A 57,671-nucleotide genomic window follows, 5' to 3' on the forward strand; every position below is an offset into this window, starting at 1 on the left:
AGCTTCAGCCTGGTGGAACTGCCGGAAGATGGTCTGGAGAAATTGCTGACCAAACTGAAGGACACCCGTGTGGCCGGCAAGCAGCTCAAACTGCGTCGCTATCGCGAAGATTGATCGGCTTGCGGGCTGATTGATCGAACATAAAAAATCCCCGACTGGTTCGGGGATTTTTTTGCCTGTCGTTTGGGGTTTCTTCAGGTTGACTGGCGTTGCCTCATTCGCGAGCGAGCCCGCTCCCACACCGGACTACGGTGCGCACAGAGGCAGTGTTCACCGCAATCACCTGTGGGAGCGGGCTTGCTCACGAATGCAGCGACTCGGTCTATCTGTCAGTCAAACCGATAGATATCCATCCCCAACGTCCCCATCGTGAACCCCGTATGGGCAACACTGAATTTCCCTCCCGCACCCCGGGCGAAATACAGCGGCAACAGATGCTCGTCACTGGGGTGGCTGCGCACGGCGTTCGGCGCCTGGTGCCGGTAATCATGCAGCGTGGCCTCATCGTTGGCCGCCAGTTGCTCCACCATCCAGTCACGAAAGGCTTTCGCCCAGGGCTCGATGCTTTCAGGGCCGGCGTTCCAGTCCAGGTCGCGCAAGTTGTGGGTGATGCTGCCAGAGCCGATCAGCAGGACGCCCTGCTGGCGCAGGCTCGCCAGGGCATGGCCGACTTGCGTCTGCAATGCCGGTCCCTGGCGGCTGGGCAGGGAGATCTGCACCACCGGGATGTCGGCCTCCGGATACATCAAGGACAGTGGCACCCAGACGCCGTGATCGGACGGCCGTTGAGGGTCGAGGCGTGTCGGCAGGTGCGCGGCGTTGAGCAGGTCTGCTACTTGCGCCGCCAGCTGCGGGTCGCCCGGCGCGGGGTACTGCACCTCGTACAACGCCGCTGGGAAGCCGCCGAAGTCGTGCCAGGTGGGTGGTTGCGGGTTCGCGCTGACCAACAGTTCACTGCTTTCCCAGTGGGCGGACACGATGACGATGGCGCTGGGGCGGGGCAGTTGAGCGGCCAGGCGAGCCAGCGCCGGGCCACTGTCGCCGGGTTCCAGGGCCAACATCGGTGAACCATGGGAGATAAACAGGCTGGGCAGCATGAACAGGCTCCTGAGCGTTAAGATGTTGTCATCTTCCGCCAGGTCAATGATCTAAATCTAATATAAGTTTTAGCCCGTTTTGATCGAATTTTTGGAGCGAATCATGGAGCCTGAGTTTTGGCACAAGCGCTGGTCATCGAACCAGATTGGCTTTCATTTGCCGGAGGTGAACCCCTATCTGCAACGTTTCTGGTCGCAACTGGGGGTAGAGCAGGGCAGTCGGGTGCTGGTGCCCCTGTGCGGGAAAACGCTCGACCTTTTGTGGCTCGCCCAGCAGGGGTATTCGGTACTGGGGGTGGAGCTGTCGGAAAAAGCCGCCGCGGATTTCTTCCTTGAGCATCAGCTTGAGCCGAGCGTGAGTGAAGAGGGCGCGTTCAAGGTGTTTCGTGCCGGGGATATCGAAATCCGTTGCGGTGATTTTTTTGCCTTGGATGCTGCGGATGTGGCCGATTGCGCGGCGTTGTATGACCGTGCTGCGTTGATCGCCTTGCCTGGGGCGATGCGGGAGCGGTATGCGGCCCATTTGCAGAAGATCTTGCCGGAGTGCGTTGGGTTGTTGATTACCCTGGATTACAACCAGGATGAAATGCCCGGCCCGCCTTTCTCCGTAGGGGATGATGAAGTGCAACGGTTGCTGGGTGGCGGCTGGCGGCTGGAGGTCTTGCAGGAGCAGGATGTGCTGGGGGAAAGCTGGAAGTTCTTGCAGGCTGGGGTGAAGAGGCTGGAGGAGCGGGTGTATCGGGTTTCCAGGCGCACCTAAACCAGCAGACAAAAAAAGCCCGCATCTCTGCGGGCTTCCTATGATGCTCGAACCTGTCAGCCGCGACGACGCAGTGCGTCGATACGCTCTTCCAGGGGCGGGTGGCTCATGAACATGCGTGCCAGGCCCTGCTTGATGCCACCGTTGATGCCAAAGGCATTCAAGGTATCGGGCATGTGAACAGGCAAACCCTGCTCGGCACGCAGGCGTTGCAGTGCGCCGATCATGGCGCTGGTGCCAGCCAGGCGTGCGCCGGCTTCGTCGGCGCGGAACTCGCGTTTGCGCGAGAACCACATGACGATGGCGCTGGCGAGGATGCCCAGTACCAGTTCGGCAAAAATGGTTGCCACGTAGTAGGCGATACCCTGGCCTTCTTCATTCTTGAAGATCACCTTGTCGACGAAATTGCCGATGATGCGGGCAAAGAACATCACGAAGGTGTTCACCACGCCCTGGATCAACGCCAAGGTCACCATGTCGCCGTTGGCAACGTGGCCGATCTCGTGGGCCAGCACGGCCTTGACTTCATCGCGTGAAAACCGCTCGAGCAAACCCTGGCTGACCGCGACCAATGCGTCATTCTTGTTCCAGCCGGTGGCAAAGGCGTTAGCCTCGTAGGCCGGGAAAATCCCGACTTCCGGCATCTTGATACCGGCTTCGCGAGACAACTGCTCGACGGTTTGCAGCAGCCATTGTTCGTGGTGAGTGCGCGGCTGGCTGATGATCTGGGTGCTGGTGCTCATCTTCGCCATCCACTTGGAGATGAACAGCGAGAACAGGGAACCGGCGAAACCGAACACCGCACAGAAGATCAGCAGCTGATTGAGGTTGAGGTCAACCCCGTTGGCCGCCATGAACCCGTTGAAGCCAAAAAGGCTCAAGGTGATGCTGGCAATCAGCACGACCGCCAGGTTAGTGGCCAAAAACAGCAGGATGCGCATCATGGTGGTGGAAATCTCCTCATGCTAAAGATGTAGCGTTATGCGGGGTATATAAGGTGCTGCCGCAGGCTATTCAACTCGCCGACTATTTCAAACTGTGTCCTACAGACGTCCCAAATGATTGAAAGACTTTTCTGAAAGTGTCCGGGGAAAAGAAATATGGCGCCGATCTCCCGTGAACGTTGGGCCGGGAGGCCCGCTAGCTGCTCAGCCCCTAGTGTAGAAGGCTTGCCGGAACCGGCGCAGCGGATATGTTGCTGAATCAAACAGCGTGCGAGGCGAGGGCTCCTCGCACGCGGTCCGGCTTATTGGCGGTAGGACTTGAGGAAGTTGCCGATCCGGCCGATGGCCTGGTCGAGGTCATCGACCCGCGGCAGGGTCACGACGCGGAAGTGATCCGGCCACGGCCAGTTGAACGCGGTGCCCTGGACCACCAGCAGCTTCTCGGACAGCAGCAGGTCGAGGACGAATTTTTCATCGTTGTGGATCGGGCAGACCTTCGGGTCGATCCGTGGGAAGGCATACAGCGCCCCCATCGGCTTGACGCAGCTGACGCCGGGAATGTCGTTGAGCAGTTCCCAGGTACGATTGCGTTGTTCCAACAGACGGCCCTGGGGCAGGACCAGGTCGTTGATGCTCTGGTAGCCGCCTAGCGCTGTCTGGATCGCGTGCTGGCTCGGCACGTTGGCACACAGGCGCATGTTGGCCAGCATGTCGATGCCTTCGATATAGCTCTGGGCGTGATGCTTGGGGCCGGTAATGACGATCCAGCCGGAGCGGAAGCCCGCGACCCGATAGGATTTGGACAGGCCGTTGAAGGTCAGGCACAGCAGGTCCGGCGCCAGGGAGGCGGTGCAGATGTGCACGGCATCGTCGTAGAGGATCTTGTCGTAGATCTCGTCGGAAAACACCACCAGGTTGTGCTGGCGGGCCAATTCCAGCATGCCCAGCAGCACTTCCCTGGAATACACCGCGCCGGTCGGGTTGTTCGGGTTGATGATCACCAGCGCCTTGGTATTGGGCGTGATCTTGGCCTTGATGTCCGCCAGGTCAGGGAACCAGTTGGCCTGCTCGTCGCACAGGTAATGCACCGGGTTGCCGCCGGACAGGCTCACGGCGGCGGTCCACAATGGATAATCCGGCGCCGGCACCAGCACTTCATCGCCGTTGTTGAGCAGGGCCTGCATCGACATCACGATCAGCTCGGATACGCCGTTGCCCAGGTAGATGTCTTCGATGCCGACACCTTCGACCTGCTTCTGCTGGTAGTACTGCATCACGGCCTTGCGGGCGCTGAACAGGCCCTTGGAGTCGCTGTAGCCCTGGGCGGTCGGCAGGTTGCGGATGACGTCCTGGAGAATTTCATCGGGCGCTTCGAAACCAAAGGGTGCCGGGTTGCCGATGTTCAGCTTGAGGATGCGATGGCCTTCCTCTTCCAGGCGTTTGGCGTGCTTGAGCACCGGGCCGCGAATGTCGTAGCAGACGTTGGCGAGCTTGTTCGATTTGCTGACCTGCATGGCGATGTGTTCCCGAAAATGAACGATCCAGGCGGCGTATGAACTACCGTACTGGGGATCCTGCGTCTGTGCCCAGGCCTGACGCGGTACATGCGTCACAATCCGTTTGAATGCGCATGACGTGACTGCCAGACTGGCGCCTGACGAGGCGCAATCATACGTGCCGCCCGATCTGCGGAAAAGCGTCGGATCGGGCTTTTTCAATTGCCGAGGTAGGACGATGGAAAAGTTGCAGAAAACCCTTGAAGAATGGCGCGCCATGCTCGACCCGGAGCAGTACAACGTCTGTCGGCTGAAGGGCACCGAACGGCCATTCTCCGGTAAATACAACGACACCAAGACCGACGGCGTGTACCACTGCATCTGCTGCAACGAGCCGCTGTTCGATTCGCGGACCAAATTCGATTCCGGCTGTGGCTGGCCGAGTTTCTACGCGCCGATCGAAGGCAGTGCGGTGGTGGAAGTGCGCGATGTCAGCCACGGCATGATCCGCACCGAAGTGGTCTGCGCCCAATGCGACGCCCACTTGGGCCATGTTTTCCCCGATGGACCGCCGCCTACCGGCCTGCGCTACTGCATCAACTCGGTGTGCCTGGATCTCGTGCCCCGCGATTGAGTCCTGTGGCGAGGGGATAAATCCCCTCGCCACAGGTTGTGTTCGTCTAAGGATCATCGGTGCAATTGCTGCGGCTTCGAGCAATTAAATTGCACACAATTGAATCGTTCGCTATCTTCAGCGTCCTCTTCTTTCCATCTGGAGCCTTGCCATGAGCGACAACCTGCTGAGCATCCCCTGCACCACCATCAAAGGTGAGCAAAAGACCCTCGCCGATTTCGCCGGCAAGGCTGTGCTGGTCGTCAACACCGCCAGCCAGTGCGGCTTTACTCCGCAATACAAGGGGCTTGAGGCGCTGTGGCAGACCTACAAGGACCAGGGCCTGGTGGTGCTGGGCTTTCCCTGCAACCAGTTCGGCAAGCAGGAGCCGGGCAACGAAGGGGCGATTTCCGAGTTCTGCGAATTGAACTTCGGCGTGAGTTTCCCGCTGTTCAAGAAAATCGAGGTCAACGGGGCCAACGCCCATCCCCTGTTTGTCCAGCTCAAGCAGCGTGCGCCCGGCGTACTGGGGTCCAAGGGGATCAAGTGGAATTTCACCAAGTTCCTGATCGGCAAGGACGGTCAGGTGGTCAAGCGTTTTGCCCCGACCACCAAACCCCAGGAGCTGACCGGTGAGATCGAAGCGCTGCTCAAATGAATGATATGTCAGTCGATTCGCTGAAGCTCGACAACCAGTTGTGCTTCAAGCTGTACGCTGCATCCCGGGCGGTGATCCGTGGCTACAAGCCGATGTTGGATCAGCTTGGCCTGACCTATCCGCAATACCTGGCAATGCTGGTGCTGTGGGAGTGGCAGGAAAGCGCCCCGCAGCAACCTACGGTCAAGGCCCTGGGTGAGCGGTTGTCGCTGGATTCCGGCACGTTGACGCCGCTGCTCAAGCGCCTGGAACAACTGGACCTCGTCCAGCGTCAGCGTTCGGCCCACGACGAGCGGGAGGTACATTTGAGTCTGTCCCAGGCAGGTCGGGCCTTGCGCGAGCAGGTTGGCCCGCTCAAGGCGCGCCTGTTGTGCGACAGCGGGATTGATCTGGACCGTCTGGGGAGTTTGCGAGACGGTCTCGATCATCTGCTGGGACAGATCAAAGCGCTGACGTAGTGGGTATCCACTGGTCCAGCAGCGCCGCCAGTTCTTCTCGGCGGAATGGCTTGGACAAGTAATCACTCATGCCGGCAACCCGGCAGCGCTCGCGTTCCTCGGGCATGGCGTTGGCCGTCAGCGCGACAATCGGCAGATCCGACCAACGCCCGCTGCGACGAATCTGCCGGCTGGCTTCGTAGCCGTCCATCACTGGCATGTTGCAGTCCATCAACACCAAGTCGAAAACCCGCTGTTCGAGCTGATCCAGGGCCTCGACGCCGTGGGCCGCGACCGTGACTTCGCAGCCCAGTTTTAACAGCATGCCCTTGGCCACCAGTTGGTTGACTGGATTGTCCTCCACCAGCAACACCCGACCGCGCTTGGACGGTGCCAGGGCTTCGATCTGTGCGTCATTGATGGTGGTCGCCTCGCTTTGCAGGGCGCGCCGCAAAATCTGATACAGCGCATGGCGCGCCAGCGGCCGAGCCTGTTGTATCAGGGGGACGAGGGCGGCGGCTTCTTCGCCGGGCATGAAACTGCCGTAAGCGGTTACCAGCAGGATCGGGGCGTCGAAGGTTGGCCGCAGTTGGAACAGGCATTCCGGGCAATCAGTGATCAGGACATCAGGCTTGAGCCCCAGCAGGCTGTCATCCACGGAGCGTCGTGAGTAATCCAGCCCCCAGCCTGGCAGCAACATGCCCAGTAACTCGGCCAGGCCGCTGCTACCGGCGGTAATGGCGACGACGTTGCCGTGCAGGGATTCAATGGGGGGCGCAGGGGTATGGCAGGGCAGGGGCAGGTCTGCGCAGAATTGACTGCCAAAACCGGCTTCGGAACTGATCGTCAATCGACCCTGCATGGCTTCGCAGAGGTTGTAGGTCAGTGCCAGACCCAGCCCGGTGCCACCAAACTGGCGGGTAATACCGGCGCCGGCCTGGGTGAACGGCTGCAAGATTTTCGCTTGATCCTCCTGGGGAATACCAATGCCCGTATCACAGACCTCAATGCGCACGCCGCCTTCGTAGTGGCTCAATTTCACATCGACCCGGCCGAAGCGCGTGAACTTCAGGGCGTTGGACAACAGGTTGCTGACGATCTGGCGCACCCGGGTCGGATCGCCCAGTACCTGCGCCGGGAACCGCGGGTCGATCAGGCAGGCCAGCTCGACACTGGGCGCGGCGTTCTGGGAAAGCAGGTTGGCGGTGTCCTCCACCAGCGAGCCGAGGTCGAACGGGATGCGTTCGAGTTCCAGTTGACCGGCGTCGAATTTCGACAGGTCGAGAATGTCGTTGAGCAGTTCGACCAAGACCTTGCCCGAGTCATGGGCAATCGATAGCTGCTGCTGTTGTTCAGCGGTCAGGGGGCCATCCAGGGACAGTGCGATCATCCCCAGCAAACCGTTGAGTGGCGTGCGGATCTCATGGCTCATGTTGGCCAGGAACGCAGAGCGGGCTTCGGCCATGTCCAGGGCCGTGCGTCGGGCCACCTCCAGTTCTTCGTTGGATTGGCTGAGGCGGGCGTTGATTGCCTTGAGTTCGGCGGTGCGTGCCGAGACGATGTTTTCCAGTTGCGCCAGGTATTCAGTGAGACGATTTTCGGCCGTGCGCCGCTGCTGGATTTCGGTGGTGATATTTTCGAACTGCTGGTTGGCGACCGACACCAGTACACCGATTTCATCGGACTGATGGCCGGAAGGGCATTCCAGGCGGTTCTGTTCACTGCTGCTCGGGTCGCGACTGCTCAACTCGCGGATGACCCGTACCAGCGGCTTGGTCAGCATCACGTAGAACAGCGCCAGCAGAATACCGGTCAGGATCAGGCTGCGGGCAAAGCCGTTGAGCAACGTGACCTCGGCGCGCCGCAGGAAGCGGCTGCCGAACGCGTAGGTGTCGACCTCCAGTCGCAGCACACCGAGGGATTCGGCGGGCAGGTGGTCCAGGTAGAGGCGGTCCTCGAACTGACGCTGGGCGCCGAACAACGAATCGCTGATGAACCGGTAACTGCTTTGCAGTTCGGGCCGTTTGACGCTGGCCAGTACGGTATTGTTGTTGTCGATCAGCTCTGCACCGATGATCGCCGGTGAACGCAGCAGGCCCATGGACAGCTCCTGGGCGAGTTCGGCGTCAATGTTGTAGGCGATGCGCGAGGCCGGGTTGTGGCTGATTTCCAGCAACGAGAGGATTTCACGGTTGATCGAAGCGTCTTCGCTGGCATAATCGATGCCGATCTGCATCAGGCTGAGCAACGTGCCCAGCACGAAACCCACCAGGACGGTCAGTCTGGCCTGTTTATAGGACAGCCGTTGGGTGAATCTGATGTCCATTGAGTGATGAACCACTTACGTTTCCCTTCGCCGGTCAAGCATAGCTGATCATCTCTGAATACCGGAGTAACCGGTTTGTGTCGTGTGGGGTAGACCCGCCATTGAATACGGCGTTTCGTTGCCGTTGCGCCATCATTACTGTGAACCTGCACGAGGAGAAGACGTGGACTCGCGATTGAATGCTTTTCTTGAGCGTGCCGATGCGGTGCTGGCCAGGATCGAGCCGCTGTTGCCTGCTCCCCGGCCCAACATTGATTGGACCCAGACCCTGGCCGCCCGCTGGCAACGTGACGGGCGCAGCGGCTACCTGCTGCCGCTTCAGGTCAGCCTCGACATGCGCCTGTCGGACCTGATCGGCGTCGACCGCCAAGTTGAACAGTTGGGTCGCAATACCCGGCAGTTCATCGATGGCATGCCCGCCAACCATGCCTTGCTTTGGGGCTCGCGTGGCACTGGCAAGTCGTCCCTGGTGCGCGCCTTGCTGGCCGAGCATGCCCAGGATGGCCTGCGGTTGATCGAGATCGAGCGCGATCACCTGGCCGATCTGCCCCGGGTGGTCGAGCAGGTGGCAAAACTGCCGCAGCGCTTCGTGTTGTTCTGCGACGACTTGTCGTTCGAGTCTGGCGAAGGCGATTACCGCGTGCTTAAAAGCGTGTTGGACGGTTCCCTCGAGCAGGCGCCGGACAACGTGCTGTTGTATGCCACGTCCAACCGCCGACACCTGGTGCCGGAAAAGGAAAGCGACAACGAGAACTGGAAACGTGTGGACGGTGAACTTCACCCCAGCGAAGCGGTGGAGGACAAGATCGCGTTGTCCGACCGGTTCGGGTTGTGGTTGTCGTTTTATCCGTTTACCCAGGAGCATTTCCTCAACGTGGTAGAGCACTGGATCGGCGAGCTGGCGGCCAAGGCCGGGCTGGCCTGGCAGCGCGACGAAGCGCTGGACGTGCTGGCGGTGCGCTGGGCCACCGGTCGTGGCAACCGCAACGGACGTTGCGCTTATCAGTTTGCCCGTTATTGGGTGGGCCTGAAACTGCTGGAGCACAAGGCATGATCGATTTGAAAAACACCGGCGAAGGCCTCGACGGCTACCGCTTGTTATCGGCACAGCTTGAGTCCTTGCTGGCGGATGAGCGTGATTTCATCGCCAACGCCGCGCAGTTCTCGGCCTTCCTGTTCAGTCAGCTGGACGACCTGAACTGGGCCGGTTTTTACCTCAATCGCAACGAAGAACTGGTGCTGGGACCCTTCCAGGGCCAGATCGCCTGCGTGCGGATTCCCTTCGGTCGCGGTGTGTGCGGCACGGCTGCGGCAACCGGCCAGACCCAGCGCGTCGAAGACGTCCATGCCTTCGCCGGCCACATCGCCTGCGACAGCGCGTCGAACAGCGAGTTGGTGGTACCGCTGGTCAAGGACGGGCGCCTGATTGGCGTGCTCGACCTGGACAGTCCGAAACTGGCGCGTTTTACCGAACATGATCAGGTCGGTATTGAAGCATTGGCCACGATTTTCCTGCGCTTGACTGATTGTTGACCGGCTTTGTGCAGGAGCTGGCGCAGCCTGCGATCCTTTGATCTTTCGCTGGAGATTCAAGCGTCAGGGGAAAGATCGCAGCCTCGCTTCGCTCGGCAGCGCCTACAGGGATAGCTTTCATGCCTTCAGCCCCGCCTTGACCAGCAGGCTTTGCGGGTCGACGTCGTCGATCTGGTGCGGGTCGAGAAACTGGTTGGCGTAGTCGAGGTAGATCTGCTCTTCGATGAACAATTCGAACAGTTCGGGATCGATGTGGGCGTCACGGCACATGGTGGCCATGATGCCCAAGGCTTCGCTGAGTTTCTTGGCTTTCTTGTAGGGACGGTCGGCCGCCGTCAGCGCTTCGAAAATATCTGCAATGGCCATCATGCGTGCCGGCAGGCTCATCTCCTCGCGTTTGAGTCGCTTGGGGTACCCGCTGCCGTCCATCTTCTCGTGATGACCGCCGGCAATCTCCGCCACGTTGTCCAGATGACTGGGGAAGGGCAACTGACTGAGCATCAGGATGGTTTGCACCATGTGATGATTGATGACGTAGCGCTCTTCACGGGTCAGCGTGCCCCGCGTAATGCTCAGGTTGTAGAGCTCGCCGCGATTGTACTTCCACGGCGGCACGTCGAGCTGGAAGCCCCATGGGTTATCCGCCGGGATCAGTTCGGCGTCGTTGCGCTCCACCAGGTGCTCGGGCTTGTCCGCCAACAGCGGCTCGGTGACCGGCAGGGTTGGCTTGGGTGTGCGCGCCTGGCGCCGGTTCTCTTCCCAGGACACCCCCAGGCGATCATCGAGGGTCCGGGTCCACGGGTGCTGGGCGATGTGTTGCAGGCGTTGCAGGTCGGCCTCGGCCATGGCTTCGGAGCCCAGATTGCAGTGGGCGACAAAGGCGAAATCGCTATCGAGGCTGGCCAATGTCGCGTCGCGCCGCTGCGCCAGGGCTGACGGCTCGCCACCCGTCGCCACGGCTTGCCAGTAATCGACCCAGGCGTCGCGCTTGAGCACCTCGAAGCGGGTGCGGATTTCGTGGATCCGGTCGTTCAGGGTCTCCAGTTTGGTGGCTTTGTCCACCACGTACTCCGGCGTGGTGACCTTGCCACAATCGTGCAGCCAGGCGGCGATGTGCAGCGCTTCCCATTCATCTTCCGTCGGCCGGTAGGCCTGGAACGCCGGTGCCTGGCTGGCGGCGGCGGCCTGGGCGAGCATCAGTGTCAGGGCCGGCACCCGTTGGCAATGACCGCCGGTGTAGGGGCTCTTGGCATCGATCGCACCCGCCAGCAGTTGGATGAATGAGTCCAGCAATTGTTTTTGCCTGGCTTGCAGGCGCTGGCCTTCGATGCTCACGGTGGCGGTGCCGGACACGGCCTGCAGGAAGGCGATGCGGTCCGGTTGCAGTTTTTCCAGGTCGGCTTCGGTGCCACTGTCGCTGATCAGCAGCACCAATAGGCCGACGGTTTCCTGATGACGGTTGCGCAGGTGGATACCGATCAGGTGAACCCGCGGACAGTTCAGGGCCAGCAGGACGCTGCGCAGGTCGCCAGCTTGCTCGAAGCCCAGTGAGGTCACGAGGTTTTCCGCGGCGGCCAATTGCTGGAGCCATGGCGGGCTGCCGGCTGCGTTGAGCGTGTACCCTTGCAGCTCGAAAGCCCCAAGGTCACGAGGGGTTCCGTCGATCACCAACCCATAGGGCTTGAGCCGATCCTCGTCGTTTTCCCGCAGGTAGATCAGGCCGGCCTGGGCCTGGCCGATTTTCACGGTCTCGAACAGCACTCGCTCCAGTAACGGGGCGAAGCGGGTTTCGGCGCGCAAGCTGGCGGTAATTTCAAAGAAGCTAGCCAAGGTGTCTTTCATGCGCGCCATCGAGACGCTCAACTGATCGACCTCCAGCACTGGCGAGCGACGCGACACCGGGTAGTTGAAATCAAAGCTGCGAATGGCATCGGCCTCCTGCACCAGTTCACGCAGGGGCTTGACCAGGATTCTGGAGGTCAGCCAACCCAGGGGCAGGCACAGTAGCAAGGTGGTGAGGGTGACGAGCGCGCCTTGCCAGCGCATGCGATAGGCGTCGGCCAGCAACTCGTCTTCAGGGACCAGTAATGCCAGCTCCAGGCCCTGCGGCCCGCCTTCCTGCATGTGGCTGCGAGAGACGATCCACTGGCGTCCGGCCGCCGTCAGGCGGGGGGTGTCAATGTTGTTGTCGAGCGCGGCGGCGATGGCCGGGCTGAGGTCGCGGGCCTTGGTCAGGCGTACCGGCTCGGTATCGGCAATCAGCCGGTCGCTGTCGGGATAGCCCACGGCATTGCCTTGGGGATCGAGCAAGACGATCTCGGTGCCAGCGGTCACTTTGTGCTTGGCCAGGGTCTGGGACAGGGCGGCCAGGGTCAGGTCGGCACCGATGACTGCTTGTTCGCCGCTGCGCCGGGCCAGCGTGGTGCCGATATGGCGGGTGGAAAAAAATGCATAGGGTTCGGTGGTGATCTGGCCTGTGTTGTCCAGAGCGCTGCGAAACCAGCCGCGACTGCGCGGATCGTAGGTTTCGTCGGCGATGTCCTGGCGAGCGATGAGCACCAGGGCCTCGTCGTAAAACAATGACTGGGAGCGAACCTGGCCTCCGTTGTTCGCCCGCTCTATGGTCCAGATCTGGTAAGCCGCGTTGGCCGGTGCCTTCAGGGTGGTTTTCAGGGCCGCGGTGCGCAGTGGCCGGACCATCAGGAAGTCGCCGTTGCTGTCGCCCAGGTACAGCGACGCCAGGTTCGGGTTGTCCCGCAGCGCCTGGCTGAAGGGCACGATCAAGGCCAGGCGTTGAGTCATTTGGGGCGCGCGTGTCGCCGGGTAGTCGGCCAGCAGGCCCAACAGATGACGGATCGGTTCGTAGGTGTCGTACAAATCCAGGCGCACATCCTGTTCAATGCGGTTGAACAGTTTTTCGCTGCTGGACAGGATAATTTGCGTGGTTTGTTGGTAATTGAAAATGCCCAGCACCACGCCGGTCAGCAGCAGAAGTAGCGTGAACATCATGCTGATGTGGACGTGCAGGGGGAACCGACGTTTTTCCGGACGCGGTGCGCTGGGCATTGCAGTCACTCCAAGTGTTAGGGGCGTTCTCAATCAGTTTTCCGGTGCGCTGGGGCAACTGATTGAGAACGCCCCCTGGTACGCACTGCTGAGCGAACAGCATAGTAAACACCGGATTATTTTGCCTTGGCGATCTCTGTTTCCAGGGCGCGCTCCAATTCCGCCATGGCGTGATCGAGGGCCTTGGCGCATTCGATCATTCGCCCTGGCGCCCGTGCTTGATGGCATGCCTGTTCCAGAGCCTCGCACCGTTGAATCAACGAGGTCGCCTGCACAATCCGAGCGACGCCTTTTATTTTGTGCGCCGCTTCGATCAGTGCCTGCCGGTTGCCGCTGCGGGCAACATCGAGCAGTTCCTGGCGGTCCGAGCGGTTGCTGCTGAGCAACTCGGCCAACAGACGCTGGGTGGAGCAAGGGTCGCCACCGGTCAATGCCTGTAGGTTCAGCACACTGAAAACACGGGGCCGGTTGGTGGGTTTGAGCGCCTTCATCCATTGGCTCAGCGCGTTCAGGCTGATCGGTTTGAACAGGCAGTCGTCCATACCGGCGTCCAGACAGCGTTGTTTTTCCTCCGGTTGTGCATTGGCGGTAAACCCCAGGATGGTGCAGGGCTGTCGCTGTTGTTCGGACTCTCGCCGCCGAATCGATCTGGCCAGTTCGTAGCCGCTCATGACGGGCATGTTGCAATCGGCAATGACCAGGTCGAAATGCCCCCCGTGCCAGGCTTCGAGCCCCTGTGCGCCATCGTGGGCGACCTGATAGTGATGACCGAGATATTCCAGTTGCTGTGACATCAACAAGCGATTGGCTGGATGATCGTCCACGACCAGAACGTTCAAAGCGCTCGCAGCCGTTTCGATCACTGGATCAGTGGGCACGTCTGCCGTTGTCGTTGGCAGGACGGTCAGTTGCAGGTCAACCAGGACCTGCGTGCCGACGCCCGGCTGGCTACTCATGTGCAGGCTACCGCCCATCATCTGGCAGAGGTTGCGACTGATTACCAGGCCCAGCCCTGCACCTTTTCGGGCCATCCGACCGGTATTGTCGACCTGGGCAAAGGGTTCGAACAAACGTTGCAGGTCCGTCGGACTGATGCCGATGCCGCTGTCACTGACTTCCAGCTGCATGTGCACGACGTTGTCCTGGACCGTTCGAGACAGGTGGACCTTGACCTGTACCTGTCCCTGTTCGGTAAATTTGAGGGCATTGCTGATCAGGTTCGAGAGCACCTGCTTGAATCGCAATGGGTCCAGCAGTACGTGTGGGTCGCCTTCGGCAGGGTCGAACTGCAATGACAACACCAGGTTTTTCTGCCGGGCCAAACCTTCGAAGACCCGTATGACCGATTGCAGCATGGCCCTGAGGTTGACGCGCTCGGGTGCCAGGCTCAGATGGCCTGATTCGATCCGTGCGATGTCCAGGATGTCGCCTATCAGTTCGAGCATACCGGAGGCCGACTCGTAGGCGACTTCGATGGCCGAGCGGTCCAAATGGCCCTTGTCGGCATGTTTCAAGGCCAGTTCAAGCATGCCGATCACCGCGTTCATGGGGGTGCGGATTTCATGGCTCATGGTCGCCAGGAACGTGCTTTTGGCCCGGTTCGCGTCATCGGCCTGTTTCTTGGACGCACGCAGTTCGTCGAAAAGCTGTCGTCGCTCACTGATGTCGATCCAGCCGCCGATGATGCCTTGCACTTCAGCAGCGCTGTTACGGTAAGGGAGGATCCAGTGATAGATCGTCAGCTGTTTATCACCGATGTGCAGCGGTCGGTCCACGATCAGGGCCGTGCCTTCGGCCATGACACGCTGATAGTCCGCCTGGTACTCCTGCGCTTCGAATGCATTGCTCACGGACCCGGGCATGACGTTCTTGCCGATGACGTCTTCGCGTTTGGCCCCGAACGTTTGCAGGTAGCTGTCGTTGCAGCTTTGCAGGAAGCCGTTGCGATCCCTCACGTAAATGGGGTGAGGGGTGCCGTTGAGCAGCGCGTGCATGAACTCGAGCTGGTCGTTGAGGGCCAGTTCGGCCCGTTGCCGCTGCCTGATCTGGCGCTGCATGTAGGCATTCCATGCCAGCGACAGCAGCAGCAACAGGCCGACGCCTGCAACGATCTGGAAGAACAGGCGGTTATAGGTGCGCCAGGTGTGTTCCGATGCCGAGACGTAACCGCGCCAGCGGTTGTTGATGACCCCCAGGTCGTCGGGGTCGATGCTGATCAAGGCCTTGTCGAGAATGGAATTCAACTCTGGGGCATTTTTCCCGGTGGCCAGCGAGAACATGGCCTGCTGGGTGCCTACCGTGCTGCTGATTTGCAAGGTGTCTCGCTGCAAGTGAGACGAGATGAAGTAGTTGGCCATGACCAGGGAATGCACGCTGCCATCGACCTGGCCCTGGGCGAGGGTTTCAATGGCATGCAAGGGGTCGGTGGTTTCGATGATCTGGATACTCGGATACTGGTTGCGCAGCCATTCGATGATGGGGTTGCCCTTGTTGATCGCCAGGCTTCGGGCTCCGAACTGGTCGAGTGTCGCAGGTGTATCGGATTGCTTGCGGGTCAGTAGGACGAACGAGCTGTCGACATAGGGACGGCTGAATTTCAACTGTTGTTGCCGTTCGCTACTCGGCAGAAGTGCCGCGATCAGGTCGGCTTCACCCTTCAGGACTGCGGCAATCATTTCGCTGTCGTTCTGATACCGCTGGATGTCCAGGCGCAGGCCGGTATGCAGCCGGATCAACTCCAGCAGGTCTGCGCTGATCCCGTGGAAGTCGCCGTCCGAATCAAAAAAAGTGAAGGGGGCCGACGTTTCGTTCACCGCCACCCGAACCACCGGATGCCTGGCCAGCCACCGTTCTTCCCGGTCGGTCAGTTGTATCTTGTGCTCCATGAGAAACAGGTCACTGCCTGCGCTCCAGCGCTTGAAAATGGTCGCTTGCTCGGCGATGGAAATCTGATTCAGCGTGGCATTGATGACTTCCAGCAGCCGAGGATCATTACGCCGCACCGCGAAACCGAAGCCGTAGGACTCATGTTTGCCGAAGCTGGCCATGCGGATATTGTTCAGATAACCCTTGTTGATTATGTAATGGGTGGAAATCGTATCGCCGAGGAATACATCGGCCTGGCCGAAGGCGACGGCGTTTATGGCGTTCTGGTAGGAGGGATAGGTGGTGATGAGCGCCTCGGGGTACAGCTTTTCGATTTCCGCTGGCGGCAGGTAGTGATAGACCATGCTTAGCCGCAGGCCCTTGAGGTCTTCAGTCAAGGATCGGCTTTCATTCGCCCGAGTCACCAGAACGGGTTGGTCTACGGCGTACGGCATCGACAGGATGATACCGGGGGTGCGAGCTTCGAAACCGTTGGCGGTCCCCAGCATGTCGATTTGCCCATTCTGGAGCGCAGTGATGGCCGCCTCACGGGAAGCGAAGCGCAGGACCTTCATGGGCAGGCCGCTGGCTTTGGCGATGATGCCGGCGTAGTCGGCGCTCATGCCTTCGTAGTCGCGCCCGCTGGTGGAGAGATCGAAGGGCGGATAGTCCGGCGCGGAGGTTCCCAGAACCAATTCCTGTCGGTCCTCTAGCCAGGCACGGTGGCTGTCATCGAGCCTGACCTCGCTATGGGCCGGGGTCGAACGTCCCAGAAGCGTATAGGTCTCGGGCATGCCCGAGGCCGCCGCGAGCGCCCCTGCATATAACCCTGCGCTCAACAGCAAGAGCCATCCCTTTATGCATTTGAGCATCCTGTCCTGTCTCATACCAGCGCGTTGCGCTTCGCCATTTCAATCAGCTCTACCAAAGATTTGACTTTGAGTTTCTGCATGAGCCGTTTTTTGTAGGTGCTGACGGTTTTATTACTTAGAAACATGCCTTTGGCTATTTCTTTGTTGGTGCGGCCCTGGGCAAAAAGTTGCAATACCATCAGTTCCCGATCATTGACGCTCTTGAAAAGATCCAGCTCTATACTGCGCGGGTCATCCGGACGTACCGGATTCAGCGCCTGGCTGGGGAAATAGTTGTAGCCGGACAATACGGCTTTGATCGCGCTGACAAGTTCGCTGAGGTCTTCTTGTTTACATACGTAACCGGAGGCACCGGACTGCATGCATCGGATACCGAAGAGCGTTGGTGATTGTGCCGTTAGCACCAACGTTTTGAGGGGCGTGGTCATGGCATTGAAGCGCGAAAGGATTTCCAGCCCGTCAAGTTTGGGAATGCTGATGTCCAGGATGACCAGGTCGGGCATGCATTCGCGCACCATTTGCATCGCGTCGACGCCGTTGTCAGTTTCCCCTACGACCTTATAGCCCTCATGCTCCAGGAGCATGCGAACGGCGAGGCGGATGACCGGATGATCGTCGACAATGAAAACGGAATTCATGAATAAAGTATCCCTACGAGCTTAAATAAAGCGCGCACCTTAGCCCAGTTAAAGCTGGGGCCGTACGAGGAGAACGGCATGCTTCTTCAGTTTCAGATGTTTCCTACAAAAAAAGAGGCAAGGTACTACGTTGTAATTGGGTTTTTAGTAGGCGGATGAAATAGGAAGGGGGATTTGTCGGCAGTTTGTGAAAGGATGTTTCTTTGAATAAGTTGTTTGTTCAAACAAGTTGTGAAGGGTTTTGTTTATCAGGGCTGGAGTACATCTCATGTGAACTTGCGCGACGAGCCCATTGTGGGAGCGGGCTTGCTCGCGAAGGCGCAGGCTCATTCAGCATTGTCGCAGGCTGAACAACCGCTTTCGCGAGCAAGCCCGCTCCCACAGGTTTTGTGTCAGACACAGAACCCTGTCGCGCCGCCCACGCAGCTCACTGCCGGGTGCGGCCTGTCATCTCCTGGGCCATTTCGCTGGCGTAACTGTCGGTCATCCCGGCGATGAAATCGATCATGCGCAGAAAAGCGCTGTGCAGCGGGCCATTGGGATCGGGGGCGTTGTTGCCCAGCAGATCAAGGATGCGACGATTCTTGAACGAAGGCGTGCGGCCGCCGTGCTGCTCCAGAGCGGCTCCACAAAAGCCGTTGAGCAGGATTTCCAGCGTGGTGTAGGCACCGATCTCGTGCAGGGTCTTGCGCTTGTCCTGGAATATTTTCTTGCGGGCCATGTCCTTGGCATTCAGCACGCAGCGCTTGGCCGGACCATGCATGTGCTCCACCAGGTCGCCCGGCAGCGTGCCGGCCAGCAACGCCTCCTGCTGCTCGACGAATGCCCTCGCGGCGGCGTTGGTCAGGTGCTCGATGGCCTTGCCCCGCAGGATCGCCAGTTTGCGCCGCCGCGAATCCAGTGGCCCCAGTTGACGGTAGGTGTCTGGAAGATCGTCGCCCACCAGGTCCAGGAGCAGCGACTCCACCTGTGGGTATTCCAGAAGATCCATTTCCACGCCGTCTTCCAGGTCGATCAGCGCGTAGCAGATGTCATCGGCGGCTTCCATCAGGTACACCAGCGGATGCCGCGCCCAGCGTTGGTCCTCGATCTGTGGCAGGCCGAGTTTGTGGGCGATCTGCTCCAGCAATGGCAGTTCGCTCTGGTAGCAGCCGAACTTGTGTTTCTTGTAGCCCAGGGAGTCGGCGTGACGGGCGGTCCAAGGGTATTTCAGGTAGGTACCGAGGGTGGCATAGGTCAGCCGGGTGCCGCCGTCGAACTGATGGTATTCAAGTTGTGTCAGGACCCGGAACCCTTGGGCGTTACCTTCGAAATTGAGGAAATCGTTGCGCTCGGCTTCGCTCATGGCGTCAAGCCAACCGCGGCCTGCGGCTTGCTGGAACCAGTAGCGAATAGCGTCTTCGCCGGAATGGCCGAACGGTGGGTTACCAATGTCGTGGGCCAGGCAGGCCGATTGCACCACCATGCCCAGGTCACTGGGTTCGCACCAGTCGGGCAGGGCGCTGCGGATGGTTTCCCCCACGCGCATGCCCAGGGAGCGTCCGACGCAACTGACTTCCAGCGAATGGGTCAGGCGCGTGTGGATGTGGTCGTTGCTGGAGACCGGATGCACCTGCGTCTTGCGCCCGAGGCGACGGAAGGCTCCGGAAAAGATGATGCGGTCGTGGTCTTTGTGAAAAGGGCTACGGCCCAGTTCTTCCGGGCTGTGCAACGTTTTTCCGAGGCGTTCGCGAGTCAGCAGGGTATGCCAATCCAAGGCCGGTTACTCCGTTTGATGAGGACGATGCCCTAGCTTCCCGGTTCCCGGGGCGCCCTGCAAGGGCTATGGGGTCGTGCACAGAGGAGGATGGTCAAGCACAAAACCCTGTGGTGAGGGAGCCTGCTCGCGCCGGACTGCGCAGCAGGCCCATTCTTGTGAGTGCTTCGCACTTCAAGCGCGAGCAAGCTCCCTCGCCACGATGTGTGGTGCCTCAGGGCTTGCCCACGCTCTTGGCCAATTTGATCAACGGCAGCAGCGTCGTTGCCAAGCGGATCAGGCTTGTCACGCCGCCGGCGCCTCCGCTGCGACTGCGTTTGCCGGTGATGAAGCCGAGCAAGGTCACTGCGGCTACGCCCCAAAGCGGCGCATGTTTGATGCCGAATCCTTCATGCCAGCTTTGCGTCAAGCCGCGAACCCGTTGCAGGGGTTGCAACAACTGACGCGTTTCCTGGCGGATTTCCTGGCGGTGCATTTCCATACGCAGGCGCACCAGCGCCTTGCGCATTTCCTGGCGGGTCCGGGCTTGAGGAATATCAGGCAAGCTCATGGCAGCAGGCGCTCCCGATCATTGGCCAATTCTTCGAGGGTGGCATGGAAGGGGGACGATTCGTCAAAGATCGCTGCCTTGAGCCGAAGACCGCAGAACAGCGCCGCCAGTAGATAAAACAGACACAGGCCGATGATTCCCGCCAGCCGATAGGTGTCCCATACCAGGATCAGCACCAGTGCCGAAAGCCCGACCAGCAGCAGCAGACCGAACACCAGCGCAAGCCCGGCGAACAGCAGCAGGCTGACGGTACGGGCCTTTTGTTCCTGCAATTCGATGCCGAACAGTTCGACATGGCTGTGCAGCAGGCCAAGGAATGCCGCGCCCAGGCGGCGCGCCGTAGGTTGTGTGCCCGCTTCGGACGAGCCCGGTTGTTCGATACCCATGATCAGCGCCGTGTTGCCAGCAGACCAATCAAAAAGCCCACGCCTGCTGCAATGCCGACGGATTGCCAAGGGTTGGCCTGTACGTATTCTTCGGTGGCGGTTACTGCGGCCTGGCCCCGTTCGCGTACCGAGTCTTCGGTCAACTTGAGGGTTTCACGGGCGCGCAATAGCGTTTCGTGAATCTGGCTGCGCAATTCATCCGCCTGGTCACCTGCCAGCGTCGCGGTGTGATCCAGCAACCGTTCGGTGTCGCTGACTAGCGTCCGAAAATCTTCCATCAGGATTTCTTGAGCAGTCTTTGCCTGGGTTCTGGCCATGGGGTGAATCTCCGTAAGTGACGTCTGAAGCGTTCGAGTATGAGCCTTGTCGGAAGGTTCAGTGAAAGTGACTGGTACAACTTTTGCTCAGGCTTTGCCATGTACTGGTGCGACACCCTGCGCCGGTGCGCTGAAGCTGGGCACAACCCCGCGAAACCTTAACCCAAATAATCACAACCCGCGAAGCACCTCGAGCGGGACGTTGTTTTGCGCGGTCTCTCGCACCAAATCGGTTCGCAGGTCTTTGCCAGGCAAATGGGCTGTTTCAACTTGGTGCGCTGGCGGGGCGAGTGAACCGGCTTGGTGCTTTTTTCAACTTTTTTCAGGTCTGCCAACACCATGGAAAATATGCAAAGCGCTGTGGACAGTCTCGTCCACAGCTCCAATACGTTGTTCATCCTGCTGGGTGCGGTCATGGTTCTGGCGATGCACGCCGGTTTTGCGTTCCTTGAAGTGGGAACCGTCCGGCAAAAGAACCAAGTCAACGCACTGTCCAAGATCCTCAGCGATTTCGCCGTCTCGACCCTGGCCTATTTCTTTATAGGCTATTGGATTTCCTACGGCGTGACCTTCCTGCAACCGGCAGCGGTGCTCAGCGCCGATCATGGTTATAGCTTGGTGAAGTTCTTCTTCCTACTGACATTTGCCGCCGCGATCCCGGCGATCATCTCCGGTGGGATTGCCGAACGTGCCCGATTTGCGCCGCAGTTGTGCGCTACGGTACTGATCGTGGCTTTTATTTATCCGTTCTTCGAAGGCTTGGTCTGGAACGGCAATTTTGGCCTGCAAGCCTGGTTGCAAGCCAGGTTCGGGGCCAGTTTCCATGACTTCGCCGGCTCCGTGGTGGTGCATGCCATGGGTGGCTGGCTGGCGTTGGCCGCGGTGCTTTTGCTCGGGCCGCGTAACGGTCGCTACCGGGATGGCCGCCTGGTGGCGTTCGCGCCGTCGAGTATTCCGTTCCTGGCCCTGGGCTCGTGGATCCTGATTGTTGGCTGGTTCGGTTTCAACGTGATGAGTGCCCAGACTTTACCTGGAGTGAGCGGACTGGTGGCGGTCAATTCGTTGATGGCCATGGTCGGCGGTACCGTGGCGGCATTGATTGTCGGGCGCAATGACCCAGGCTTCCTGCACAACGGCCCATTGGCCGGGCTGGTGGCGGTCTGTGCCGGCTCCGACCTGATGCATCCGGTAGGCGCATTGGCCACCGGAGCCATTGCCGGTGCCTTGTTTGTCTGGTGTTTCACCGCGGCCCAGGGCAAATGGAAGATCGACGATGTGCTCGGGGTCTGGCCTCTGCATGGCCTGTGTGGCGTCTGGGGTGGTATTGCCTGTGGCATCTTTGGCCAGGGCGCTTTGGGCGGCCTGGGTGGGGTCAGCCTGGTCAGCCAATTGATCGGCACGGCGCTAGGGGTTGTCATCGCCCTGGCCGGCGGCTTCGCGGTCTACGGCGTGATCCGGGCTGTGCTGGGCCTGCGCCTGACCCAGGAAGAGGAGTACTACGGCGCCGACCTGTCGATTCACAAGATCGGCGCAGTCAGCCAGGACTAAGGCTCCTTGTCCTGATTGCCAGGGTAAAAGCCATGCAGCAGTCGATAGCGGTCGTGACGGACCTGATCCACATGATGCCGGACCTGCTGCTCGGGCAGGCCCAGCATGATCAGGGCGTGCGAAGCCAGCATCAGGCTTGACTCCAGCAGTTCCGGGACCACCTCGCTGGCCCCGGCAGCCTGCAACTCGGCCAGTTGACTGTCATCGCGGGTGCGCACCAGGATCGGCACCCGCGGGTTGAGCCGCCGGGCTTCCTTGAGCACGGTGATCGCGATGTCCGTCTTGTCGACCGCAATCACCAGCAACCGGGCACGGCTCAGGCCTACAGCGCCAAGCAGGTCGCCGCGTCGCGAGTCCCCATAATGCACGCAGTGTTCCCCGACGGTGGCTTCCTGGATGATCACCGGGTCGTCATCCAGGGCGACGAATGCCTGGCCTTCACGGCGCAGGAAGCGCCCGATGGATTGGCCGACGCGCCCGTATCCGCAAATGATTACATGGCCAGACAAGCCGGCGTTGAGCGCGATGATCTGCTCCAGCTGCGCCTCTTCGTTGGGTTTGCGATGCAGGCGGGCGGCGACGTGTGGCGCGGCGCGCAGCAACAGCGGGGTCAGTAACATGGAACAGAAGGTCGCCGCCAGCAGCAGGCCGCTGATGTCGGCGGGCATGAGGCGGTTCTGCTGCATCAGTGCCATCAGGGCAAAACAGAATTCGCCACCCTGGGCCAGGGCCAGGCCACTGCGCCAGGCGGTTTCACCGTCGCTGCCGCGCCATTTCACCAGCACGGCGACCACGCACCCCTTGATGAGCATCAACCCCAGGGTCAACCCCAGGATCAGCAAGCCGTCATCGAAGAACAGCTGCAGATCGATCAACATGCCGATACTGACGAAAAACAGCCCGAGCAGGATGTCGCGGAACGGACGGATATCGGCCTCGATCTGATGCCGGTAATGGCTTTCCCCCAGCAGCATGCCCGCCAGAAACGCCCCCAGGGCCGGTGACAGGCCGAGCAGATGGGTCAGCCATGCCGTCAGCAACACGATCACCAGGGCCAGCAGCACGAACAGTTCTGCGGACCGGGACGCGGCCACTTCATGGAACAGTCGGGGCAACAGCAGGCGGCTGGCCAGCAGCAGGCCACCGAACAACACCAGGGTCTTGCCCAGGGTCAAGGGCAGCGCCAAGTACCACGGGTGTTCGCTGCTGCCGGCGAATACCGGTACCAGGGTCAACAACAGCACTGCGACCACATCCTGGAACAGCAGCACACCGATGGCGTTCTGGCCATGGCTGCTGAAAATCTCCCCCAGGCTGGTCAACTCCTTGCTGACAATCGCGGTGGACGACAAGGCCAGCCCTGCGCCGAGCAACAGCGCGGCTATCACCGGTGCTCCGGAGAACGCGAGCAATGCCGCCAGGAGCGCGCCCGAACACAGCACCTGCAAGCTGCCGAGGCCGAACACGACCCGGCGCAGTTCGAGCATTTTCGACAGGGAGAACTCCAGCCCCAATGAGAACAGCAGGAAAACCACGCCGAACTCGGCCAGGTCTGGCAGTTCTTCGCTGTCGTTCACCCAGTCCAACGCAGTCGGTCCGACCGCGAGCCCGACGCAGAGGTAACCCAGCACCGGTGGCAGGCGCAGTCGCCTGAACAGGGCAATGACCACCAGGGACGAGGCAAGAATGATCAGCAGATTGGCAAACAAGGGGCACTCCGATTCAAGGCTCTGACACACAGCGTAGAGGGAAAAAAGCGTTAAGCATCGCCGGAAAAACTTTAGCGTTCAGTGATTTGCATCAGCGTTTTACCGAAACACCCCGAAGCGAGGCGGCGGCTCGACGGTTTCCCGGGGCGGGCCTAGAATGACCGTCTCTCTTTTGTGGGTCTACCGTCATGCCTCCTGAATGCCAGCTATTCGGCACCCTGGGTTGCCATCTCTGTGAAGTGGCCGAATCGGAGTTGATGCCTTTGGTTGAACATGGATTGTTGGTGGAGCTGGTGGATATCGCCGAGAGCGAAGCGACAGCTGAAACCTATGGGTTACGTATCCCGGTCCTGCGCAGAATCGATACTGGCGCAGAGCTGGACTGGCCTTTTGATACCGAACAGGTTGTAGCGTTTCTGCGCTGATAGGCTCTCCATTCATCGTATCCGCGCGCAGCCATTGGCGAAAATCGCAGTCTTCGGTTACTGTATGCCCATACAGCTATCTGGAGTGCATCCCTTGGTCAATGTCGAACAACTGAAAAACAGCGTGAACCGGATGTCCGTGGACGTTGTGCGCGAGGCCGTCCAGGAGTTACGCCTGGACGGGCTGGTGACCGAAGGCAAGACACCCTTCAACAAACTGCATTTCAATACCTGTTTCGCCGAGATCGAAGCGTTGTTCCAGCGTGCCGGCTATCACAAGCAGTTGGATGTGGTGGGTTACCAGGGCCTGTTGTACGCGTTGTACGATCCGGGTCGTTGGGAGGCGGTGGAGGTGCTGCGCTGGTTGAAGGAATTCACCGAAGCGGCGGCTAAGCCGACGTCAATCCCGGCCTGAAGCAATCATTGCTGGGCTGGCTTGCGCGACTGGCAGATAATGCTGCCCTGCAAAATGGCTAAGGGTCTTCAATGTCCGGTTCCTCGTTCTCCGCCGCCCATCATCAAGCCAGCACGTTGTATCTGCCGCCCGGCGCCTGGCAGACAGTGCTGGAATGCCTGTGTGAGCACTTCAGCGCCATCAGCCGCGAGCAGTGGCTGGACCGGATCGCCCGGGGCCGAGTGCTGGATGGGGAGGGCAAGGCCATTCGTGTCGACTTGCCGTACCGTGAAGGCCTGCGCATCCACTACTTCCGTGAAGTACCGGACGAGAAGCCCATCCCGGTGCTGGAGTCGATTCTGTACGCCGATGAGCACTTGGTGGTGGCAGACAAACCGCATTTTTTGCCCGTCACCCCGGCGGGCGAATATGTCGAGCAAACCTTGTTGCGACGGATGATCCGGCGACTGGACAATCCCCATCTGGTGCCCTTGCACCGTATCGATCGGCACACGGCCGGACTGGTGCTGTTTTCCGCCAACCCGCACACCCGGTCGGCGTATCAGTCGCTGTTTCCGACGCGGCAGATCGAGAAGCGCTACCAGGCCATTGCCCGTGCCTTGCCTGAATTGACCTTTCCCCGGGTGCATAAAAGCCGAATGATCGATGGCGAACCGTTCTTCCGGATGCAGGAAGGCCCGGGCGAACCCAATACCGAAACGGCCATTGAGGTGCTGGAAAGAAACGGCGAGCTGTGGCGCTACGGCCTGTACCCGGTCACGGGCAAGAAGCATCAGTTGCGGGTTCATATGAACGCCCTTGGCGCAGCCATCTGTAACGATCCGTTTTACCCTGATGTGCTTCGGGATACGGCGGATGATTATGCCAATCCGCTTAAATTGCTGGCCCAAGGATTGCGTTTCATCGATCCCGTCACTGGCCTGCAACGTGTTTTCGAGAGCGACATCAGGTTGCAGTGGTAGCCCTTCCGACTTTCTGACAGGCATAAAAAAGCCCGCAAATATTGCGGGCTTTCATGTATCAGGCCGCCACGTCGAAGATTACAAATCTTTAACGGTACGAACCTGATCCTTGTTCACGCGAGTCTGCTTGCCATCCAATTGCTCAAATTCGTAGAAGCCGCTTTCTTCGTCGTACTTGGGCGTGTCGACGGCTTGGATTTCGCGACCGTCATTCAAGGTGATCACTGTTGGCGATGCGCAACCGGCGAGAGTGGCAAGGCCCAGTGCGAGCATGAAAGTGGCGAGGGTCCGTTGAGTCATGGTGTTTCTCCGAAATGGATTCTTCAAGTTACTAACCTTCAGACGTATACATCGCATGCAAGTTCCTGGCTAGTGTCAATCTGACACGCCTTTGTGTGCGGCCAGTAGTTCCGGCGTATTCAGGTTGGCCAGCCGAGGATCGTTGGCCGGGCATTGCAATGCAACCGCATGGAGTCTGCGCATGATTCGGCCCGGGCTGCGTTCGCCTTCGCTCCAGGCCTGCTCGAAGGTCCCTGTCAGAGCCCGGGGAATGACGCACAGCAGCGGTTCCCAATGCTCGCCGTGACGCACCATGAGCGGCTTGTCGGGATGCAGGCTGGCCGTTTCGCGCATGCTGTCGAGCAGGCTGGAGTCGATTTGCGGAACGTCGCATGGCAGCACCAGCAGATACGCATGCCTTGCCGCCTTGAGGCCTGCGCGGATCCCCGCCAGCGGTCCGGGAAAGTCGCCTTCGTCGTCATGCACCAATTGATCGGCATATAACGCATAACGTTCCAGGTTGCGGTTGCAGGAGATAATCAGGTCATCGCTCATGGCCCGGGCCTGTCGATGGAGATGGGCAATCAACGGTTCGCCCTGCCACTCCACCAGGCCTTTGTCCTGGCCGCCCATGCGTTGCCCGCGCCCGCCGGCCAGGAGCAGAATGGAGCAGGGGGGCAAGGGCTTATTCGAGGTCATGGCGTGTCTCCGCACGGGCGAAAAAATGAAGCGCTGTGATATAACACCGGGCTGTTTCCCCTACAACTGGACGAGCCTATGAAAGCCAAGGCTGATGTACCTTTCGTGCCGCTCAATATCGCGGTGCTGACTGTCAGTGATACCCGTACCCTGGAAACCGACACGTCCGGGCAGGTTTTTGTCGACCGACTCACGGCAGCCGGCCACAACCTGGCGGCGCGGGTCCTGCTCAAAGATGATTTGTACAAGATTCGGGCACAAGTCGCGACCTGGATTGCCGAGGACGTGGTGCAAGTGGTGTTGATCACCGGTGGCACCGGTTTCACCGGTCGCGACAGCACCCCGGAAGCCGTCGCGTGCCTGCTGGACAAGCAGGTTGACGGTTTCGGTGAGTTGTTCCGGCAGATTTCCGTCGCTGATATCGGCACCTCCACGGTCCAGTCCCGGGCGCTGGCAGGCTTGGCCAATGGCACGCTGGTGTGCTGCTTGCCGGGCTCCACCAATGCGGTGCGCACGGGCTGGGACGGGATCCTCTCCGAGCAATTGGATGCACGGCATCGCCCGTGTAACTTCGTGCCCCATTTGAAACAGGCCGCTGCTTGTGAATCCCGTGGGTAAACCGGGTAAGGCCGGCGCCTTGATAGCCGTCGAGGTTGCGTTGGAGCGACTGCTCGAAATGGCAGCGGCCACGCCGATTGTCCAGCGCGAGCGTTTGCCCTTGGCTGCCGCACAAGGGCGGGTGCTCGCCGAGGATCTGGTATCGACCCTTGATTTGCCACCATGGCCTAACAGTGCGATGGACGGCTATGCCTTGCGATTGGCTGACTGGAACGGCGAGCCGTTGCAGGTCAGCCAGCGGATTTTCGCCGGGCAGGCCCCGGAGCCGCTGGCCGTCGGAACCTGTGCGCGGATATTCACCGGGGCACCAGTCCCTGCTGGCGCCGACTGCGTGGAGATGCAGGAAAACGTCGTGGTGGAAAGTGACCAGCGGGTACGGTTTACCGAATCGATGGTCAGCGGACAAAACATTCGTCCTCAAGGACAGGAAACCACCGTTGGCGAGCAGGTCCTCTCAGCCGGGACTCGCCTGGGGCCCATCGAGCTGGGGTTGGCGGCGTCCTTGGGCTGTGCGTCGTTGGAAGTGGTGCGCAAGGTACGCGTTGCCGTCCTGTCCACCGGTGACGAACTGATCGAGCCCGGAAGTGTATTGGGGCCGGGCCAGATCTATAACAGTAATCGCGTGTTGCTCTGTGGTTGGTTGCAGCGCCTGGGCTGTGAAGTCGTGGATGCGGGTATCCTGCCTGACGACTTGCCGACTACCCGCGAACGCCTGGCGCAGTTGTCAGATGTCGACCTGATCCTCTCCACGGGTGGCGTATCGGTGGGGGAGGCGGACTTTTTGGGCATCGCGTTGCGCGAGGAAGGAGAGTTGGCACTTTGGAAGCTCGCCATCAAGCCTGGGAAACCGCTGACGTTCGGGCATTTCCGTAGCGTGCCTGTGATAGGCCTGCCTGGAAACCCCGCCTCGACACTGGTGACATTCGCACTGTTGGCGCGGCCTTACCTGCTACGGCGCCAAGGTGTCCAGTCGGTAGCGCCGCTCAAGTTCACAGTGCCGGCCGGGTTCACCTGGCCGAAGGCTGGCGGTCGACGAGAGTACTTGCGAGGCCGCATGGAGAATGGTCGCGCGATTATCTACCGAAACCAAAGCTCCGGTGTCCTGCGCAGCGCAGCCTGGGCTGAAGGACTGGTCGAAGTGCTCGAGGGGCAAACACTGGTCGAGGGTGACCAGGTAGGCTTTATCCCCCTGAGCGAAGTCCTGGGCTAGCGGTTGCGCGATAACGTGCTCCGGCCCGAGTGGAATACTTGGGCCTTCATGGCCGTGCCTTTACCGCGAGAGCAGCGTCACCAACTGATCGAAGCGACTGTTTGCAATCCACCCCAGCAGGCCGAGGACCACTGCCGCCGCGCCTGCCGAATAGGCTAGCCTGTGGCGGATCACCTTGACGTCAGTGCGAATTTCATCCATGTCTTTGCGGATGTATTTGAGGTGGGTTTCCAGTTCAACGACGCGCGGTTCCAAATCAATTCCTCCAGCGGGATTACTGCAACTTTTGCATTCGTTTTGGGTATCGGCCCGCTCGCTTCCAAAAGACGCGAATTGCCGGGGCGAAAGCCTGTATTCGTGGCTACGCATGGGATGCTCCATCCCTTTGGTCGTCAATGTTCGAACCACTGACCAGGCCCCTGCGGGCCCTGACATATCCATTCATGAGTGAGTACATCCTTGTGTAATGAGGGTTTTAAGGGTCCAGCACAACAGAATGCCAAGGTGTCTCAATACGGCTAGAGGGTCAATTGAGCGGATTCGCCAAGTCTTGTAGGAAAATTCTTCGAATGGAGACGTATCGATCGAGTGAGCTGCTTCGGCGCTTCCTCCTGGGGCGAGACGTGGTGTTTTTTTAAATTGAGTCGTGCCGGGCTTTTTCGGTCGAATGAGCGGTCCCATTCCCAGAACCTTCCAATGACGGAGAAAACGATGAGCAAGGGCAAGGCGCTGATGATTTTGCATGGCAAGCAAGCGCTCAACGACGAGGTTCGCGCTGCGGTGATGCTCAAGCGCAAGCAGGGCTGGGATCTGGCGGTACGGTTGACCTGGGAGGCCGGCGATGCCCGACGATGCGTTGATGAAGCACTGGACGCCGGTTACACGCGACTGATCGCCGGCGGCGGTGACGGGACCTTGCGTGATATCACCGAGGCTATCGTCCATAAGTCGAGTGACGCCAGCCTGGTGTTGCTGCCGCTGGGCACTGCCAATGATTTTGCCCGGGCCGCCGGTGTCCCGCTGGAGCCGGCCCAGGCTCTGGACTTGCTGGATATTGCGCCGCACGCCGTTGATGTGGGTGAGGTTGGCGGGCAGGTGTTCCTGAACATGGCCACGGGTGGTTTTGGCAGCCAGGTGACGGCAAACACCTCCGAAGATCTGAAAAAAGTCCTGGGGGGCGCCGCTTACTTGTTCACCGGCTTGTCACGCTTCAGTGAGTTGAGTGCGGCCTATGGCGAGTTGCAGGGGCCCGGCTTTCAGTGGAAGGGCGATTTGCTGGCGCTGGGCATCGGCAATGGCCGACAGGCCGGAGGTGGCCATGTGCTGTGCCCGGAGGCACTGGCTGACGACGGATTACTGGACATCAGCATCCTGCCGGCGCCTCAGGAAGTGGTCAGCACGCTGAAAGACTTGCTGGCCGGTGGCTTGGGTATCGACAACATGTTTATACGCGCACGCTTGCCGTGGGTGGAAATCAAGGTCGCCCAGGGTTTGGATATCAACCTTGATGGCGAACCGTTGCAGGTCGAAAGCCTGCGTTTCACGGTGCGTGCGAAGGCGTTGCGCCTGCACCTGCCGCCCGATTCACCGCTGCTTGGCGCGTCGGCGGCGCTCAATCGTCCAGGCTGATGATCTGTTCGCGCACGGCAAACAGCACCAGCCCGGCCACGTCATGAATTTGTAGCCGCTTCATGATTTGTGCTCGGTGGGTTTCCACGGTCTTGATGCTCAGGTTCAGGCCGTTGGCAATTTCCCGGGTGGACTTGCCGCGCACGATCAATCGCAGTATTTCCAGTTGGCGTGCGGTCAGGTTGTGGGTCTGGGCAGGGTTGGGCTGATGCTTTTGGACGCGGGTCAGGGCCTGGTTGATCACGGTGTGGGCGATGGCCGGGCTCAGGTAGCGTTCGTTGTGGCGCAATGCCTCCAGGGCGTGCTCCAGCTCGGTGGGCGTGGTGTCCTTGAGCAGGTAGCCATGGGCTCCGGATTCCAGGGCCTGCATGATCAACGCTGGATCGGTGTGCATCGATAGGATCAACACTTTACTGTGAGGACGCACCTGCTTGAGTTGTCGCAAGGCGTCCAGGCCGCTGGTGTTTTTCATTGAAATATCCAGCAGCACGATATCGGGGTTCAGCCGCTCCACCAGTTCCAGTAGTTGCGTGCCGTCATTGGCTTCGCCGATGACCGCGTAGCCGGGAAGATCCATGACCAGGGCGCGCACGCCGGCCCTGATCAGCGAGTGGTCGTCTACCAGAAGCAAATTACAAATCAAGGGAGAACCTTACTCTTGCTGGCTCGCTCCAGGGCTCGGGCCGCCCAGGGAAAGCGTGCTTCGATGTGTGTGCCTTTGCCGGCCTCGCTGGTGATCTTGAGGGTACCGCCCAGTTGTTCGACCCGCTCCAGCATTCCGGCCATGCCGCGTTGTCCTTCGCGAGCGGGGTGGTCTGCGGGGGCAAACCCCTGGCCGTCGTCGCTGATCAGCAGCGTCAGGCCTTCGGGCAGGCGTTGCAGGCGCACCAGCAGATTTTTCGCTTGGGCATGGCGCAAGATATTGGTAACCGCTTCCTGGGTGATTCGAAAGGTTGCGACCGTCAGTTCTTCCGGAATGCCTGCCATGCGCTGTTGGCAATCGAGGCTCCATTTCACCGGGGTGTTGGCCAGTGTCTTGAGCAGGTGCGCACGCAGGCTGGCTTCAAGCCCCAGGCTGGTCAATTGCCTCGGGTTGAGGATCGCCGACACATCGCGGACCTTGTTGAGGGTTTCGTCCAGGGTTTCGCAAAGTATCGCGCATTGGCCCTGCAATTCTTCCGGCATCCGACGCTTGAGCCATTCGCTTTGCAGTTTCGCCGCGGTCAGCAGTTGGCCGATGTCGTCGTGCAATTCGCGGCTGAGCCGATGGCGCTCGTTTTCCTGGACCTCAAGCAGCCGATCGGCCAGTTCCTGAGGCTGGAACTTGATGGATTTGCGCGACAATCGATGGTGGATCCAGACGCAGGTCATGGCCGCGACATTCAGGGTCAACAGGCTCAGCGGCACCGTATGGGCGAACAGATAAGTCAGCAGGCAGCCGAGAGTCGAGCAGACGCACAACAATAATGTGAAGCGGCGGGCATTTTCTCGGGAGGGAGGCCAGGTGATGAATGACTTGAGGCTGGCGTACATAGCGGATGGAGCCAATGAATGTTCGCTGCGGGCAAGCCGGTCAGCGCATCTGACAGGCCGGGTCGGGTAAACGTTTCAGGTCGAAGGCATCTTCAGTTGGCGGCTTTTGCGCGCTGTCTGAAACGACTGACGCGCGAGATAGTACCACTTCACAAATCGTTGGTCGCGCTCGGCATGGCGGCAAGAAAACGCCATTCGTTACGCCTACCACCTTGCACCGGCATCATTGACATCAGGCTTGTTTCTGGGGGTGAGACACTAACGCTATCGGGCGCGATGCTGGCAATGCCTGGCAGGGGTTCTGGCCGACCTGGAACGCAAATGCTTCGATCAGTGAGGTCTGTTCGCTGTTGTCCAGACCGAGCTGGCCGGTGGTGTGGTCGACCAGTTCAAGTTGCCAGGCCATCAGGGTGAAGCAATCCTTCAGCGCGCCCAGTGCCTGATCATGCAGTTCCATGTGGTTTTGCGCGTGACTGCTAAGCAAACCATGGATATGCAGTGAAAACTCCGAAACGGCTTCCAGCGCCAGGGCATTGGCCTTGTTTGCCAGCTTCAACAGGGTGCTGAGCATGCAGTCGATGGCGTCTTTGTCGTTGCTGATCAACTGCAAATGGCTCAGGCATTCCTCGGACTTGGCCAGAAGCATCTCGGCTTCGGTCAAAAACTCAGGAAGGCGCTGACTCCAGTTCTTACGATCGTTCGGCATGCTTATCTCCACAACATCATGTCAGGCGAAAGAAAATCGCGTGTGGCGAACGGCTGGACTGCACCGCCGGCAACGAACGAACGCACGTGTGCATGTCGTTGCCGTTCGGCAATGACAAAATCGCAAACGATTACATTGGCGGGATCGGTCCAAGGGCTGGAAGTCCGAAGTCCTGCGGTCGCGCACAAAGGCCTGACTCCATTCAGCAATGAGAATGGCGTCACATTAATGGCTATTGGATAGCGGGAATATCAGGTTAGACCTGATTGTGCCTAGGGGAATCCCTTAGGCAGGGGAACTTTGTGCGAAAACCGTAGTCGCGCAGCGGGGGAGATTGCGGATAAAACCGTGAAGCCAGTAAAGCATGATGTTAATGTGACATCAATGCCCTCAGCGTATTTTATCCAGGGTTCAAGATCCGGGGCACGCAGCCGATAGCCCTTTATAAGATTCATCTGAACAAGCCCAGGAGTCATCGATGGCCGGCATTCTCGATACAGTAGATCAGCGAACCCAACTGGTGGGTGAGAATCGCCTGGAAATTCTCATGTTTCGCCTGGCGGGGCGACAGCTGTTCGCCATCAACGTGTTCAAGGTCCAGGAAGTGCTTCAGTTGCCGAAGCTGACCTTGATGCCGCAACGTCATCCATTCGTGTGCGGTGTCGTCAATTTGCGCGGCCAGACACTGCCGGTGATCGACCTGTCCCAGGCCATTGGCATGCGTCCGCTGGTGCCGGGGGCCAACAGCACGATCATCGTCACCGAATACAACCGTTCGGTTCAGGCATTTCTGGTGGGCGGCGTGGATCGCATCGTCAACATGAACTGGGAAGCCATCCTGCCACCGCCGACCAGTGCTGGCCGTGAGCATTACCTGACGGCCATTAGCAAGGTGGACGATCAGTTGGTGGAAATCATCGACGTGGAAAAAGTCCTGGCCGAAATCGTGCCGTACAACGCCAAGGTCTCCCGCGAAAAGCTTGAAGACCCGGTGCTGGAGCGTGCCCGCGGACGCGAAGTGCTGCTGGTGGACGATTCCAACGTCGCGCTCTCGCAACTGCGTGACACCCTGGGACAGTTGGGTGTGAAAATGCACATCGCCAGCGATGGCTTGAAAGCCCTGAACATGCTCAAGGCCTGGGCCGATAGCGGCGAGGTGATGACCGATAAGTTGCTGATGATCTTCACCGACGCGGAAATGCCGGAAATGGACGGCTATCGCCTGACCACCGAAATCCGCAACGACCCGCGTTTGCGTGGGCTTTATGTGGTACTGCACACCTCGCTGTCCGGCAGCTTCAACGACTCGATGGTCAAGAAGGTCGGCTGCGACAATTTCCTCTCCAAATTCCAGCCGGACAAGCTGGTTGATGTGGTGCGCCAGCGGTTGATGCTCGACTGACGCGGATGGTGGTTTGCTTCAATGGCCGGCTCGTATAAGGTGGCATTTTTTCGCCACCAGGGAAGTTGACCATGTTGCGGCTGAGCGCTCTGTACCGTTATCCGTTGAAGTCCGGCAAGGGCCAGCCCCTGCAAGGGATTGGCCTGGACAAACTCGGGTTGGACGGTGACCGGCGCTGGATGCTGGTGGATGAGGGCACCGGTCGCTTCCTGACCCAGCGCGCCGTGGCGAAGATGAGCCAGCTCTCGGCATTGTGGAACGAGGCCGGCGGCCTGACGCTCAGCGCGCCGGGCCACGGCGCCATCGACGTGCCATTGCCGGCGACCCTCGAAGAGCAGCGCCGTGGAGTGATTATCTGGCGCGACACCTTGCGCGTGCCGGATGCCGGCGACGAGGCGGCGGCCTGGGTCAGTGCATTCATCGGCAACCCCACCCGGCTGGTGCACGTGCCGGTGGAACTGGCGCGCACCACTGCTGCCGGCTATGGCAAGGATGACGACAAAGTCGCCTTCGCCGATGGCTTTCCACTGCTGCTGATTGGTCAGGCCTCCTTGCAGGACCTGTCGAACCGAGTCGGCCGCCCGTTGGAAATGCTGCGCTTTCGTCCCAATCTGGTGGTCGAAGGCAGCGAGGCGTTTGCCGAGGATGGGTGGAAGCGCATTCGTATCGGCGATGTGGAGTTCCGGCTGGTCAAGCCCTGCTCGCGTTGCATCATGACCACGGTCGATCCGCAGAGCGGCGAACGCGATCCGAACCGCGAACCCTTCGCGACGTTGCAGCAGTATCGTTCGACACCGGACGGTGCGATGTTTGGCCAGAACCTGGTCAACGACAGTAACGGTCGGCTTGAGGTCGGCATGTCGGTTGAAGTGCTCGAGTAAAAAAGATCCGTGAATAAAAATGCCCGTGTCGCTGGACACGGGCATTTTTATTCATCACGCAACAGCTCTTGTGGCGAGGGAGCTTGCTCCCGCTGGGCTGCGCAGCAGCCCCTATACCTCAGGCTCAGCCACGGTATTCGCACAGGTAAGCCGTGTCGACGGCCACCTTGAGCTGGAACTTGCTGTTGGCCGGTACATTGAACTGGCTGCCGGCCTCGAAGGTTTCCCAATCGGTGCTGTCAGGCAGTTTCACGATCAGGGCGCCGGAGACAACGTGCATGATTTCTCGCTGGGCCGTACCGAATTCGTATTCGCCCGGGGCCATGACGCCGATGGTCGCAGGGCCTTCGGCAGTGCCAAAAGCGATCGACTTGACGGTGCCGTCGAAGTACTCGTTGACTTTAAACATGGGCGATTCCTCGAAAAAGGGGCTGAAAAGGGCCGGCCAGTATGCACAAGGCGTCAACGTTCGTCATCTGCCGCGCCGGGGTAGGGTCCGCCGCTCAGCCGGGAAGCACCAGGGGCAGCAACCGTGCCGTATTGCGTGCATCCTCCAGGGCGCGGTGCTGTTGACCGCAAAATTGCAGGCCAGCCAGTTGCAGTGCCGCATTGAGCCCCAGCGGTCGCTCCAGGCGCCGGGCCTTGGCGAAGCGCTGCTTGAGGTTCATGTGTGGTACTTGGCCGAGCACACTGGACAGCCGTTGATCCTGCCACTCCTGAAGCAGTTGCTTGCGATCGTAGTCGCCCCAGCTGACCCAGCTTTCCAGGTTTGAGTGATACGGCGCCAACCAGCGTTCGAACGCCGGCCAGACCTCGGTCAAGGGCGCGGCGTTGTCGATGTTGGCCTGGGTGATGTGGGTCAGCTCGCGACAGAAAGGCGTGAGCAACGGTCGTCTCAAGGGCCGCACGAAACGCTGGAAATGATTGACCTCTCGGCCGTCACGGTTCACCAGTGTGGCGCCGATTTCGATAATTTCCATTTCGGTTACTGGCCAACCACCTTCATCGGTAGTGGCCTCCAGATCAATCACCAGCCAGTGAGGCATTGCAGGGTTCCCGGTATCGGCGCGCTGATGGGTTTGAGCGTAGTCAAACCCTGCGCATCCGCCTAGTGCCCTGTCTCGACCTGCAACAAAACCTGGCGATTTTTCACCTGATCGCCTGGTTTGACCTGTAATTGTCTGACTATCCCGTCGATGCCGGCCTTGAGTGGGTGCTCCATTTTCATCGCTTCCAGGACCATCAGCCGTTGTCCCTGGCGCACCGCACAGCCTTCGCTGACCAGCAGCTCGACTATGACGCCGTCCATTGGCGCCTTGAGCATGCCGTCGCCGGGCCTGGTCTCGGGCGCGATGGGGAGCTGAGTCCGGTCTTGCAAGCACAGGCCGCCAGGGCCGGTGAACAGCCACAGGTCGGTGCCGTCGAGGCGCCAGGCATGGCGTTGGCGAATACCGTTGATCAGCAGCGTGGCGTCATATCGATCTACGTCGAGCAATTGCAGTTCGATCACACGCTCGGCGATGCGGATTGTGAGTTTTCCGTCGGTTTCGGCGGCCAGGGTCAGCGTCCAATCGCGTTCCTGCGCGCCAATCCGGTAGTGCAGCACCGCGCCAGCGTTGTTGCGCCAGCCGCCCAGGCCGGGAGCCTGTCGTGCGTGCGAAGCCTGATAAAACAGGGCCGTGGCGATGGCAAGCTGTTCGGTTGTGGGCTCGTGGGGCTGGAGGGCAGCGTGACCGGCGAAATGCTGCCCGATGAATCCGGTGCTGAAATCAGCGTCGATGAACCGCGGATGCGTCAGCAACCCCGCCAGCAATCGCTGATTGCTCTGGACGCCGAGCAGCAGGCAATCCTCCACCGCGCGCAACAATTTGCGTCGCGCCTCTTCGCGGGTGGCGCCGTGGGCGATGAGTTTGCCCAGCATCGGATCGTAGAACGGTGTGATGAACTGACCTTCCCGCAGGCCATGGTCGACTCGCACGCCGTCCCGGGTGGGCGGCTGCCAGCCGATCAACCGTCCGGTCTGAGGCAGGAAATCGGCGGCCGGGTCTTGCGCACAAAGCCGTACTTCCATGGCGTGGCCGCTGAACACGACCTGTTCCTGGCGCAGGGGTAACGGCAGGCCAGCGGCAATATCCAGTTGCCAGGCCACCAGGTCCAGGCCAGTGATCAGTTCGGTCACCGGGTGTTCGACCTGCAGGCGCGTATTCATCTCTAGGAAATAAAACCGGCCATCCGGGACAAGCAAAAATTCCACGGTGCCGGCGCCGACGTAATTCACCGCGCGGCCGGCCTTGAGCGCCGCCTCGCCCATGGCCTGGCGCAGTTCGCTGGTCATGACCGGGCAGGGTGCTTCTTCAATGATTTTCTGGTGGCGCTGCTGGATCGAACAGTCGCGTTCGCCCAGGTGGATCAACTGGCCGTGGTGGTCGCCGAAAATCTGCACCTCCACATGCCGTGGATTGATCAAGGCCTGTTCGAGAATCAACTCGTCGTTGTCGAAGCCGTGCAGTGCTTCGGAACGCGCGCTGCGCAATTGTTCCAGCAGGTCCTCGGCCCGCTGCACCAGGCGCATGCCTCGGCCGCCACCGCCGGCGCTGGCCTTGATCATCAGCGGGTAGCCGATGCGCGCGGCTTCGCGCTGCAGGGTGTCGTCGTCCTGGGCGGCGCCTTGGTAACCGGCAATGCAGGGTACGCCGACTTTGATCATGGTGATTTTCGAGCGGCGCTTGCTGCCCATCAGGTCAATGGCCTCGGGGCTAGGGCCGATGAATACCAGGCCGGCTTCTTGGCAAGCCTTGGCGAACCCGGCATTTTCCGAGAGGAAGCCGTAGCCAGGGTGGATTGCATCGGCGCCGCTGCGTCGGGCTGCATCGAGAATGGCCGGCTGGTTGAGGTATGACTGTTGCACTGAGGCCGGGCCAATCAGCACGGCTTCGTCGGCCATGCGCACATGCAGCGCGTCGGCGTCGGCCTCGCTGAATACCGCCACCGTGCGATAACCCAAGGCCTGGGCGGTACGCTGGATCCGGCAGGCGATTTCGCCACGGTTGGCGATGAGGATTTTGCTGAAGGCGGGCATGGGGTCATTCCTGGGTTTTAGTGGGGGCCGTCAGGGCCTCATCGCGAGCAAGCTTTGCTCCCACAATGCCCGGTGAGTGGATTCACCTGTGGGAGCAAAGCTTGCTCGCGATGGCGGTCTGGCAGGCGATGCACTCATGTTTTTTTCCCCGGCAAAATCCCCATGAGTTTGCAGATGATGCCCAGCATGATCTCGTCCGCACCGGCGCCGATGGACACCAGGCGCACGTCGCGATAGGCCCGCGCCACCGGGTTGTCCCACATGAACCCCATGCCGCCCCAGTATTGCAGGCAGCTGTCGGTGACTTCCCGGGCCAGGCGTCCGGCCTTGAGCTTGGCCATGGACGCCAGTCGCGTGACGTCCTGGCCGTGGATGTACTGCTCGGTAGCCTGATAGACCAGCGCCCGCAGGGATTCGATTTCGCTGGCCAGTTCCGCCAGGCGAAAGTGGATCACCTGGTTGTCGATCAGGGCCGTGCCGAAGGTCTTGCGCTCCTTGCAATACTCGATGGTGCTGTCGATGCAATACTCCAGGCCCTTGAGCATGTTCGCCGCGCCGAACAGCCGCTCTTCCTGAAACTGCAGCATCTGCATCATGAACCCGGCGCCTTCCTGGCCGATGCGGTTGCGTTGCGGCACCCGCACGTCGTCGAAGAACACCTGGGCGGTTTCCGAGCTGCGCATGCCGAGTTTATCCAGGTGCGCACCGAGGCTGATGCCAGGACTGTGCATCGGTACCACGATCAGTGATTTATTGATGTGCGGCTTGTCCTGCGACGTGTTGGCCAGCAGGCACATGAAGTCGGCGCTCGGTGCGTTGGTGATCCACATCTTGCTGCCGTTGATGACGTAGTCGTCGCCATCCTTGCGGGCGGTGGTCTTGAGGCCGGCGACGTCGGAACCGGCACCGACCTCCGAGACGCCGATGCACCCCACCTGTTCGCCACGGATGGCCGGACGCAGGAATTCTTCGCGCAACTCATCGGAGCCGAAACGGGCCAGGGCTGGGGTGCACATGTCGGTCTGCACACCGATGGACATCGGCACACCGCCGCAATGGATGGTGCCGAATGCCTCGGCGGCGACGATCGAATAGCTGTAGTCCAGGCCCATGCCGCCGAACTGCTGCGGCTTGGAAATCCCCAGCAGCCCCAGTCCGCCGGCCTTGCGAAAAATTTCGTGGATGGGGAAGCGCCCGGCTTTCTCCCATTCGTCGACGTAGGGGTTGATGTCATGGTCGACAAACTGGTGAACGGTGCGCCGCAGTGCTTCGTGTTCCTGGGTGAAGATCATTTTCAGTGTTCTCCTGTGAGCCGTGGAGCGTCCTCAGAAACGGGCCACGCCGAAGCTGTTGGGTTGCAGCGGCCGGACCTCGGCCTCGTGACAGATGTCCAGCAGATAGCCCAGCAACGTCCGGGTGTCTCGTGGATCGATGAGCCCGTCGTCCCACAGGTTGGCGCTGCCATAGAGGGCGGTGGACTGGCTGTCGAGTTTCTGCGCGGTGGTCTGCTCGAGCTGGTCGAGCATCTGCGGATCGGGGGGCAGGCCGTTTTTGATCTGCGTGGCCTCGGCGACGATACGCAGGACCTTGCCGGCCTGGGCGCCGCCCATCACCGCTGTGTGGCTGTTGGGCCAGGCGAAAATGAAGCGCGGGTCCAGCCCGCGACCGCACATGGCGTAGTTGCCGGCGCCGTAGGAACCGCCCACCACAACGGTGAGCTTGGGTACGCGGGCGTTGGCCACGGCCTGGATCATTTTGGCCCCGTGCTTGATCACGCCTTGGCGTTCCGCCTCGGTGCCGACCATGAACCCGGTGGTGTTGTGCAGAAACAGCAGTGGCGTGCGGCTCTGGTCGCACAACTGGATGAACTGCGCGGCCTTGCTGGCGCCCTTGGGCGTGATCGGTCCGTTGTTGCCGATCAGGCCACAGGCATGGCCGCGAATGTGCAAGTGGCCGCAGATCGTCTGGGCGTCGAATTCGCGTTTGAATTCGAGAAAATTCGAGTCATCGGCGATGCGGGCGATGATTTCTCGCACATCGTAGGGTTTCTTCGGATCGTCCGGGATCAGTCCCAATAATTCGTCGGCGGGGTAGCGTGGCTCTGTCCAGTTCCGTTGCGGCAGCGGTGGCAGTTGCGCGTTCCAGGGCAGCAGGCTGAGGATTTCCCGGGCCAGGCGCACGCCATCGGCGTCGTTCTGCGCCAGGTACTCGGCGGTGCCCGCCACTTGCGCATGCATCTGTGCGCCGCCCAGTTCCTCTTCGGTGGCGACTTCGCCGGTGGCAGCCTTGAGCAACGGCGGCCCGGCCAGGAATAGCCGCGCCTTGTCGCGCACCACCACCACGTAATCCGACAGCCCCGGCTGATAAGCACCGCCGGCGGTGGCCGAGCCATGCACCACGGTGATCTGCGGCAGGCCCATGGCCGACATCCGCGCCTGATTGGCAAAGCTGCGCGCACCTTCGACGAAAATCTGCGCGGCGTAATTGAGGTTGGCGCCACCGCTCTCGGCCAGGGTGACGACCGGCAGTTTGTTCTCCATGGCAATCTGTTGCAGGCGCAGGGTTTTGTGCAGGCCGCTGGGGGAGATCGTCCCGCCCTTGATCGCGCTGTTGTTCGCCACCACCAGTACCCGCACCCCGGACACATAGCCAATTCCCGCGATCAGGCCGCCGCCGGCCTGGCTGCCGTCCTTGTCGTCATGGAGTTTGTAGCCGGCCAGGCTTGCCAGTTCGAGGAACGGTGCGCCGGGGTCCAGCAGCAGGTTCAAGCGCTGGCGTGGCAGCAGTTGGCCGCGTTTGTCGAATTTACCTTGGGCCTGGGCGGCTTTCGCCAGCACGGCCTGTTCGAGCTGGCGCAGGTGTTCGACACCCGCCAGCATCGCCGCGTGATTGCGGGCGTAGTCGGCACTGTGCGGGTCAAGCTGCGATTCGATCACCGGCATGAGGATTCCTCTCACTCGAACGGACTAGCGCAGAACCTGTGTTTAACCCATGGGCATTCACCATGGCGACCGTCCTTTAGTTGAGCTGATCGGCGATGCTTTGCGGCACCGGTATCTGAATCTCCAGCAACTGCTGGGCAAATGCCTTGCCCTGGGGATCGATGCGCAGGCTGGCAACGCCACCGCCGCCGAGGGCGTTCTCCAGCAGGAAGTTCAGGCTATGGGTGCCTGGCAAATACCAGCGCTCGACGCGGCCCAGCCGTGGGTCGAGTACGTGGCTCATCCAGTCGACCATCACTTCCGGGGTCAGCGCCTCGGCGATCCACGGCAGGTATTCGGGTTCCCGGGCGATCACGCCGATGTTGCTGTGGTTGCCTTTGTCGCCGGAGCGGGCCACCGCCAGTTTCACCAACGGCACGCTGGCATCGGCCCGGCCGTGGGTTTTTGGCAGGTCCGGGGGGATCGGCAAGTCAATGGTTTCCAGCGGTTCAAGAGCCGGTAGGGGGCAGGGGTGAGGCTGGCCGTCGAGTTCGATGTAGAGCCGGCAGGTGGCTTTGTCGATCAGGAACGAGAACAAGCGAATCAACGGGGACACTGCCGGTCGGCCGCCGACCAGGCCGGTCAGCCCCGGCGCCATGCCGGTGGCGGCCTGGGCGATCTCCTTGGAAAACAGTACCAGCGCCACTCTATCCGGGTGCCGCACGGCAATTTTGATCACCACCTCGCGGCTGTCCTGACGCAGGCCGTGCTGGCCGTAAGTGGCTTCGCTGCCCAGCAGCTCGATATTCACTTCGCTGTAGGGCGCCCAGCCGCGTTGGCTGAACAGGTGCGAGGTCTTGGCGATGATCGCCTGGCTGACCCGTTCGGCCTTGGCCACCGCATCGATGCCGGCGATCAGGCAGGTGGCGGTGCAGCGAAAGCCGTCCAGCCACGTGGCGCTGACCTTGTATTGGTCGGTGGGTGGCAAGCCTTTGGCCCCGTGGACGCGCACCGCGTGCTTGCCTTGTTGGATCAGCCTGACCTGGCTGAAATCGCAGATCACGTCTGGCAAGAGGTAGCCTTGCGGGTCGCCAATTTCGTACAGCAGTTGCTCGCCGACGGTCAGTGGTGTGACCAGCCCGCCGGTGCCTTCGGCCTTGGTGACAATGAACTGGCCGTCGGCACTGACTTCAACGATGGGAAAACCGATGTGCTCGTAATCCGGTACCTCCCGCCAGTCGGTGAAATTGCCACCGGTGCACTGGGCGCCGCACTCGATCAGGTGCCCGGCCAGCGCGGCCTGGGCCAGTTTGTCATAGTCGTGCCAGGCCCAGCCGAACGCGTGCACCAGGGCGGCGCTGACCACGGCGCTGTCCACCACGCGACCGGTGATCACGATATCGGCTCCCAGGCGCAGCGCCTCGACAATGCCGGGCGCGCCGAGGTAGGCATTGGTGGAGACGCAGGCGGGCGGCAGGGGCTCGCCGCTGAACATCTCGCGGATGCCTTGGCCGGCGAGTTGTTCGAAGTGCGGTTGCAGGTCATCACCCCGTAGCACGGCGATCTTCAAGGGTACGCCAGCCTGATCGCAGGCCCTTTGCAGCGCCGCGGCGCAGGCCTGTGGGTTGACCCCGCCTGCGTTGCTGATAACGCCGATTCTGCCTTCGTGCAAGCGCTGGAGCAGGGGCGTGAGCACCTCGATGAAGTCCGTGGCATAGCCGCCCGCCGGGTCCTTCATGCGCGCCCCGGCCATGATCGACATCGTGACCTCGGCCAGATAGTCGAACACCAGGTAATCCAGTGCCCCGTTTTCCACCAGTTGCGCCGCAGCGGTACAGGTATCGCCCCAGAAGGCGCTGGCGCAACCGATACGGATCGTTTTTGGCATGGAGTTCCCTCCGACAAACGAAGCTCGAGACTACCAAGCAAGCGCTTGGTCTGTAAACGACCGCTGGTTCTTCTGCCCGAGCGCTTGCTAGGTTGCCCCGGCCGGCTTAAATTGCCCGCGTCACCCCGCCGCTTTGGTGCAGTGGCCGCACGCGGATTGATCGACTGTAGGAGAGAACGGGTGGATGAGCAAAAAGCCCTGAGCGTGATGCGTGAGCTGGTCGACCAAGGGCAACTGACCGATCCGGACAGCGCTCGTGGCAAACTGCTCCAGACCGCCGCTCACCTGTTTCGCAACAACGGCTTCGAGCGCACCACCGTGCGCGACCTGGCGAGCGCCGTGGGCATTCAATCGGGCAGCATCTTCCACCACTTCAAAAGCAAGGACGAAATCCTGCGGGCGGTGATGGAAGAAACCATCCGCTACAACACCGCGTTGATGCGCGCGGCCCTGGCCGAGGCGGGTAGCGTGCGCGAGCGGGTGCTGGCGCTGATCCGCTGCGAATTGCAGTCGATCATGGGCGGCAGCGGCGAGGCGATGGCGGTGCTGGTCTATGAGTGGCGCTCGTTGTCCCAGGAAGGGCAAAGGCAAGTGCTGGCCTTGCGTGATATTTATGAAGACTTGTGGCTCGAAGTCTTGGGCCAGGCCAAGGAGGCCGGGTATATTCGCGGGGACGTGTTCATTACCCGGCGTTTCCTCACTGGCGCGTTGTCCTGGACCACCACCTGGTTTCGCGCCGAAGGCAGCCTGAGCCTTGATGAGCTGGCCGAACAAGCCCTGATCCTGGTGCTTGAAGAACGGCAATAATCAGCGGCGCTTTAAATGGCCCAATGGCTGGCTAAGCGGCGGAAACCGCCTAGCTTCATTGTATTGACGATACTTTTGGGGAGTGGGTTATCTTGACGTTTTCGCCGATGGGGATGACCTCGCGTGTTCTGCTGGCTGCTCTGGCCATTTTCTTGATGTTGCCTGCCTCGGCGGCGCAATTGGTCCGGATCGGTGCAGCGCATTTTCCGCCCTATACCGTTCGCCCCGAAAACGGCGCCGACACCGGCTTGCTGCCGCAACTGGTCGAGGCCTTGAATCGCTCGCAAACCGACTACCAGTTTGTGCTGGTGCCGACGTCGATTCCGCGTCGTTTCAATGATTTCAAGCAGGGTCGGGTCGATATGGCGATTTTCGAGAACCCCGACTGGGGCTGGAAGGACGTGCCCCACACGGTAGTGGACATGGGCCTGGAGGATGCGGAGATCTTTGTCACTCAGCGCCAGCCGGATCGCCAGCAAAGCTATTTTGAAGACCTGCGGGGCAAGCGCCTGGCCCTGTTCAGCGGCTACCATTACGCTTTTGCCGAATTCAACGCCGACCCCAAGTTCCTCGCCGGCCAATACAACGCCACGCTGACTTATTCCCACGACAGCAACTTGCTGATGGTGCTGCGGGGGCGTGCGGACATTGCCCTGGTGACCCGTTCGTATCTCAGCGATTACGTGTTACGCAATCCCGACGTCGGCCCCCAACTGCTGATATCCGAGCGTATCGATCAGGTTTACCACCATTACGCGCTGATCCGGCCGCAGGCACCGATCTCCAGTGAAGCGTTTGGACTGTTGCTGCAGAAGTTGCGAGACGATGGTCAAATGCTGGCGATTTTCAGGCCTTACCAGATCAATGTGGTGCCAACGCACGACCATTGAATACGACACTAAATTTCCCTTCCCGGCTCACGTCACACGTTGACTACCGACGAATACGTGAGCCCCTTCCATGTCCAACCTCCACCACCCGACGATGCTGCCCTTGCCCGGCGGTCGTCGCCTCGGCGCCGATGAAACCGAACGCCACTTGAGCCTGCTGCTTGAAGGCGCGCCGCTGATCCGGCTGCGCCTGGAGCGCGGTCCTGAGCTGCATGTGCATTTGCAGGAAGTCCACGACCGCCCCGTCGGTCCGGCGCTATGGGCGGCCTGCTATTGGCTGTTTGCCCGCGATTGCGCCTGTCAGCGCCTGACCTGGCACCTCGCCGAGCGTCCCGACGAAGCCTTGCTCAGTGGCTTGTTGACGAGTGCCGAGCGTCCCGGCGAATACGTCTGCGAGCGCACAATGTTCTGGCAACTGCCACAACCCTGGCTGGGGGAGTCGTTCAGCGGCAGTTACCCGCAACAGATGATCATCACCGACGGCAAGCGCCATCCTCGTCGGCCGGTGAAGCCACGAGGGGAAGTGTACCGGCGCTTTGATGCGCGGTTGGGCGCCTGGGTGTCCTTGCGCACCTTGGAAATCGAGCAGGACCTGACGCGTTTCAATCGCTGGCAGAACAGTCCCCGGGTAGCGAGTTTCTGGCAGGAGGAGGGCAGCCTGGAACAGCATCGCGAGTATTTGAGCACGCTGCAGAACGACCCTCGGGTCTTGACCTTGATCGGTTGCTTCGACGACCAACCGTTCGCCTATTTCGAAGCCTATTGGGCCAAGGAAGATCGAATCGCACCGTTCTATGACGCCGAGAACTACGATCGCGGCATTCACATGTTGGTGGGCGAAGAACAGCACCGGGGACCGCACAAGGTGGCGAGCTGGTTGTCGGCGCTGGTGCACTACCTGTTTCTCGACGACCCGCGTACCCAGCGTGTGGTGGCCGAGCCCCGGGCCGACAATGCGCGGATGATCGGGCATCTGCACAACCAGTGTTTCCATTGTGCGAAGGAATTCGATTTCCCCCACAAACGGGCGGCGCTGATGATCCTGGGGCGGGAGCGTTTTTTTGATCGGTGTGGGTTGATGTGAGGGTAGGGGCGGTCATCAGGCCGCCATCGCGAGCAAGCTCGCTCCCACAGGGATTTGTGGTGAACACCAACGTTGTGAACACCCAAATCCCTTGTGGGAGCGAGCTTGCTCGCGATGGGGCCAGTAAAGCCACTGCAAAATCACCGCCGGGCGAAGGTATCCCCACGCACCCCGGACACCTTGCGGCAATGCACCAGGGCGTCGCGGATCATGAAATTCACCAGGGTCGGCGAGACCCCCAGTTCCTTGGCGATGTCCTTCTGTGGCACGCCATGCAGGCGGTACATCTCGAACGCGTAGCGGGTGCGGCTGGGCAATTCGGTCAGCGCATCGGCGATGTGCTCCAGCGTCGAAAAATTGATGTGAGACGTTTCTGGCGAAGCCCCCTGGATCACCACATTCAAACCTTCCTCTTCCGGCCCCGAGTATTTCTGTTCCAGCGCCTGCTTGCGGTAGTGGTCGATCGCCAGGTTGCGCACGATCTGGAACAGATAGCTGAGCTGAGCCTTGAACGAGGAGGTGATCTGCGGCGCCGATTGCAGGCGGAAAAACGCGTCTTGCACCACATCTTCTGCGCGGGACCGGCAACCGGTGATGCGCGCTGCGATCTTGACCAGAATCAGCCGGTTATCGACGAACGCCTGAAGTAACGGTGAGTCGCACCTGCTTGTGGATACTTGTTCCGTCATGGAATTCACCTTGCTGCAAAAAGTTAGCAGGACGACCGGATTGCCGGACTTGTCCTACACATCGAGCGACAAATTAGGCTTAATGATAATGATTGTCAATTGAGAAAAAGAATTATTGATGTGTCGAAGTCCAGCGTGAGAAGCGCGGCCTATTGTCGCGGCCCGTGGCAGGCGAACGTTCTGGTGCAGGAGGTGGCTGACTAATTATTTACCGGTGATATCCGTTCCCATGGGTGACTACTTGCAAGCCGAATTTCAGGCAGGAAACCCCATGACCGACGCGTTCGAACTCCCCAGCACCCTGGCCCATGCCCTCCAGCGCCGCGCCGCGTTGACGCCGGATCGGGTGGCCTTGCGCTTCCTTGCCGACACCGCGGAGCAGGGTGTGGTGTTGAGTTATCGCGAGCTGGACCTGCGTGCCCGGACCATTGCCGCCGCGTTGCAGGCTGAAGCGGCATTTGGCGAGCGTGCGGTGCTGCTGTTCCCCAGCGGCCCGGATTACGTCGCGGCGTTTTTTGGCTGCCTGTACGCCGGGGTGATTGCCGTGCCGGCCTACCCGCCGGAATCCACCCGCCGCCATCATCAGGAGCGCCTGCTGTCGATCATCGCTGACGCCGAACCGCGTCTATTGCTCACCAGCAGCGATCTGCGTGAGCCGTTGCAAGCCATCGAATCGGCGCCGCCGGTGTTGTGCGTCGATACCCTCGACCCGGCCATTGCCGGGCAATGGCGGGCGCCGACGCTGCAGGATGATGACATTGCCTTTTTGCAATACACCTCCGGCTCCACCGCATTGCCCAAGGGCGTGCAGGTCAGCCACGGCAACCTGGTGGCCAACGAGTTATTGATCCGCCACGGCTTCGGCATCGACCTGAACCCCGATGACGTCATTGTCAGCTGGCTGCCGCTGTACCACGACATGGGCTTGATCGGCGGCTTGTTGCAGCCGGTTTTCAGCGGCGTACCCTGCGTGCTGATGTCGCCAGCGTACTTCCTGGCCCGGCCGGTGCGTTGGCTCGAAGCGATCAGCGAGTACGGTGGCACCATCAGCGGCGGTCCGGACTTCGCCTATCGGCTGTGCAGTGAGCGGGTCAGCGACTCGGCCCTCAAGCGTCTCGACCTGAGCGGCTGGCGCGTGGCCTATTCGGGCTCCGAGCCGATCCGTCTCGACACCCTGGAGCGATTCGCCGAGACATTCGCCCCGTGCGGCTTCACACCAGACAATTTCATGGCTTCCTATGGCCTGGCCGAAGCGACCTTGTTCGTCGCCGGCACGCCGCGCCGTCACGGCATTCCCGCGCTCCGGCTGGATGACGCGGCGCTGGCGCAAAACCGCGCCGAGGCGGGGCAGGGCAGCGCGGTGATGAGTTGTGGGGTCAGCCAGCCCGGGCACGCGGTGCTGATCGTCGAGCCCAGCACATTGCAGCCATTGGCCGACAATCAGGTGGGCGAGCTCTGGGCCAGCGGACCCAGCATCGCCCACGGCTACTGGCGCAACCCCGAAGCCAGCGCCAAGACCTTTGTGACGCACGAGGGTCGCACCTGGTTGCGCACTGGCGACCTGGGTTTCCTGCGTGACGGTGAGCTGTTCATCACCGGCCGTCTGAAGGACCTGCTGATCGTGCGCGGTCATAACCTCTATCCCCAGGACATCGAGCAAACCATCGAGCGCGAAGTAGACGTGGTGCGCAAGGGCCGGGTGGCGGCGTTCGCGGTCAACGACGGCGGTGAGGAAGGCATTGGCATCGCGGCGGAAATCAGCCGCAGTGTGCAGAAAATCCTGCCGCCCGAGGCCTTGATCAAAGCCATTCGCCAGGCCGTGGCAGAAGCCTGTCAGCAAGCGCCGAGCGTGGTGGTGCTGCTCAATCCCGGCGCGTTGCCCAAGACCTCCAGCGGCAAGTTGCAGCGTTCGGCCTGCCGCACTCGATTGGCGGACGGCAGCCTCGACAGTTATGCACTGTTCCCGTCGGCCGAGGTTGAAGACGCCCGTGAAGCCGGCTCGTCGTCGCAGTTGCAAACGCTGATCGGCCAGGTCTGGGGCGAGCAATTGCACATCGAACAGGTCCAGGCTGACGATCATTTTTTCCTGTTGGGCGGCAATTCCATCGCTGCCACCCAAGTGGTTGCGCGGCTGGGTGAAACCCTGGGCCTGACGCTGAACCTGCGCCTGCTGTTCGAAGCCCCGACCCTGGCGGCTTTCGCGGCAGCGGTGGCGAACCAGCAACAGCATGGCGGCCAGGCCCCGGGCGCAATCAGCGCTTTGCCGCGCCATGCAGCCTTGCCGCAATCCCTGGCGCAGAACCGGTTGTGGATCACCTGGCAGCTCGATCCGGCCAGCCACGCCTACAACATTCCCGGCGCCTTGCACCTGCGCGGCGAGTTGGACGCAGACGCCTTGCGCGCCAGTTTCCAGCAACTGATCGAGCGCCATGAATCCCTGCGCACGCGTTTTCTGGAGCGTGACGGGCTGGCCCTGCAACAGGTCGACCCAGCCGGTGAATTCAACCTGCAACTGATCGACCTCAGCGGATTGCCTGCCGACCAGCGCGAAGCCCGGGCGCGACAGGTTCGAGAAGATGAAGCGTCCACGCCGTTCGATCTGGAAAAGGGACCGCTGCTGCGGGTCACCCTGTTGCGCCTCGATGAAGACGACCACCAATTGCTGGTGACCCTGCACCACATCATCGCCGACGGCTGGTCGATGAACCTGCTGATCGATGAGTTTTCCCGGTTGTACGCCGCAGCCTGCCAAGGGCAGGTCGCCGCGTTGGCGCCGTTGCCGTTGCAGTACGCCGACTACGGCAATTGGCAGCGCCAGTGGCTGGCCCAAGGGGAGGCCGAGCGTCAGCTGAGCTACTGGAAACAGCAACTGGGTGATGAACATCCGACCCTGGCGCTGGGCACGGATCATCCCCGCAGCGCCCAGCACCAGCGCAGTGCTACGCGCCATAGCCTGCGCCTGGACAAAGGGCTCGGCGATGCCCTGCGCCAAGTGGCCCAGGCCCACGACGCCACCCCGTTCATGCTGTTGCTGGCAGCCTTCCAGGCGCTGTTGCAGCGCTACACCGGCCAGTCCGACATCCGCATCGGCGTGCCCAACGCCAACCGTCCGCGCCTGGAAACCCAGGGGCTGATCGGCTTTTTCATCAACACCCAGGTGCTGCGCGGGCAGGTCGATTCGCGCCAGCCGTTCGCCGCACTGCTGGCCCAGGCCCGGGAGGCCACGCTGGGGGCCCAGGCCCATCAGGACCTGCCGTTCGAGCAACTGCTCGAAGCGTTTCCAGAAGCTCGGGAACACGGCCTGTTCCAAGTGATGTTCAACCATCAGCAGCGGGATTTGAGCGCTTTGCGCCGCTTGCCGGGGCTGTTGGCCGAGGAGTTGCCATGGCACAGCCGCGAAGCCAAGTTCGACCTGCAACTGCACAGCGAAGAAGATCGCAACGGTCGGCTGACACTGTCGTTCGACTATGCCGACGAGTTGTTCGAGGCGGCGACCATCGAGCGGTTGGCGGCGCATTACTGCAACCTGTTGCGGGCCATCTGCGCCGATCCGCAACAAGCCATCGGCGATGTGCAGCTATTGACCGCCGATGAACACACCCAACAGCAGCAGTGGGGCGCGGCCCCGTGCGCGCCGGCCAGCCAATGGTTGCCGGAGCTGTTGAACGAGCAAGCCCGGCGCACGCCGCAAGGCACCGCGCTGCTGTGGGACGGCGGCGGCCTGGACTACGCCGAGCTGCACGCCCAGGCCAATCGCCTGGCCCATTACCTGCGGGACAAAGGCGTCGGCCCGGACGTGTGCGTGGCGATTGCCGCCGAGCGTTCGCCGCAGTTGCTCATCGGCGTGCTGGCGATCATCAAGGCCGGTGGTGCCTACGTACCGCTGGATGCCGACTATCCGGCCGAACGCCTGGCCTACATGCTTGCCGACAGCGGCGTTGATTTGCTGCTGACGCAAACCGGGTTGCTCGAACGCTTGCCGGCCTGCGAGGGCGTCAGCGTCATCGCCATGGACGCCTTGCATTTGGAGCAATGGCCGAGCAACCCGCCGGGCCTGCACCTGCACGGCGATCACCTGGCTTACGTGATTTACACCTCCGGCTCCACCGGTCAGCCCAAAGGTGTTGGCAACACCCACGCGGCCCTGGCCGAGCGCCTGCAATGGATGCAGGCCACCTACGGGTTGGATGAAACCGATGTGCTGATGCAAAAAGCACCGATCAGCTTCGACGTGTCGGTGTGGGAATGCTTCTGGCCGCTGATCACCGGCAGCCAACTGGTACTGGCCGGCCCTGGCGAACACCGCGACCCGCACCGTATCGCGCAATTGGTCCAGCAATTTGGCGTGACCACGCTGCACTTCGTGCCGCCGCTGCTCAGCCTGTTTATCGATGAGCCCCTGAGCGCCCGCTGCACCAGCCTGCGCCGGGTCTTCTCCGGCGGCGAAGTCTTGCCCGCCGAGCTGCGCAACCGGGTGCTGGCGCAACTGCCGTCGGCCCGATTGCACAACCGCTACGGCCCGACCGAAACCGCCATCAACGTCACCCATTGGCATTGCACGGACGCCGACGGCGAGCGCTCGCCGATTGGTCGGCCGCTGGGCAACGTGCTGTGCCGCGTACTGGATGGCGAACTCAACGCCGTTCCGGCCGGCGTGCCGGGCGAACTGTGCATCGGCGGTCTCGGGCTGGCGCGGGGTTATCTCGGACGTCCGGGCCTGAGCGCCGAGCGTTTTATCGCCGACCCGCTGGGGCCGGCCGGGGCGCGGCTGTACCGGACCGGCGACCGGGCACGCTGGACCAGCGATGGGGTGATCGAGTACCTCGGCCGCCTCGACCAGCAGGTCAAGCTGCGTGGCTTTCGGGTCGAGCCACAGGAAATCGAAGCGCGCCTGCTGGCCCAGGACGGCGTCGCCCAAGTGGCGGTGCTGGTGCGCGACACCTCGGCCGGCGCGCAACTGATCGGTTATTACACCACCGCGGATGTCGCTGAAAGCGAGGATGCCCAGAGCACTCGTCTGAAAACCGCCCTGGCCGCCGAACTGCCGGAATACATGGTGCCTGCGCAACTGCTGCGCCTGGACGCCATGCCCCTGAGCCCGAGTGGCAAACTCGACCGCCGCGCCTTGCCCGAACCGCAATGGCAGGTACGCGAGCATGTCGAGCCGGTCAGTGCCCTTGAGCAGCAGATCGCGGGTATCTGGCGCGATGTGCTGGGCCTTGCGCGCGTCGGCCTGCGGGATGACTTCTTTGCCTTGGGCGGCCATTCGTTGTTGGCGACCCAGATCATTTCCCGCACGCGCCAGGCCTGCGACGTCGAACTGCCGCTGCGCACGTTGTTTGAGGCCAGTGAGCTCGGGGCGTTTGCCGAACAGGTGCGCTTGATCCAGGCCAGCGGCCAGACCAACCGCCAGCCGCCGATCGAGAAAGTCGATCGCAGCCAACCGGTGCCGTTGTCCTATTCCCAGCAGCGCATGTGGTTCCTCTGGCAGATGGAGCCGGACAGCCCGGCCTACAACGTCGGCGGCATGGCGCGCTTGCGCGGGGTGCTGGATGTCGGGCGCTTCGAGGCAGCCTTGCAGGCGTTGGTCCTGCGTCACGAAACCCTGCGCACCACGTTCCCGAGCGTCGATGGCGTGGCCCGGCAACAGGTGCACGACGCCACCGGCCTGGGCATGGATTGGAAGGATTTCTCGATGCTGGCTGCTGAGACCCGCGAACAGCGGGTCCAGCAACTGGCGGACAGTGAGGCTCACAAACCCTTCGACCTGGAGAGCGGACCGCTGCTGCGGGCCTGCCTGGTCAAGACCGCCGAGCATGAGCATTACCTGGTACTGACCCTGCACCACATCGTCACCGAAGGCTGGGCGATGGACATTTTCGCTCGCGAGCTCAGTGCGCTGTACGAAGCCTTTATCGACGACCGCGAATCGCCCCTGGAACCCTTGCCGGTGCAGTATCTGGACTACAGCGTCTGGCAGCGCCAATGGCTGGAATCCGGTGAGCGTCAACGGCAACTGGACTACTGGACCGCGCAACTGGGCCGTGAACATCCATTGCTGGAATTGCCCGGCGATCGCCCGCGTCCGCCAGTGCAAAGCCATCGCGGCGAGCTGTGGCGTTTTGACCTCAGCGATGACCTGGCCGCCCGGGTCCGCGCTTTCAACGCGCAACAGGGCTTGACCCTGTTCATGACCATGACCGCCGCCCTGGCTGTTTTGCTTTATCGCTACAGCGGCCAGACCGACCTGCGCATCGGCGCGCCGGTGGCCAACCGCATCCGCCCGGAAAGCGAAGGGCTGATCGGTGCGTTCCTCAACACCCAGGTGTTGCGTTGCCAGCTCGACGGGCAAATGTCGGTGAGCGAGTTGTTCGAGCAGGTGCGCCACACCGTGATCGAAGGCCAGTCCCATCAGGACTTGCCGTTCGATCATCTGGTGGAAGCCCTGCAACCACCGCGCAGTGCCGCCTATAACCCGCTGTTCCAAGTGATGTGCAACGTGCAGCGTTGGGAATTCCAGCAGAGCCGCACCCTGGCCGGCATGACCGTCGAGTACCTGGCCAACGACGCCCGGGCCACCAAGTTCGACCTCAACCTGGAAGTCACCGACCTCGACCATCGCCTGGGCTGCTGCCTGACCTACAGCACCGATCTGTTCGACGAACCGCGCATCGCCCGCATGGCCGGGCACTGGCGCAATCTGTTGGAAGCGCTGCTGGCCGACCCGGCCCAACGCCTGAGCGAACTGCCGTTGCTGGAAGCTGGCGAGCAGCAACAGATGCTCGACAGCCTCGGTGTCGAGCCCGGTGAGCATCGCCTGGATCAATGCATTCACGAACTGTTCAGCGAACAGGTCGAGGCTCGACCCGACGCGCCGGCGCTGACGTTTGCCGGGCAGACCCTGACTTACGCGCAACTGGACAGCCGCGCCAATCGCCTGGCCTGGATGCTGCGCGAGCGTGGCGTCGGCCCGCAGGTGCGGGTGGGCCTGGCCCTGGAGCGTTCGCTGGAAATGGTCATCGGCCTGCTGGCGATTCTCAAGGCCGGCGGCGCCTACGTGCCGCTGGACCCGGAATACCCGCTGGACCGTTTGCACTACATGATCGAGGACAGCGGCGTCGGCTTGCTGCTCAGCGACCGGGCGATGTTCCAGGCCCTCGGGACATTACCGGAGGGCGTCGGCTGCTGGTGCCTGGAAGATGACTCGGTGGCACTGGCGCAGTACCCGGACCAGGCGCCACCGTCGATCAACCTGCCACAGCATCAGGCCTACCTGATCTACACCTCCGGCTCCACCGGCAAGCCCAAGGGCGTGGTGGTGTCCCACGGTGAAATCGCCATGCATTGCCGGGCAGTGATCAAGCGCTTTGGCATGCGAGCGGACGATTGCGAGCTGCATTTCTATTCCATCAACTTCGACGCCGCCACCGAGCGCCTGTTGGTGCCGCTGCTCAGTGGTGCCCAAGTGGTGTTGCGGGCCCAGGGACAGTGGGACGCCGAGGAGATCTGTGGGCTGATTCGCGAGCATGGCGTCAACATCCTCGGTTTCACCCCCAGCTACGGCAGCCAGTTGGCGCAATGGCTGGCGACCCAGGGGCAAACCCTGCCGGTGCGCATGTGCATCACCGGCGGCGAAGCCCTGACTGGCGAGCATCTGCAACGCATTCGTGCCGCCTTCGGTCCGAGCCTGTTTTTCAACGCCTATGGCCCGACCGAAACCGTGGTCATGCCGTTGGCGAGCCTGGCCCCGGAGCAACTGGAGGAGGGCGTGGCCAGCGTGCCGATTGGCAGCGTGATCGGCGCTCGGGTGGCGTACATCCTCGATGCCGATCTGGCCCTGGTGCCGCAAGGCGCCACGGGTGAGTTGTACGTCGGCGGCGCGGGATTGGCCCAGGGCTATCACCAGCGTCCTGGCATGACCGCCGAGCGCTTCGTCGCCGATCCATTCGCCACCGACGGCGGACGGCTGTACCGCACCGGCGATCTGGTGCGCCAGCGCGTCGACGGTTTGGTGGAGTACCTGGGACGCATCGACCATCAGGTGAAAATCCGCGGTTTCCGCATCGAACTGGGGGAGATCGAAACCCGCCTGTTGGAACACGGCGCCGTGCGCGAAGCCGTGGTGCTGGCCCTTGGTGCGCCAGGTGGCAAGCAACTGGCCGGCTACCTGGTGACCGACGTCGCCGAACAGGACGCCGAGCAACAAGCGACCCTGCGCGATGCACTGAAAAACCACCTCAAGGCACAGTTGCCGGACTACATGGTGCCCACGCACCTGATCCTGCTGGCGAGCATGCCGCTGACCGCCAACGGCAAGCTCGACCGTCGTGCCTTGCCGATGCCCGATCCTGAACTCAATCGCCAACACTACGTGGCGCCGAGCAATGCCCTGGAGCAGACCCTGGCGGCGATCTGGTGCGACGTGCTGAACGTGAAACAGGTGGGGCTTAACGACAACTTCTTTGAACTGGGCGGCGATTCGATCCTGTCCATTCAAGTCGTCAGCCGTGCCCGGCAGCAGGGCATTCATTTCACGCCTCGCGACCTGTTCCAGCACCAGACCGTGCAGACCCTGGCCTTTGTTGCCACCCGCAGCCAGCAGGTAAGCGCCGAGCAGGGCCTGTTGGACGGTGAGTCTGCGCTGACGCCGATCCAGCACTGGTTCTTCGACAGCCAGATGCCCAACCGTCATCACTGGAACCAGGCATTGCTGCTGGAGCCGGCCATCACCCTCGACCCGCCACTTCTGGAGCAGGCACTGCGCGCCGTCTTCCAGCACCACGATGCCTTGCGCCTGGGCTTCGACGAACACGCCGGCCACTGGCGCGCCGAGCACCAGCCATTGTCCGAGGCGGGGCTGTTGCAGACGGTGTCCGTGGAGAGTGTGCAAGCCAGTGAAAGCCTGTTCGCCGAGACGCAGCGCAGTCTGAACCTGCCAACCGGGCCGCTGCTGCGCGCTGTGCTGGCGCAGTTGCCCGATGGTCGTCAACGGCTGCTGATCGTCATCCATCACCTGGTGGTCGACGGTGTGTCGTGGCGGGTGCTGATGGACGATTTGCAAAGCGTCTACCGCCAGATCGCCGCTGGGCAAACCGCCCGATTGCCGGCCAAGACCAGCCCGTTGCGTGATTGGGCCGCGCGCTTGCAGGCTTACGCCGGCAGCGAGTCCCTGCGCGAGGAACTGGGCTGGTGGCAAGCGCAGTTGAGTGGCCCGGATGTGGCGCTGCCTTGCGCGCATCCTGATGGCGGGCGCCAGGAGCGTCACGCTCAAACGGTCAGCGTGCGCCTGGACGCCGAGCGCACCCGGCAACTGCTGCAACAGGCGCCGAGTGCCTACCGGACTCAGGTCAATGACCTGCTGCTCACGGCGCTGGCCCGGGTGCTGTGCCGCTGCAGCGGCCAGGAATCGGCCCTGGTCCAGCTCGAAGGCCATGGCCGCGAGGCGCTGTTCGAGGACATCGACCTGACTCGCACCGTGGGTTGGTTCACCAGCGTCTATCCGGTACGCCTGAGCCCTGCGGGCGAGGACTTCAGCGCGTCGATCAAGGCCATCAAGGAGCAGCTGCGCACGGTGCCCCACAAGGGCCTTGGCTATGGCGTGCTGCGCTACCTGGCCGACCCGGCGAGTCGCGCGGCAATGGCCGGCCTGGCGCAAGCGGCGATCACCTTCAACTACCTCGGCCAGCTCGACCAGACCCTGGGCCATGACGCGCTGTTCCAGCCGTTGGACGAACCGCTGGGCGCGATCCACGACCCCGATGCGTCGTTGCCCAACGAGCTGAGCGTCGACAGCCAGGTCAGCGGCGGCGAGCTGGTGTTGCGCTGGACCTTTAGCCGCGAACGCTACGACAGGCAGGCTATCGCCACCCTGGCCGAGGCCTACCTCGATGAGCTGCAACGCCTGATCGAGCATTGCCTGACGGACGAGGCGGGCGGCCTGACACCGTCGGACTTCCCCCTGGCGAAACTGACCCAGGGCCAGCTCGACAGCCTGCCGGTGCCGGCCGGGCAGATCGAAGATGTCTACCCGCTGACTCCGATGCAGGAAGGCATGCTCTTGCACACCTTGCTGGAACCGGGCACCGGCCTGTACTACATGCAGGACCGCTACCGCATCAACAGCGAACTCGATCCGCAACGTTTTGCCCGGGCCTGGCAAGCGGTGATCGCCCGTCATGAAGCCTTGCGCGCGTCGTTCTGCTGGAACGTCGGCGAAGACATGCTGCAAATTATCCACAAGCCCGGTAGCACGCTGGTGGATTACCTCGACTGGTGCGAGGTGCCCGAAGACCAGCAAGAGGCCAAGCTGCAAGCGTTGCTCAAGGGCGAGCGCGAGGCCGGTTTCGATCTGTTGAACCAGGCGCCGTTCCATCTGCGGTTGATCCGGGTCGGCGCGGCGCGCTACTGGTTCATGATGAGCAACCACCACATCCTGATCGATGCCTGGTGCCGTTCGCTGTTGATGGACGATTTCTTCGAGATCTACACCGCCCTGGGTGAAAACCGCGAACCGCAGTTGGCCGTGCCGCCGCGTTATCGCGATTACATCGGCTGGTTGCAGCACCAGAGCCTGGCCGAAGCCCGGCAGTGGTGGAAACGCAACCTGCAAGGCTTCGAGCGGACTACGCCGATCCCCGGCGACCGACCGTTCCTGCGTGAACACGCCGGTGACAGTGGCGGCATGATCGTCGGCGACTGCTACACCCGCCTCGATGCCCAAGACGGCGTACGGCTGCGGGAACTGGCCCAGGCCCATCAACTGACGGTCAACACCTTCGCCCAGGCGGCGTGGGCCCTGGTACTGCGGCGCGTCAGCGGTGATCGCGACGTGCTGTTCGGTGTCACCGTCGCCGGACGTCCGGTGGAATTGCCGCAGATGCAACGCACGGTGGGGCTGTTCATCAACAGCGTCGCCTTGCGGGTGCAGATGCCCGAGGACGATCAGCCGTGCAGTGTGCGCCAGTGGCTCGGCGGCTTGCTGGACAGCAACATGCAACTGCGTGAGTACGAATACCTGCCGTTGGTGAGCATCCAGGAAGTCAGCGAACTGCCCAAGGGCCAGCCGCTGTTCGACAGCCTGTTCGTGTTCGAAAACGCGCCGGTGGAAGTCTCCGTACTGGATCGCGCCCAAAGCCTCAACGCCACGTCGGACTCGGGCCGCACCCACACCAACTTCCCGCTGACGGCGGTCTGCTATCCAGGGGATGACCTGGGGCTGCACCTTTCGTATGACCAGCGTTACTTTGATGAGTCCACCGTCCAGGGCTTGCTCGGCGAGTTCAAGCGCTTGCTGCTGGCGCTGATGGAAGGTTTCCACGGTGATATGGCCGAGCTGCCGCTGATTGGCGCCGAGGAACAGGACTTCCTGATCCACGGCTGCAACCAGAGCGAGCACGCCTATCCGTTGGAGCAGAGTTACGTCGAACTGTTCGAGGCGCGAGTTGCCGCCCATCCGCAACGCATCGCCGTCAGTTGCCTGGACGCGAGCTACAGCTACGCCGAGTTGAATGCCCGCAGCAACCGCCTCGGCCACGCCTTGATCGCTTCCGGCGTCGGGCTCGATCAGCCGGTGGCGCTGCTGGCCGAACGAGATGCGGAGCTGCCAGGTATGATCATTGGCAGCTTCAAGGCGGGTGCCGGTTACCTGCCACTGGAGCCGGGCCTGCCGAGCCAGCGCCTGAGCCGCATCATCGAACTGAGCCGCACGCCGCTGCTGGTCTGCACCCAGGCCTGTCATGCCCAGGCGCTGGCACTGCTGGATGAGTTTGCCTGTGCCGGGCGGCCGAAGTTGCTGGTGTGGGAAGCCATCCAGGCCAGCGCTGTGTCGCAGGAAAACCCCGGCGTCTACAGCGGGCCGGACCACCTGGCCTACGTGATCTACACCTCCGGCTCCACCGGCCTGCCCAAAGGCGTGATGGTGGAACAGCGCGGCATGCTCAACAACCAGCTCAGCAAAGTGCCGTACCTGGCGCTGAGCGAGGCG

45 protein-coding genes (2 of these 45 only partly in view) are annotated in these 57,671 nt (G+C 61.4%); 20 read left to right on the plus strand and 25 right to left on the minus strand.

What is annotated here, in order from left to right:
- Positions 1-114 carry the 3' end of a DEAD/DEAH box helicase gene (locus EPZ47_RS08815; protein WP_135844423.1) on the plus strand. It extends 1,560 nt beyond the left edge of the window, so the window shows 114 of its 1,674 coding nt (coding positions 1,561-1,674); its start codon lies beyond the left edge, outside the window; it ends in the stop codon at positions 112-114.
- Positions 115-329: 215 nt separating this feature from the next.
- On the opposite strand, the gene EPZ47_RS08820 is transcribed toward EPZ47_RS08815, so the two are convergent.
- Positions 330-1,097 (minus strand): DODA-type extradiol aromatic ring-opening family dioxygenase, encoded by a 768-nt coding sequence (locus tag EPZ47_RS08820; protein ID WP_135844424.1) that lies wholly within the window; start codon positions 1,095-1,097, stop codon positions 330-332.
- Positions 1,098-1,200: 103 nt separating this feature from the next.
- Here EPZ47_RS08820 and EPZ47_RS08825 point away from each other — a divergent pair, with 103 nt between their 5' ends.
- Complete coding sequence (locus EPZ47_RS08825; protein WP_135844425.1) at positions 1,201-1,857, plus strand: thiopurine S-methyltransferase; 657 nt, start codon at positions 1,201-1,203, stop codon at positions 1,855-1,857.
- A 56-nt stretch (positions 1,858-1,913) separates the two neighbouring features.
- Here EPZ47_RS08825 and htpX read toward each other — a convergent pair whose 3' ends face one another.
- Positions 1,914-2,801: a protease HtpX gene (gene htpX / locus EPZ47_RS08830; protein WP_135844426.1), complete on the minus strand. Its 888-nt coding sequence runs from the start codon at positions 2,799-2,801 to the stop codon at positions 1,914-1,916.
- A 302-nt stretch (positions 2,802-3,103) separates the two neighbouring features.
- Positions 3,104-4,315, minus strand: coding sequence for a pyridoxal phosphate-dependent aminotransferase (locus tag EPZ47_RS08835; RefSeq protein WP_025212629.1), 1,212 nt, complete (start codon positions 4,313-4,315; stop codon positions 3,104-3,106).
- Positions 4,316-4,535: 220 nt separating this feature from the next.
- Here EPZ47_RS08835 and msrB point away from each other — a divergent pair, with 220 nt between their 5' ends.
- From msrB to EPZ47_RS08850, 3 genes are all read left to right on the plus strand, one after another.
- The gene (gene msrB, locus EPZ47_RS08840) at positions 4,536-4,931 is read left to right on the plus strand and encodes a peptide-methionine (R)-S-oxide reductase MsrB (protein WP_135844427.1); all 396 of its coding nucleotides are present in this window, start codon (positions 4,536-4,538) and stop codon (positions 4,929-4,931) included.
- Positions 4,932-5,082: 151 nt separating this feature from the next.
- Positions 5,083-5,568: a glutathione peroxidase gene (locus EPZ47_RS08845; RefSeq protein WP_135844428.1), complete on the plus strand. Its 486-nt coding sequence runs from the start codon at positions 5,083-5,085 to the stop codon at positions 5,566-5,568.
- Positions 5,565-6,026, plus strand: a complete 462-nt coding sequence (locus EPZ47_RS08850; RefSeq protein WP_135844429.1) for a MarR family winged helix-turn-helix transcriptional regulator — start codon at positions 5,565-5,567, stop codon at positions 6,024-6,026. The genes EPZ47_RS08845 and EPZ47_RS08850 overlap by 4 nt, the downstream gene beginning before the upstream one ends.
- Here EPZ47_RS08850 and EPZ47_RS08855 read toward each other — a convergent pair.
- Positions 6,010-8,331 (minus strand): hybrid sensor histidine kinase/response regulator, encoded by a 2,322-nt coding sequence (locus EPZ47_RS08855; protein ID WP_135844430.1) that lies wholly within the window; start codon positions 8,329-8,331, stop codon positions 6,010-6,012. The two genes, EPZ47_RS08850 and EPZ47_RS08855, sit on opposite strands and share 17 nt — an antisense overlap.
- Positions 8,332-8,494: 163 nt before the next feature.
- On the opposite strand from EPZ47_RS08855, the gene EPZ47_RS08860 reads away from it, so the two are divergent.
- Entirely contained in the window at positions 8,495-9,385 is an 891-nt protein-coding gene (locus EPZ47_RS08860; RefSeq protein WP_135844431.1) for an ATP-binding protein, read from the plus strand.
- Entirely contained in the window at positions 9,382-9,864 is a 483-nt protein-coding gene (locus EPZ47_RS08865; RefSeq protein WP_135844432.1) for a GAF domain-containing protein, read from the plus strand. Before EPZ47_RS08860 ends, EPZ47_RS08865 begins: the two co-directional genes overlap by 4 nt.
- A 117-nt stretch (positions 9,865-9,981) precedes the next feature.
- Here the strand turns inward: EPZ47_RS08865 and EPZ47_RS08870 are convergent, their stop codons facing one another.
- The 7 genes from EPZ47_RS08870 to EPZ47_RS08900 all read right to left on the minus strand — a co-directional run bounded on the left by EPZ47_RS08870 (position 9,982) and on the right by EPZ47_RS08900 (position 20,314).
- The gene (locus EPZ47_RS08870) at positions 9,982-12,930 is read right to left on the minus strand and encodes an HD domain-containing phosphohydrolase (protein ID WP_135844433.1); all 2,949 of its coding nucleotides are present in this window, start codon (positions 12,928-12,930) and stop codon (positions 9,982-9,984) included.
- A 116-nt stretch (positions 12,931-13,046) separates the two neighbouring features.
- Entirely contained in the window at positions 13,047-16,667 is a 3,621-nt protein-coding gene (locus EPZ47_RS08875; RefSeq protein WP_135844434.1) for a transporter substrate-binding domain-containing protein, read from the minus strand.
- 11 nt (positions 16,668-16,678) lie between these two features.
- Positions 16,679-17,305: a response regulator transcription factor gene (locus EPZ47_RS08880; protein WP_014337291.1), complete on the minus strand. Its 627-nt coding sequence runs from the start codon at positions 17,303-17,305 to the stop codon at positions 16,679-16,681.
- 427 nt (positions 17,306-17,732) lie between these two features.
- Positions 17,733-19,061 carry a deoxyguanosinetriphosphate triphosphohydrolase gene (locus tag EPZ47_RS08885; RefSeq protein ID WP_135844435.1) on the minus strand — a complete coding sequence of 443 codons (1,329 nt, stop codon included), beginning with the start codon at positions 19,059-19,061 and terminating at the stop codon, positions 17,733-17,735.
- A 214-nt stretch (positions 19,062-19,275) separates the two neighbouring features.
- Positions 19,276-19,611, minus strand: coding sequence for a hypothetical protein (locus EPZ47_RS08890; protein ID WP_135844436.1), 336 nt, complete (start codon positions 19,609-19,611; stop codon positions 19,276-19,278).
- The gene (locus EPZ47_RS08895; protein ID WP_135844437.1) at positions 19,608-19,997 is read right to left on the minus strand and encodes a phage holin family protein; all 390 of its coding nucleotides are present in this window, start codon (positions 19,995-19,997) and stop codon (positions 19,608-19,610) included. Before EPZ47_RS08895 ends, EPZ47_RS08890 begins: the two co-directional genes overlap by 4 nt.
- A gap of 2 nt (positions 19,998-19,999) precedes the next feature.
- Positions 20,000-20,314, minus strand: a complete 315-nt coding sequence (locus EPZ47_RS08900; protein WP_135844438.1) for an ElaB/YgaM/YqjD family protein — start codon at positions 20,312-20,314, stop codon at positions 20,000-20,002.
- A 339-nt stretch (positions 20,315-20,653) separates the two neighbouring features.
- On the opposite strand from EPZ47_RS08900, the gene EPZ47_RS08905 reads away from it, so the two are divergent.
- A complete protein-coding gene (locus EPZ47_RS08905; protein WP_135844439.1) occupies positions 20,654-21,862 on the plus strand; it encodes an ammonium transporter in 1,209 nt (402 codons plus the stop codon).
- Here the strand turns inward: EPZ47_RS08905 and EPZ47_RS08910 are convergent.
- Positions 21,859-23,571: a cation:proton antiporter gene (locus EPZ47_RS08910; protein ID WP_135844440.1), complete on the minus strand. Its 1,713-nt coding sequence runs from the start codon at positions 23,569-23,571 to the stop codon at positions 21,859-21,861. The two genes, EPZ47_RS08905 and EPZ47_RS08910, sit on opposite strands and share 4 nt — an antisense overlap.
- A 188-nt stretch (positions 23,572-23,759) precedes the next feature.
- On the opposite strand from EPZ47_RS08910, the gene EPZ47_RS08915 reads away from it, so the two are divergent.
- The 3 genes from EPZ47_RS08915 to EPZ47_RS08925 all read left to right on the plus strand — a co-directional run bounded on the left by EPZ47_RS08915 (position 23,760) and on the right by EPZ47_RS08925 (position 25,373).
- Positions 23,760-23,996, plus strand: a complete 237-nt coding sequence (locus EPZ47_RS08915; RefSeq protein WP_135844441.1) for a glutaredoxin family protein — start codon at positions 23,760-23,762, stop codon at positions 23,994-23,996.
- 94 nt (positions 23,997-24,090) lie between these two features.
- Positions 24,091-24,411 (plus strand): transcriptional regulator, encoded by a 321-nt coding sequence (locus EPZ47_RS08920; protein ID WP_135844442.1) that lies wholly within the window; start codon positions 24,091-24,093, stop codon positions 24,409-24,411.
- A gap of 71 nt (positions 24,412-24,482) precedes the next feature.
- Positions 24,483-25,373, plus strand: coding sequence for a pseudouridine synthase (locus EPZ47_RS08925; RefSeq protein ID WP_135844443.1), 891 nt, complete (start codon positions 24,483-24,485; stop codon positions 25,371-25,373).
- Positions 25,374-25,451: 78 nt separating this feature from the next.
- Here EPZ47_RS08925 and EPZ47_RS08930 read toward each other — a convergent pair whose 3' ends face one another.
- Both EPZ47_RS08930 and mobA read right to left on the minus strand, forming a co-directional pair.
- Positions 25,452-25,673 carry a YgdI/YgdR family lipoprotein gene (locus EPZ47_RS08930; RefSeq protein ID WP_003183689.1) on the minus strand — a complete coding sequence of 74 codons (222 nt, stop codon included), beginning with the start codon at positions 25,671-25,673 and terminating at the stop codon, positions 25,452-25,454.
- A gap of 75 nt (positions 25,674-25,748) precedes the next feature.
- Entirely contained in the window at positions 25,749-26,351 is a 603-nt protein-coding gene (gene mobA, locus EPZ47_RS08935) for a molybdenum cofactor guanylyltransferase MobA (RefSeq protein WP_135844444.1), read from the minus strand.
- Positions 26,352-26,429: 78 nt separating this feature from the next.
- On the opposite strand from mobA, the gene moaB reads away from it, so the two are divergent.
- Positions 26,430-26,969 (plus strand): molybdenum cofactor biosynthesis protein B, encoded by a 540-nt coding sequence (moaB, locus tag EPZ47_RS08940; RefSeq protein WP_135844445.1) that lies wholly within the window; start codon positions 26,430-26,432, stop codon positions 26,967-26,969.
- Positions 26,953-28,179, plus strand: coding sequence for a molybdopterin molybdotransferase MoeA (locus tag EPZ47_RS08945; protein ID WP_135844446.1), 1,227 nt, complete (start codon positions 26,953-26,955; stop codon positions 28,177-28,179). Before moaB ends, EPZ47_RS08945 begins: the two co-directional genes overlap by 17 nt.
- A 60-nt stretch (positions 28,180-28,239) precedes the next feature.
- On the opposite strand, the gene EPZ47_RS30340 is transcribed toward EPZ47_RS08945, so the two are convergent.
- Positions 28,240-28,548: a hypothetical protein gene (locus EPZ47_RS30340; protein WP_238346720.1), complete on the minus strand. Its 309-nt coding sequence runs from the start codon at positions 28,546-28,548 to the stop codon at positions 28,240-28,242.
- Between the two features lie 342 nt (positions 28,549-28,890).
- Here EPZ47_RS30340 and yegS point away from each other — a divergent pair, with 342 nt between their 5' ends.
- On the plus strand, positions 28,891-29,808 hold the full coding sequence (gene yegS, locus EPZ47_RS08955; RefSeq protein ID WP_135844447.1) for a lipid kinase YegS: 918 nt from the start codon (positions 28,891-28,893) through the stop codon (positions 29,806-29,808).
- Here the strand turns inward: yegS and EPZ47_RS08960 are convergent.
- From EPZ47_RS08960 to EPZ47_RS08970, 3 genes are all read right to left on the minus strand, one after another.
- Complete coding sequence (locus tag EPZ47_RS08960; RefSeq protein WP_135844448.1) at positions 29,792-30,451, minus strand: response regulator; 660 nt, start codon at positions 30,449-30,451, stop codon at positions 29,792-29,794. The two genes, yegS and EPZ47_RS08960, sit on opposite strands and share 17 nt — an antisense overlap.
- Positions 30,448-31,341, minus strand: a complete 894-nt coding sequence (locus tag EPZ47_RS08965) for a sensor histidine kinase (RefSeq protein WP_135847965.1) — start codon at positions 31,339-31,341, stop codon at positions 30,448-30,450. The genes EPZ47_RS08960 and EPZ47_RS08965 overlap by 4 nt, the downstream gene beginning before the upstream one ends.
- A 232-nt stretch (positions 31,342-31,573) precedes the next feature.
- Positions 31,574-32,047: a hypothetical protein gene (locus EPZ47_RS08970; protein WP_135844449.1), complete on the minus strand. Its 474-nt coding sequence runs from the start codon at positions 32,045-32,047 to the stop codon at positions 31,574-31,576.
- Between the two features lie 478 nt (positions 32,048-32,525).
- Between EPZ47_RS08970 and EPZ47_RS08975 the strand changes: the two genes are divergently transcribed.
- Together EPZ47_RS08975 and EPZ47_RS08980 are read left to right on the plus strand one after the other, a co-directional pair.
- The gene (locus tag EPZ47_RS08975) at positions 32,526-33,449 is read left to right on the plus strand and encodes a chemotaxis protein CheV (RefSeq protein WP_135844450.1); all 924 of its coding nucleotides are present in this window, start codon (positions 32,526-32,528) and stop codon (positions 33,447-33,449) included.
- Between the two features lie 71 nt (positions 33,450-33,520).
- On the plus strand, positions 33,521-34,330 hold the full coding sequence (locus EPZ47_RS08980) for an MOSC domain-containing protein (protein ID WP_135844451.1): 810 nt from the start codon (positions 33,521-33,523) through the stop codon (positions 34,328-34,330).
- 124 nt (positions 34,331-34,454) lie between these two features.
- Here EPZ47_RS08980 and ppnP read toward each other — a convergent pair whose 3' ends face one another.
- The 6 genes from ppnP to EPZ47_RS09010 form a co-directional block, all read right to left on the minus strand.
- Positions 34,455-34,739, minus strand: a complete 285-nt coding sequence (gene ppnP / locus EPZ47_RS08985) for a pyrimidine/purine nucleoside phosphorylase (protein ID WP_135844452.1) — start codon at positions 34,737-34,739, stop codon at positions 34,455-34,457.
- A gap of 94 nt (positions 34,740-34,833) precedes the next feature.
- Positions 34,834-35,376: a 3'-5' exonuclease gene (locus EPZ47_RS08990; RefSeq protein WP_135844453.1), complete on the minus strand. Its 543-nt coding sequence runs from the start codon at positions 35,374-35,376 to the stop codon at positions 34,834-34,836.
- Positions 35,377-35,438: 62 nt separating this feature from the next.
- Entirely contained in the window at positions 35,439-37,409 is a 1,971-nt protein-coding gene (locus EPZ47_RS08995; RefSeq protein ID WP_135844454.1) for an acetyl/propionyl/methylcrotonyl-CoA carboxylase subunit alpha, read from the minus strand.
- A gap of 134 nt (positions 37,410-37,543) precedes the next feature.
- Positions 37,544-38,701 (minus strand): citronellyl-CoA dehydrogenase, encoded by a 1,158-nt coding sequence (gene atuD, locus EPZ47_RS09000; protein ID WP_135844455.1) that lies wholly within the window; start codon positions 38,699-38,701, stop codon positions 37,544-37,546.
- Between the two features lie 33 nt (positions 38,702-38,734).
- Entirely contained in the window at positions 38,735-40,351 is a 1,617-nt protein-coding gene (atuC, locus tag EPZ47_RS09005) for a geranyl-CoA carboxylase subunit beta (protein ID WP_135844456.1), read from the minus strand.
- 76 nt (positions 40,352-40,427) lie between these two features.
- Entirely contained in the window at positions 40,428-42,218 is a 1,791-nt protein-coding gene (locus EPZ47_RS09010) for an acyclic terpene utilization AtuA family protein (RefSeq protein ID WP_135844457.1), read from the minus strand.
- 180 nt (positions 42,219-42,398) lie between these two features.
- Here EPZ47_RS09010 and EPZ47_RS09015 point away from each other — a divergent pair, with 180 nt between their 5' ends.
- The 3 genes from EPZ47_RS09015 (at position 42,399) to EPZ47_RS09025 (ending at position 44,999) form a co-directional block, all read left to right on the plus strand.
- The gene (locus EPZ47_RS09015) at positions 42,399-43,025 is read left to right on the plus strand and encodes a TetR/AcrR family transcriptional regulator (protein ID WP_135844458.1); all 627 of its coding nucleotides are present in this window, start codon (positions 42,399-42,401) and stop codon (positions 43,023-43,025) included.
- Between the two features lie 113 nt (positions 43,026-43,138).
- The gene (locus EPZ47_RS09020) at positions 43,139-43,915 is read left to right on the plus strand and encodes a substrate-binding periplasmic protein (RefSeq protein ID WP_135847966.1); all 777 of its coding nucleotides are present in this window, start codon (positions 43,139-43,141) and stop codon (positions 43,913-43,915) included.
- 70 nt (positions 43,916-43,985) lie between these two features.
- Positions 43,986-44,999: a GNAT family N-acetyltransferase gene (locus EPZ47_RS09025; protein WP_135844459.1), complete on the plus strand. Its 1,014-nt coding sequence runs from the start codon at positions 43,986-43,988 to the stop codon at positions 44,997-44,999.
- 140 nt (positions 45,000-45,139) lie between these two features.
- On the opposite strand, the gene EPZ47_RS09030 is transcribed toward EPZ47_RS09025, so the two are convergent.
- A complete protein-coding gene (locus EPZ47_RS09030) occupies positions 45,140-45,688 on the minus strand; it encodes an RNA polymerase factor sigma-70 (RefSeq protein WP_024619408.1) in 549 nt (182 codons plus the stop codon).
- Between the two features lie 271 nt (positions 45,689-45,959).
- On the opposite strand from EPZ47_RS09030, the gene EPZ47_RS09035 reads away from it, so the two are divergent.
- A protein-coding gene (locus tag EPZ47_RS09035) for a non-ribosomal peptide synthetase (RefSeq protein ID WP_135844460.1) crosses the window boundary here: on the plus strand, positions 45,960-57,671 show its 5' portion. The gene runs 1,275 nt beyond the window's last position; 11,712 of the gene's 12,987 nt are visible here — the first part of the coding sequence; its start codon is at positions 45,960-45,962; the stop codon falls past the right edge of the window.

Origin of the sequence: Pseudomonas viciae (assembly GCF_004786035.1) — a bacterium.
Lineage (GTDB): Bacteria > Pseudomonadota > Gammaproteobacteria > Pseudomonadales > Pseudomonadaceae > Aquipseudomonas > Aquipseudomonas viciae.

Bases quoted from the DNA above. Each gene is read 5' to 3' on its own strand.
- EPZ47_RS08820 (WP_135844424.1), bottom strand. From the start codon at position 1,097: ATGCTGCCCAGCCTGTTTATCTCCCATGGTTCACCGATGTTGGCCCTG.
- EPZ47_RS08825 (WP_135844425.1), top strand. From the start codon at position 1,201: ATGGAGCCTGAGTTTTGGCACAAGCGCTGGTCATCGAACCAGATTGGC.
- htpX (WP_135844426.1), bottom strand. From the start codon at position 2,801: ATGATGCGCATCCTGCTGTTTTTGGCCACTAACCTGGCGGTCGTGCTG.
- EPZ47_RS08835 (WP_025212629.1), bottom strand. From the start codon at position 4,315: ATGCAGGTCAGCAAATCGAACAAGCTCGCCAACGTCTGCTACGACATT.
- msrB (WP_135844427.1), top strand. From the start codon at position 4,536: ATGGAAAAGTTGCAGAAAACCCTTGAAGAATGGCGCGCCATGCTCGAC.
- EPZ47_RS08845 (WP_135844428.1), top strand. From the start codon at position 5,083: ATGAGCGACAACCTGCTGAGCATCCCCTGCACCACCATCAAAGGTGAG.
- EPZ47_RS08850 (WP_135844429.1), top strand. From the start codon at position 5,565: ATGAATGATATGTCAGTCGATTCGCTGAAGCTCGACAACCAGTTGTGC.
- EPZ47_RS08855 (WP_135844430.1), bottom strand. From the start codon at position 8,331: ATGGACATCAGATTCACCCAACGGCTGTCCTATAAACAGGCCAGACTG.
- EPZ47_RS08865 (WP_135844432.1), top strand. From the start codon at position 9,382: ATGATCGATTTGAAAAACACCGGCGAAGGCCTCGACGGCTACCGCTTG.
- EPZ47_RS08870 (WP_135844433.1), bottom strand. From the start codon at position 12,930: ATGCCCAGCGCACCGCGTCCGGAAAAACGTCGGTTCCCCCTGCACGTC.
- EPZ47_RS08875 (WP_135844434.1), bottom strand. From the start codon at position 16,667: ATGCTCAAATGCATAAAGGGATGGCTCTTGCTGTTGAGCGCAGGGTTA.
- EPZ47_RS08880 (WP_014337291.1), bottom strand. From the start codon at position 17,305: ATGAATTCCGTTTTCATTGTCGACGATCATCCGGTCATCCGCCTCGCC.
- EPZ47_RS08890 (WP_135844436.1), bottom strand. From the start codon at position 19,611: ATGAGCTTGCCTGATATTCCTCAAGCCCGGACCCGCCAGGAAATGCGC.
- EPZ47_RS08895 (WP_135844437.1), bottom strand. From the start codon at position 19,997: ATGGGTATCGAACAACCGGGCTCGTCCGAAGCGGGCACACAACCTACG.
- EPZ47_RS08900 (WP_135844438.1), bottom strand. From the start codon at position 20,314: ATGGCCAGAACCCAGGCAAAGACTGCTCAAGAAATCCTGATGGAAGAT.
- EPZ47_RS08905 (WP_135844439.1), top strand. From the start codon at position 20,654: ATGGAAAATATGCAAAGCGCTGTGGACAGTCTCGTCCACAGCTCCAAT.
- EPZ47_RS08915 (WP_135844441.1), top strand. From the start codon at position 23,760: ATGCCTCCTGAATGCCAGCTATTCGGCACCCTGGGTTGCCATCTCTGT.
- EPZ47_RS08925 (WP_135844443.1), top strand. From the start codon at position 24,483: ATGTCCGGTTCCTCGTTCTCCGCCGCCCATCATCAAGCCAGCACGTTG.
- EPZ47_RS08930 (WP_003183689.1), bottom strand. From the start codon at position 25,673: ATGACTCAACGGACCCTCGCCACTTTCATGCTCGCACTGGGCCTTGCC.
- mobA (WP_135844444.1), bottom strand. From the start codon at position 26,351: ATGACCTCGAATAAGCCCTTGCCCCCCTGCTCCATTCTGCTCCTGGCC.
- moaB (WP_135844445.1), top strand. From the start codon at position 26,430: ATGAAAGCCAAGGCTGATGTACCTTTCGTGCCGCTCAATATCGCGGTG.
- EPZ47_RS30340 (WP_238346720.1), bottom strand. From the start codon at position 28,548: ATGCGTAGCCACGAATACAGGCTTTCGCCCCGGCAATTCGCGTCTTTT.
- yegS (WP_135844447.1), top strand. From the start codon at position 28,891: ATGAGCAAGGGCAAGGCGCTGATGATTTTGCATGGCAAGCAAGCGCTC.
- EPZ47_RS08965 (WP_135847965.1), bottom strand. From the start codon at position 31,341: ATGTACGCCAGCCTCAAGTCATTCATCACCTGGCCTCCCTCCCGAGAA.
- EPZ47_RS08970 (WP_135844449.1), bottom strand. From the start codon at position 32,047: ATGCCGAACGATCGTAAGAACTGGAGTCAGCGCCTTCCTGAGTTTTTG.
- EPZ47_RS08975 (WP_135844450.1), top strand. From the start codon at position 32,526: ATGGCCGGCATTCTCGATACAGTAGATCAGCGAACCCAACTGGTGGGT.
- EPZ47_RS08980 (WP_135844451.1), top strand. From the start codon at position 33,521: ATGTTGCGGCTGAGCGCTCTGTACCGTTATCCGTTGAAGTCCGGCAAG.
- ppnP (WP_135844452.1), bottom strand. From the start codon at position 34,739: ATGTTTAAAGTCAACGAGTACTTCGACGGCACCGTCAAGTCGATCGCT.
- EPZ47_RS08990 (WP_135844453.1), bottom strand. From the start codon at position 35,376: ATGCCTCACTGGCTGGTGATTGATCTGGAGGCCACTACCGATGAAGGT.
- EPZ47_RS08995 (WP_135844454.1), bottom strand. From the start codon at position 37,409: ATGCCCGCCTTCAGCAAAATCCTCATCGCCAACCGTGGCGAAATCGCC.
- atuD (WP_135844455.1), bottom strand. From the start codon at position 38,701: ATGATCTTCACCCAGGAACACGAAGCACTGCGGCGCACCGTTCACCAG.
- atuC (WP_135844456.1), bottom strand. From the start codon at position 40,351: ATGCCGGTGATCGAATCGCAGCTTGACCCGCACAGTGCCGACTACGCC.
- EPZ47_RS09010 (WP_135844457.1), bottom strand. From the start codon at position 42,218: ATGCCAAAAACGATCCGTATCGGTTGCGCCAGCGCCTTCTGGGGCGAT.
- EPZ47_RS09020 (WP_135847966.1), top strand. From the start codon at position 43,139: ATGACCTCGCGTGTTCTGCTGGCTGCTCTGGCCATTTTCTTGATGTTG.
- EPZ47_RS09025 (WP_135844459.1), top strand. From the start codon at position 43,986: ATGTCCAACCTCCACCACCCGACGATGCTGCCCTTGCCCGGCGGTCGT.
- EPZ47_RS09030 (WP_024619408.1), bottom strand. From the start codon at position 45,688: ATGACGGAACAAGTATCCACAAGCAGGTGCGACTCACCGTTACTTCAG.